The 44,216-nt window shown below is 41.3% G+C and carries 39 protein-coding genes and 1 riboswitch; of the genes, 19 read left to right on the forward strand and 20 right to left on the reverse strand.

What is annotated here, in order from left to right:
* Positions 1-40: 40 nt before the first annotated feature.
* Positions 41-1,672 (reverse strand): endonuclease, encoded by a 1,632-nt coding sequence (locus tag H5163_RS18000; protein WP_182735683.1) that lies wholly within the window; start codon positions 1,670-1,672, stop codon positions 41-43.
* Between the two features lie 408 nt (positions 1,673-2,080).
* Between H5163_RS18000 and H5163_RS18005 the strand changes: the two genes are divergently transcribed.
* The 5 genes from H5163_RS18005 (at position 2,081) to H5163_RS18025 (ending at position 7,876) form a co-directional block, all read left to right on the forward strand.
* Entirely contained in the window at positions 2,081-3,889 is a 1,809-nt protein-coding gene (locus tag H5163_RS18005; RefSeq protein WP_182732335.1) for an assimilatory sulfite reductase (NADPH) flavoprotein subunit, read from the forward strand.
* 68 nt (positions 3,890-3,957) lie between these two features.
* Positions 3,958-5,655 carry an assimilatory sulfite reductase (NADPH) hemoprotein subunit gene (gene cysI, locus H5163_RS18010; RefSeq protein WP_182735684.1) on the forward strand — a complete coding sequence of 566 codons (1,698 nt, stop codon included), beginning with the start codon at positions 3,958-3,960 and terminating at the stop codon, positions 5,653-5,655.
* A gap of 43 nt (positions 5,656-5,698) precedes the next feature.
* Complete coding sequence (locus tag H5163_RS18015; protein ID WP_182735685.1) at positions 5,699-6,439, forward strand: phosphoadenylyl-sulfate reductase; 741 nt, start codon at positions 5,699-5,701, stop codon at positions 6,437-6,439.
* A 137-nt stretch (positions 6,440-6,576) separates the two neighbouring features.
* Entirely contained in the window at positions 6,577-7,311 is a 735-nt protein-coding gene (locus H5163_RS18020; RefSeq protein WP_182732338.1) for an ABC transporter substrate-binding protein, read from the forward strand.
* A gap of 34 nt (positions 7,312-7,345) precedes the next feature.
* The gene (locus tag H5163_RS18025) at positions 7,346-7,876 is read left to right on the forward strand and encodes a DUF4124 domain-containing protein (RefSeq protein ID WP_182732339.1); all 531 of its coding nucleotides are present in this window, start codon (positions 7,346-7,348) and stop codon (positions 7,874-7,876) included.
* Here H5163_RS18025 and H5163_RS18030 read toward each other — a convergent pair.
* The 5 genes from H5163_RS18030 to H5163_RS18050 all read right to left on the reverse strand — a co-directional run bounded on the left by H5163_RS18030 (position 7,873) and on the right by H5163_RS18050 (position 12,922).
* On the reverse strand, positions 7,873-8,718 hold the full coding sequence (locus tag H5163_RS18030) for an ABC transporter substrate-binding protein (protein WP_182735686.1): 846 nt from the start codon (positions 8,716-8,718) through the stop codon (positions 7,873-7,875). The genes H5163_RS18025 and H5163_RS18030 overlap by 4 nt on opposite strands.
* Before the next feature lie 10 nt (positions 8,719-8,728).
* Entirely contained in the window at positions 8,729-8,965 is a 237-nt protein-coding gene (locus H5163_RS18035) for a hypothetical protein (RefSeq protein WP_145237921.1), read from the reverse strand.
* 125 nt (positions 8,966-9,090) lie between these two features.
* Positions 9,091-11,838 (reverse strand): aconitate hydratase AcnA, encoded by a 2,748-nt coding sequence (acnA, locus tag H5163_RS18040; RefSeq protein ID WP_182735687.1) that lies wholly within the window; start codon positions 11,836-11,838, stop codon positions 9,091-9,093.
* 197 nt (positions 11,839-12,035) lie between these two features.
* Positions 12,036-12,455 carry a hypothetical protein gene (locus H5163_RS18045; RefSeq protein WP_182735688.1) on the reverse strand — a complete coding sequence of 140 codons (420 nt, stop codon included), beginning with the start codon at positions 12,453-12,455 and terminating at the stop codon, positions 12,036-12,038.
* An 83-nt stretch (positions 12,456-12,538) separates the two neighbouring features.
* A complete protein-coding gene (locus H5163_RS18050) occupies positions 12,539-12,922 on the reverse strand; it encodes an RNA-binding S4 domain-containing protein (protein WP_149980457.1) in 384 nt (127 codons plus the stop codon).
* Positions 12,923-13,179: 257 nt separating this feature from the next.
* Here H5163_RS18050 and H5163_RS18055 point away from each other — a divergent pair, with 257 nt between their 5' ends.
* Together H5163_RS18055 and H5163_RS18060 are read left to right on the forward strand one after the other, a co-directional pair.
* The gene (locus H5163_RS18055) at positions 13,180-13,467 is read left to right on the forward strand and encodes a hypothetical protein (protein WP_145237930.1); all 288 of its coding nucleotides are present in this window, start codon (positions 13,180-13,182) and stop codon (positions 13,465-13,467) included.
* Positions 13,468-13,523: 56 nt separating this feature from the next.
* Positions 13,524-14,186, forward strand: a complete 663-nt coding sequence (locus H5163_RS18060) for a hypothetical protein (RefSeq protein WP_182732344.1) — start codon at positions 13,524-13,526, stop codon at positions 14,184-14,186.
* On the opposite strand, the gene H5163_RS18065 is transcribed toward H5163_RS18060, so the two are convergent.
* From H5163_RS18065 to glnA, 5 genes are all read right to left on the reverse strand, one after another.
* Entirely contained in the window at positions 14,183-14,641 is a 459-nt protein-coding gene (locus tag H5163_RS18065; protein ID WP_182732345.1) for a cyclic nucleotide-binding domain-containing protein, read from the reverse strand. The two genes, H5163_RS18060 and H5163_RS18065, sit on opposite strands and share 4 nt — an antisense overlap.
* A 28-nt stretch (positions 14,642-14,669) precedes the next feature.
* Complete coding sequence (ntrC, locus tag H5163_RS18070) at positions 14,670-16,055, reverse strand: nitrogen regulation protein NR(I) (RefSeq protein ID WP_145237940.1); 1,386 nt, start codon at positions 16,053-16,055, stop codon at positions 14,670-14,672.
* Between the two features lie 18 nt (positions 16,056-16,073).
* Positions 16,074-17,144 carry a nitrogen regulation protein NR(II) gene (gene glnL / locus H5163_RS18075; RefSeq protein ID WP_145237942.1) on the reverse strand — a complete coding sequence of 357 codons (1,071 nt, stop codon included), beginning with the start codon at positions 17,142-17,144 and terminating at the stop codon, positions 16,074-16,076.
* 90 nt (positions 17,145-17,234) lie between these two features.
* The gene (locus H5163_RS18080; protein WP_246175485.1) at positions 17,235-17,747 is read right to left on the reverse strand and encodes a DUF4124 domain-containing protein; all 513 of its coding nucleotides are present in this window, start codon (positions 17,745-17,747) and stop codon (positions 17,235-17,237) included.
* A 132-nt stretch (positions 17,748-17,879) separates the two neighbouring features.
* Positions 17,880-19,286, reverse strand: a complete 1,407-nt coding sequence (glnA, locus tag H5163_RS18085; protein ID WP_145237945.1) for a glutamate--ammonia ligase — start codon at positions 19,284-19,286, stop codon at positions 17,880-17,882.
* A gap of 520 nt (positions 19,287-19,806) precedes the next feature.
* Here glnA and typA point away from each other — a divergent pair.
* Positions 19,807-21,630 (forward strand): translational GTPase TypA, encoded by a 1,824-nt coding sequence (gene typA / locus H5163_RS18090; RefSeq protein ID WP_145237948.1) that lies wholly within the window; start codon positions 19,807-19,809, stop codon positions 21,628-21,630.
* A gap of 483 nt (positions 21,631-22,113) precedes the next feature.
* Here the strand turns inward: typA and H5163_RS18095 are convergent, their stop codons facing one another.
* Positions 22,114-22,842, reverse strand: coding sequence for a CBM9 family sugar-binding protein (locus H5163_RS18095; RefSeq protein WP_182732346.1), 729 nt, complete (start codon positions 22,840-22,842; stop codon positions 22,114-22,116).
* A gap of 194 nt (positions 22,843-23,036) precedes the next feature.
* Between H5163_RS18095 and H5163_RS18100 the strand changes: the two genes are divergently transcribed.
* Positions 23,037-23,312 (forward strand): hypothetical protein, encoded by a 276-nt coding sequence (locus tag H5163_RS18100; protein ID WP_145237954.1) that lies wholly within the window; start codon positions 23,037-23,039, stop codon positions 23,310-23,312.
* On the opposite strand, the gene H5163_RS18105 is transcribed toward H5163_RS18100, so the two are convergent.
* Entirely contained in the window at positions 23,307-24,398 is a 1,092-nt protein-coding gene (locus tag H5163_RS18105) for an MBL fold metallo-hydrolase (protein WP_182735689.1), read from the reverse strand. The two genes, H5163_RS18100 and H5163_RS18105, sit on opposite strands and share 6 nt — an antisense overlap.
* Positions 24,399-24,576: 178 nt before the next feature.
* Positions 24,577-25,233, reverse strand: a complete 657-nt coding sequence (locus H5163_RS18110; protein ID WP_145237960.1) for a DUF2959 domain-containing protein — start codon at positions 25,231-25,233, stop codon at positions 24,577-24,579.
* Positions 25,234-25,321: 88 nt separating this feature from the next.
* Here H5163_RS18110 and H5163_RS18115 point away from each other — a divergent pair, with 88 nt between their 5' ends.
* Genes H5163_RS18115 through dtd form a run of 3 tightly spaced genes read left to right on the forward strand, consistent with a single transcriptional unit; the run spans position 25,322 to position 27,626 of the window.
* The gene (locus H5163_RS18115; protein WP_182735690.1) at positions 25,322-26,215 is read left to right on the forward strand and encodes a virulence factor BrkB family protein; all 894 of its coding nucleotides are present in this window, start codon (positions 25,322-25,324) and stop codon (positions 26,213-26,215) included.
* Positions 26,216-26,247: 32 nt separating this feature from the next.
* A complete protein-coding gene (locus H5163_RS18120) occupies positions 26,248-27,201 on the forward strand; it encodes an alpha/beta fold hydrolase (protein WP_182735691.1) in 954 nt (317 codons plus the stop codon).
* Positions 27,189-27,626, forward strand: coding sequence for a D-aminoacyl-tRNA deacylase (gene dtd / locus H5163_RS18125; RefSeq protein WP_182732350.1), 438 nt, complete (start codon positions 27,189-27,191; stop codon positions 27,624-27,626). The genes H5163_RS18120 and dtd overlap by 13 nt, the downstream gene beginning before the upstream one ends.
* A gap of 13 nt (positions 27,627-27,639) precedes the next feature.
* On the opposite strand, the gene H5163_RS18130 is transcribed toward dtd, so the two are convergent.
* Complete coding sequence (locus H5163_RS18130) at positions 27,640-28,329, reverse strand: spermidine synthase (protein ID WP_182732351.1); 690 nt, start codon at positions 28,327-28,329, stop codon at positions 27,640-27,642.
* A gap of 217 nt (positions 28,330-28,546) precedes the next feature.
* On the opposite strand from H5163_RS18130, the gene H5163_RS18135 reads away from it, so the two are divergent.
* Positions 28,547-29,440 (forward strand): bifunctional GNAT family N-acetyltransferase/hotdog fold thioesterase, encoded by an 894-nt coding sequence (locus tag H5163_RS18135; RefSeq protein ID WP_182732352.1) that lies wholly within the window; start codon positions 28,547-28,549, stop codon positions 29,438-29,440.
* A gap of 54 nt (positions 29,441-29,494) precedes the next feature.
* Here H5163_RS18135 and H5163_RS18140 read toward each other — a convergent pair whose 3' ends face one another.
* From H5163_RS18140 to dapA, 5 genes are all read right to left on the reverse strand, one after another.
* Positions 29,495-30,535: a phospholipase A gene (locus H5163_RS18140; protein ID WP_182732353.1), complete on the reverse strand. Its 1,041-nt coding sequence runs from the start codon at positions 30,533-30,535 to the stop codon at positions 29,495-29,497.
* 290 nt (positions 30,536-30,825) lie between these two features.
* Positions 30,826-31,947, reverse strand: coding sequence for a succinylglutamate desuccinylase/aspartoacylase family protein (locus H5163_RS18145; RefSeq protein ID WP_182718986.1), 1,122 nt, complete (start codon positions 31,945-31,947; stop codon positions 30,826-30,828).
* A 5-nt stretch (positions 31,948-31,952) separates the two neighbouring features.
* Positions 31,953-33,158, reverse strand: a complete 1,206-nt coding sequence (locus H5163_RS18150; RefSeq protein WP_182735692.1) for a PLP-dependent decarboxylase — start codon at positions 33,156-33,158, stop codon at positions 31,953-31,955.
* Positions 33,158-33,898 (reverse strand): 2,3,4,5-tetrahydropyridine-2,6-dicarboxylate N-succinyltransferase, encoded by a 741-nt coding sequence (locus H5163_RS18155; protein WP_182735693.1) that lies wholly within the window; start codon positions 33,896-33,898, stop codon positions 33,158-33,160. Before H5163_RS18155 ends, H5163_RS18150 begins: the two co-directional genes overlap by 1 nt.
* 15 nt (positions 33,899-33,913) lie before the next feature.
* A complete protein-coding gene (gene dapA, locus H5163_RS18160; RefSeq protein ID WP_145237988.1) occupies positions 33,914-34,798 on the reverse strand; it encodes a 4-hydroxy-tetrahydrodipicolinate synthase in 885 nt (294 codons plus the stop codon).
* 132 nt (positions 34,799-34,930) lie between these two features.
* A riboswitch (Lysine riboswitch) is annotated at positions 34,931-35,124 on the reverse strand.
* Positions 35,125-35,314: 190 nt separating this feature from the next.
* On the opposite strand from dapA, the gene H5163_RS18165 reads away from it, so the two are divergent.
* The 6 genes from H5163_RS18165 (at position 35,315) to H5163_RS18190 (ending at position 44,111) form a co-directional block, all read left to right on the forward strand.
* On the forward strand, positions 35,315-36,016 hold the full coding sequence (locus tag H5163_RS18165; protein ID WP_182732357.1) for a DNA-3-methyladenine glycosylase I: 702 nt from the start codon (positions 35,315-35,317) through the stop codon (positions 36,014-36,016).
* 8 nt (positions 36,017-36,024) lie between these two features.
* The gene (locus tag H5163_RS18170) at positions 36,025-37,440 is read left to right on the forward strand and encodes a YdiU family protein (protein WP_182735694.1); all 1,416 of its coding nucleotides are present in this window, start codon (positions 36,025-36,027) and stop codon (positions 37,438-37,440) included.
* 467 nt (positions 37,441-37,907) lie between these two features.
* The gene (locus tag H5163_RS18175) at positions 37,908-38,972 is read left to right on the forward strand and encodes an OmpA family protein (RefSeq protein WP_145237997.1); all 1,065 of its coding nucleotides are present in this window, start codon (positions 37,908-37,910) and stop codon (positions 38,970-38,972) included.
* Between the two features lie 277 nt (positions 38,973-39,249).
* The gene (gene acnB / locus H5163_RS18180; RefSeq protein ID WP_149980473.1) at positions 39,250-41,847 is read left to right on the forward strand and encodes a bifunctional aconitate hydratase 2/2-methylisocitrate dehydratase; all 2,598 of its coding nucleotides are present in this window, start codon (positions 39,250-39,252) and stop codon (positions 41,845-41,847) included.
* 389 nt (positions 41,848-42,236) lie between these two features.
* On the forward strand, positions 42,237-42,869 hold the full coding sequence (locus H5163_RS18185; protein WP_145238003.1) for a 2OG-Fe dioxygenase family protein: 633 nt from the start codon (positions 42,237-42,239) through the stop codon (positions 42,867-42,869).
* A gap of 9 nt (positions 42,870-42,878) precedes the next feature.
* Entirely contained in the window at positions 42,879-44,111 is a 1,233-nt protein-coding gene (locus H5163_RS18190) for a cysteine desulfurase-like protein (RefSeq protein ID WP_182732361.1), read from the forward strand.
* Positions 44,112-44,216: the final 105 nt, after the last annotated feature.

The following is a 44,216-nucleotide window of genomic DNA, read 5'->3' on the forward strand; positions in this document are numbered from 1 at the left end:
GACCGCTGACCGCTGACCGCTGACCGCTGACCGCTGACCTTTACCAAATCATCTCAACAAATTCTGGATGATCGATATATGGATTGCGATTGCCTTGATGCTCATAAGCGGCTTGGTTTCTATCTAGTTCAAGTTGACTGACTGGATCGTCGTTATGCCAATTAACCAACATAGTCACTACCCAATTCTCAAACACTTGGTTACTAGAGCCGTTAAGCACGGCATTACTAGCCGTGGTATTGTTTTGCCAAGTACCAATGACGTTTTCGTAGCGGGTTGCCATATAGAAGTAGGCGCGAGCAAAGTCACCTTTAAACTCATCGATTGGCTCAAATACCGTGCCTGAGTAATTAATCGAGCTGGCTGCGCTGCCAAGTTTACTGCCATTGCTTGAGGTGAAACTGGCGCTGCCTACTTCGCCAAATGGGTAATTGCTACGTTTTGAATTAACATAACCATCGGTTGCATAAATGTGGTGAACATCTGAGTTCATAGGCTCATTTGTGCCGCCAAACCAACTTTTAGGAAATGAATGTTCGCGGTTATAGCAATCAGCTTCACTATTGTAAGTGCCGCATTGATCACTTACAGCGACATAGTTATAGCTGTCTTGACCGGTGGGATTTTCTGAATAGCGATCGAGTATTGAATTGTCATTTTCAAAGTACTTATCCCGTGAAGCAATATCGTAAAAACTCCAAATAGCTGAATAACCCTGTGAGTTGTGACCTTTAATAATGTTATAGAGCGCGGTTTTAAGTGCATAGCCCGTTAAACCTTGTGCTGTAACATAGTAGCCAGTTGGCTCGCTGGGTGGCGTTTCTGGGTTGGTATTATCACCAAGTATAAAGGGAGTTGCTTCACTGCTTTGAAAACTACTGCCGTTAGCCAATGTTGTTTGGGCGGATGTTAGCGCGTAGCTGCCATTACCAAATGAACAGCAAATACCGTCGCCGTAACTATCAAAAATACTAAATGTGTAATCGCCATCAACTAAGCAGGCTTGCTCTGTATAGCTGTTGTTGCCACTATAACTGCCACCTGACGCAACCGCTGTGCCTTGGGCGTTAGTGATTTGCCAGCTAGTCTCTTCGCCATAGTTATCAGTTGTCAGTGCTAAGTTAACGGTGTTATCAGCACAACCGACTGGTGGCGGTGGGGTGGTATCACTAGAACCAGGTGTAAAACTATCCACATAAACAGTTTCACTGCCATCAAAGCCGCTGACATCGTAAAAACGCAGGCCCACGGTAATCGTAGCATTGCTGGTTGCTGGATATGTATAGCTTATTTGTTGCCACTGATTTAATAACGCTGGATTTGAATAGCCTTGATAGCCGTCGGCAATTAAGCGCGCTTTAATGCCGCCTTCGGTGTGATAAACCCAGCTTGAGAATAAGTAGCTTTTGCCGGCCTCAACAGTAACTTCTTGCAGTAAATCAGTATTGCTTTGACTAGCGGTATTAACCACTACTTTTGCAGCAAGAGCTCCTGAATTCACTATGGTATTTGAAGCTGATAGTGTAATACCAGTATCAATCGTGCTCCAGCCGTTTGGGCTATTACCTGACCAGTTTTCAAAGTCACCATTATTAATGGTGGCCATGCAGGGAAGTGCTGTAGCTAACATAGCACTGCTGAGTATGAGTTTTCTATATGCCCCGTGTGACATAGTGTTTCCTTATTATATTTATAGTCGGCGCACAGAATGTGGCCAAATCCACTATAGCCTACTCAAGATTTGTTGCAAAAAAGTTAATTTGTATTTTGAAAAAAATGAAGTGAATAAATTTTTGTATGATATTTCTGATCGGCTAAGTGTGGTGCTGAAATCGTAAGTAGTTATTTGTTACCTTTTAATCTGTTTTTACTGGTTAATTTATAAATTAATAACTAAATGGAATAACAAAGCAGATTCTATTCTTTTTTTATTGGCGCGTACCCCGTTATTCTTCACACTCAGAGAAATCTTTAGGGCCTGAGTTATTTGCCTTAAAGTTGACACAAATTTTAGGCAAAGTGATTACTGCAATCAGTGAGCATTTTGCAGATAACTTTCAGGGTTACGGGGAATTAATTCATGTTGTTAAGTCAACTCAATGCGCTAGCAAGTCCGCTATCGCAAGAGCAAGTACAGAAGCTACAAGGTTTAGTGGCTGAGCTTAATCCAATCCAGCAAGCTTGGGTAAGTGGTTATCTTGCTGCGAATGCCAATACGGCGGCATTAGGTGGTGTTGTAGGTGCTGCGCCAAGTGTTGGGGATGCAGCGGCATTGACCATTTTATATGGCTCACAAACCGGTAATTCAAAAGGTGTAGCGACTAAGCTCAAAGAGCAAGCGGAGTCTCGTGGTTTAGCTGTTAAGCTGGTTAGCATGGCTGATTACAAACCAACGGCCCTGAAAAAAGAAAAATTCTTAACTGTCGTTGTTTCTACTTACGGTGAAGGTGAGCCGCCGGAAGATGCCGAAACATTACATGAGTTTTTAGCAACCAAAAAAGCGCCTAAGCTTGATGGCGTTAAAATTGCGGTTATAGGTTTAGGTGATTCAAGCTATGAGTTCTTCTGTCAAACAGCAAAAGACTTTGAACAGCGCTTAAATAAGCTCGGTGCAGAAACCATTTATCAGCGTGCTGATTTAGACGTTGATTACGATGATGAAGCCGCCAGCTGGATCAGCGGAGCACTTGATGCATTTGAACCTGATTTAAAAGCACAGCAAGGCGCAACAGGTGGGCAAGTGGTGTCATTTGGTGCACCAGCAACAGCTGCCAGCCAATATACTAAGCAAAACCCATTTCCAGCAGAACTTAGCCTAGTGCAAAAGATCACTGGTCGTGACTCTAGCAAAGATGTGCGCCATGTTGAGATTTCACTGGAAGGATCTGATATTACTTACACACCGGGCGATTCATTAGGCGTGTATTTTTTAAATGATGAGATTCTGGTTGATGAAGTACTGACACTGACGCAAATTGATGGTGCCAGCAAAGTTAAAATCGCTGATGAAGAGCTCAGTGTTCGTGATGCACTGATTGAAAAACTTGAATTGACTCAGTCATACCCTGGCTTTGTTGAAAAGTACGCGATAGCGACAGGTGCGCCTGAGCTATTAAAGCTGGTTGAAGATAAAGCGGCAATGCGTGAATATATTGAGCCTCGCCAAATCTTTGATGTGATCCGCCAAAATCCAGCTGCGCTTGAGGCACAAACGTTTGTTGATTGCCTACGTAAACTGCAAGCACGTTTATATTCAATTGCGTCAAGCCAAGCAGAAGTTGAAGATGAAGTGCACTTAACCATTGGTCTAGTTGAATTTGAAGCATTCGGTAGTGAGCATTTAGGTGGTTGTTCTGGTTATTTAGCACGTCGTGCTGAAGAAGGTTGTAAAGTAAAAGTATATAGCGAACATAACGATAACTTCCGTTTACCTGCTAACGACGAAACGCCAGTGATCATGGTCGGCCCTGGTACTGGTATTGCGCCGTTCCGTGCTTTCTTGCAAGAACGTGATGCCCACGAAGCATCCGGTAAAAACTGGTTATTCTTTGGTAACCCACACTTTACCCAAGATTTCTTATATCAAGTAGAAATTCAAGGTTACTTAAAATCAGGGCTACTAAGTAAAGTTGATGTGGCGTTTAGCCGTGACCAAGCAGAGAAGGTCTACGTGCAAGACAAGCTACGCCAAAACAGCAAAGACGTATTTGCATGGCTAGAAGCGGGCGCGCATTTTTATATTTGTGGTGACGCAAATCGCATGGCGAAAGATGTACACCAGGCATTGGTTGATATCATCAAAGAAAACAGCGGTAAGAACGATGAAGACGCTGAGCAGTATTTAAAAGATTTACGTAGCGCAAATCGCTATCAGAAAGACGTGTACTAAGCGTAGACGTTGCTTACTTTATAAAAGCAAAGCTAACAGCCGTCACTGTAACAAATTTAGGATCAAACATGAGCGAACAAGATAAAAACGTAAAGCTTTCTGATAACGAGCGTTTGAAAAGAGAAAGTAACTTTTTACGTGGCACCATAGAGCAAGATTTAAAAGATGAGATCACCGGTGGCTTCACTGCGGATAACTTTCAGTTAATTCGTTTCCACGGTATGTATCAGCAAGATGACCGTGATATTCGTGGTGAGCGTGCTAAGCAAAAGCTAGAGCCATTACACAACGTCATGTTACGTGCACGTATGCCTGGCGGTATCATCAAGCCAGAGCAATGGTTAGCAATTGATAAATTTGCTGATGAAAAAACTAGCTACGGCAGTATTCGTTTAACAACCCGTCAAACGTTTCAATTTCATGGTGTGTTAAAACCAAATATAAAAGGCATGCACCAAATGCTTAATAGCGTGGGCATCGACTCTATTGCAACGGCAGGTGATGTTAACCGTAATGTACTTTGTACTACAAACCCTGTGGAATCTGAGTTGCATCAAGAAGCATACGAGTGGGCTGCAAAAATCTCAGAACATTTGTTACCAAAAACTAAAGCGTATGCAGAAATTTGGTTAAACGGTGAAAAGGCTGAGACTACAGAAGAGCCAATTTTAGGATCTAACTACTTACCGCGTAAGTTTAAAACCACAGTGACCATTCCACCGAACAACGAAGTGGATGTGCATGCGAATGACTTAAACTTTGTAGCTATTGCAGATAACGGCAAGCTAGTTGGTTTTAACGTATTAGTAGGCGGTGGCCTTGCCATGACCCACGGTGATACCGCAACCTATCCACGTAAAGCCGATGATTTTGGGTTTATCGCCTTAGCGGATACGCTAAAAATTGCTGAGCATGTGGTGTCTGTACAGCGCGACTGGGGTAATCGCTCAAACCGTAAAAACGCAAAAACTAAATACACCTTAGACCGTGTTGGTACTGATGTATTTAAAGCGGAAGTAGAGCAACGCGCAGGTGTTAAATTTGCGCCAAGCCGCCCTTATGAGTTTACTCATCGTGGCGATCGCATTGGTTGGGTTGAAGGTATTGATGGTAAGCATCACTTAACTTTATTTATCCAAAGTGGCCGTATTTTAGATTTACCGGGTAAACCACTGAAAACAGGTTGTCGTAAAATTGCTGAAATTCACCAAGGTGATTTTCGTATGACGGCAAATCAAAATTTGATCATCGCCGGTGTGCCTGCCGATCAAAAAACAGTGATTGAAGAAATAGCCCGTAATCACGGTTTGATTGACGACAAAGACTCTGAGCAACGTAAAAACTCGATGGCCTGTGTGGCATTACCAACTTGTCCACTCGCAATGGCGGAAGCTGAGCGTTACTTACCAAGCTTAATTGAAAAGACCGAGGCATTGCTTGCTAAGCACGGTATTCCTGATGACAGCATCATCATGCGTGTGGTTGGTTGTCCGAATGGCTGTGGCCGCGCAATGTTAGCGGAAGCTGGCCTAGTAGGAAAAGGCCCAGGTAAATATAACGTGTACTTAGGGGGTAACCTTGAGGGGATGCGTATTCCTAAATTGTATTTAGAGAATGTTGGTGAAGACGTGTATTTAGACGCCTTTGACAAATTAATTGGTCAATGGGCAAGTGAGCGTAATGACGGCGAATGCTTTGGTGACTTTGTGATCCGCAAAGGCATAGTTGCTGAAGTTAAAGTGTCAGTCACCGATTTTCACGCTTAATTTAAAAGCAAGCGGTGACGCTTGCTGAGGTTTGGAATTTACTATGAGTGAATTTAAAAACATATTACAGCTAGATAAAGAAAGCCAAGTAACACTGCTGGCTGATGCTAACGGCGTATTGAAAGATATGAGCGCTGAGCAGCGTGTCGCATGGGCACTGGAAAACTTGCCAGGCACGCAGTTTTTATCATCGAGCTTTGGTATTCAAGCGGCTGTGATGTTGCATTTAGTTACAGTACAGCGCCCCGATATTCCTGTGGTATTAACAGATACTGGTTACTTATTTCCTGAAACTTATCAGTTCATTGAGCAAATGACCGAACGCTTATCGCTAAATTTAAAAGTGTATAAGTCGCAGTTAAGCCCAGCTTGGCAAGAAGCCAAGTTTGGTAAGTTATGGGAACTAGGTGAAGCAGGTATTAAACAATACAACCAGCTTAATAAAGTTGAACCAATGACTCGCGCATTAAAAGACATTAATGCAGGTACTTGGTTTAGTGGCTTGCGCCGTGACCAATCATCAACACGTGCCGATAAGCAAATTATTGAAATTAGCCGTGGCACGGTAAAGGTTTACCCAATCATCGAATGGTCAAATCGCGATGTTTATCAGTACCTGACTAAACATGACTTACCATATCACCCATTATGGGAGCAAGGTTATGTGTCAATGGGCGATGTGCATACTACGCGTAAACTAGAGCCAGGTATGACCGAAGAAGAGACCCGTTTTTTTGGTCTAAACCGCGAATGTGGCCTACACATTGATGGTGATGGGATCTAATTCTGAACGTAAAAATATAAGTAAATCATTTAAGCTGAGATAGCTAACTATAGTGATTATTAAAGCGCAGCCTAGCTGCGTTTTAAATTTTTGACTATAATACAATCAGCCGTTATAAATTGATGTGCATGTATTTTATGAAACCATATTACGTAATTTTCTTTTTATTCTTTTCTACTAGTCTTTTTGCCGATAACCTTCGCATTGCCTTACCCGAGCAAGATTACCCTCCTTATCACTTTGTTTGTTCAAAAACAGGCATTTTAAACGATGTTATTACATCGTTTTCGATGGCAACGGGGATCCAAATAGACTATACCTTCGTCCCTGAAATGCGCTCTGCGAAAATGGTGAAACGAGGTGATGTTGATGCACGAATGGAATCAGAAGTTTGGCTTGTAGATAATGGACCCTATTATTGGAGCCAAGAGATAGTAGTAATTGAAGATGTGTTAGTAGTCGCTCGAGGAGCTGAACTAATTGACTTTAAGGAGCTAAGCAGTTTAAAGGGCGGTGTTTTACTCGGGCGATTTGGTTATGTGTATCCAAAATATGAGCTACCAGTAGTGAATAAGACTCTGCACCGTGAGAATTTTTATTCAGACTTAGAAATATTGCAAAGTTTGCACAAAGATACTGATACAAGTAAACGCTTTACTGTTATGTCACGCTCTGTCGTAAACTGGTACATACAAAAGTACCCTGAGCTTGCTGCTTTGACCATAAGTGATGAAAATGTCGCTGAGGCGCCGCTGCAGTTGCAGTTTTCTTATAATTCAAGGGGTAAAAAGTACGCGAAAGAATTTAATGATTTTTTACAAAGCTTGAAAGATAATGGCGGCCTAGCTAAAATCATAGCTCGCTATCAATGATAGCAATCGAGAATTTTAACTCAAAGGATTGAAGATGAAGTATTTTGCGTACCTCGCTATTATGGTATTGCTGATCAGTGTCGCGGCATTATTTTATTTGCAACGACCCGATGGTCAAACGTGGTTAACCAGTGATGGTATTAGTAGTAAATCAAATCAGCTAACAGAGCAAATGGTTGCGTTATCAAGTGACACCCTTGCCATGGCAGCCACATTGGTTAGTGAGACCAGTCAAAAAGTTGTAGAATCAATTACCAATGAAAGCTCAGTAGCAACGACAGTTATTTATAAATGGCAAGATCAGCAAGGTCAATGGCATTACTCAGATCAGCCTAATCCTGAGGGCACAAGTGAAAAAGTAATTCTAGATCCGCGCGATATTACAGTAGTTGCGGCCGAAGATACGTCCATTTTAAAAGGCACCTCAAAAACAACTAATATGTCTTTAATGCCAAACTCAGGCAGTGTTTATGATCCCGTGGTGATGAAAAAGCTGTTTGAAGATGCAGAGCAAGTGAAAGAACAGTTAGAGCAACGTACTAAATCGTTAGATGAGACGCATTAATTTGCTTTAATAGCGTTGTTTTGCTGTGTTTTTTCGGGCTGTGTTACAAAAAATTGTTGCTTAATGATTGGCAGGTTATAGGCTTTTAACCAACGATCAGTAGCTATCATTAGTTCTCCTGAAGCAACTAATCTTGTCAGGCCTTCATCAAAATTATCTCTGACAGACTTATCTTGAAAAACAATGTAAGAGCCTTGATAGTTTAAAATATCGCGATATATAAAACTTGTAGGGTCAAGTTGGGTGTTTGTTGATGTATGCCAGTAGAGCATTAAATAATCACCGATACGGGCATCGATCTTATTGGTAAGTAACTGTTTATTTAGGGCTTGTTGATTTCCTATTTCAGTATAATAGGTGAATACCTGTGTCGCCATGTTTTTATATTCTGGGCCAAAGATATCGCTCGCCCCTATAAAACTACCTACTCTTAAATTCTTCAAATCGTTCAACGTAGCTACTTTTTCGGTCCATGCAGAAGGAAGCATGGTCACACGGTTCATAAATCGTACTCGATAACGAGAAATAAAAGCATGTGCAGCTGGTTGTGCCGTATAGTTGATCGCTATATCAGCGACTTTATTGTTGAAGTAGCGTTGAATAGCATCATTATTTAACGGCACCAATTGCGGGTTTTGATAGCCTTGTATCAGTAACACTTGAACCACAAGTTGATCGAAGTAACCATTACCGGTTACGTTGTCCTGCATGAAATAAGGTGCAAAATTACCGGATGCAATAATCAATTTGTCATTTGCACGTAATTGAGTGGGTAAGCAAAGCACCAAAAATGCCGCTATTAATAAAGTTTTAGAGGTGTTAAATGGTTTGATTAATTGCATGAACTTGCTGCTATACATGTTTGTCACGTACAGCCTCTATGTTCATTAAAACAATAGTGAGGTAAATTTTTGTAGGCAGAGAAAATAGCACTCCAATAGCAATAAAAGCGGCGCTGATAATAATGCCATGTATACTATTTTGTTCACCAAACAGATCCGAGACTAATAAATAATGTCCAGTCGCAATAAGGCATATGCCAAGGACAATAAATACTTTTAGTACTGTGATGATCTTCTGCTCGGTCATAGTATGCAGGCATTAATGATAAGATGAATTAAGTGTAGTTAATAATGAGTAAGCTGACTTGTTTTACATCAAAAAATTAAGGGCTAAGCAAATTAATTTTGCAAAGCCCTAATATTATAGATTAATTAGCTAGTTAACATATTACGCAGTACATACTGTAAAATGCCGCCATGTTTGTAGTAATCCCACTCTTTGGGGGTATCAATACGGACATCGGCACTAAAGCTTAGTTTTTTGCCTTCGCTATTAGTGGCAACGACACTAACTTCCTTGGTTTTATCGTAGAGACCTTCGATATCGAACTGCTCTTGACCTTTTAACCCCAGTGATTCATGGCTCTCACCTGCTTTAAATTGCAGTGGTAGCACGCCCATACCAATTAGGTTCGAGCGATGAATACGCTCATAACTTTGCGCAATGACCGCTTTAATACCTAATAATAGCGAACCTTTCGCTGCCCAGTCTCGTGATGAACCCGTACCATACTCAGCACCGGCAAGCACAACGAGCGGTACGCCTTGCTGTTGATACGCCATTGCAGCATCGTAAATACTGGCAAGCTCATCATCAGGTTGAGTGCGCGTTACACCGCCTTCGGTGCCTGGTGCAAGCAAGTTTTTTAAGCGTACATTGGCAAATGTACCGCGCATCATTACTTCATGATTACCACGGCGAGAACCGTATGAGTTAAATTGCGATTTATCTACGCCATTTTCTTGTAAGTATTCGCCAGCAGGCGCGCTTGCTTTAATTGCACCAGCAGGGGAGATATGATCAGTAGTGACGGAATCGCCAAGTTTTGCTAAACAGCGAGCACCCGTAATAGTAGGGATGCCTGGTGGTTCTGTCGTCATGCCATCAAAAAACGGCGCTTTTTTAATATACGTTGAGGCATCATCCCAGTCATAAAGTTTACCATCAGGAATTTTGATTTGTTGCCAGCGATCATCACCCTTATAAACATTACCGTAACTGGTAGCGAACATTTCTTTAGTGACGGTTTTTTTCACCAGTTCATTCACTTCGCTGACACTAGGCCAAATATTTTTCAGGTAAATATCGTTACCATTAGCATCTTGCGCAAGTGGCTCGTTATAAACATCGATATCAGTACGACCTGCAATCGCATAGGCGACAACTAAAGGTGGTGAGGCTAAAAAGTTCATTTTCACATCTTGGTGAATACGTCCTTCAAAGTTACGGTTACCCGATAAAATAGAGCTTACTACTAATTTATGTTGTTGAATTGCCTCACTGATCTCATCGGCAAGCGGACCTGAGTTACCAATACAGGTAGTGCAGCCATAACCTACTAGGTTAAAGCCAAGTGCATCTAAATCATCCATCAGGCCTGCTTTTTTTAAGTAGTCAGTGACCACTTGTGAGCCAGGTGCCAGTGATGTTTTTACCCAAGGTTTTACGTTAATTCCTAACTGGCGAGCTTTTTGCGCGACTAAACCCGCGGCTAAAATCACACTTGGGTTAGAAGTGTTGGTACAGCTAGTAATGGCAGCAATTACACAAGCGCCATCTTTTAACTCAAATTCTTGCCCTTTAAAGTTAACCTTTGCTGCGCCCATAAATTGCGCTTCGTTGGTTGGCTCATCAGGATTAGTGACAGGGCCTTCACCTTCAATTCGTGATTGCTGTTCATCACTATCGTCGCGCTTAGCAAGACGTTCATCTTGAAAGGTTTTTAAATGATTGGCAATAACTTCGCCAGCTTGATCAAGGGCAATTCTGTCTTGTGGACGTTTCGGACCGGCAAGGCTTGGCACTACATCATTTAGGTTTAATTCGAGATTGTCGGTGTAATTTGCTTCATCGCCATCGTTGCGCCATAAACCTTGATGTTTTGCGTAGTCTTCTATCAGTTTTAGCTGTGTTTCATCACGGTTGGTTAAACGAAGATAATTAATTGTTTCATCATCGATAGGGAAAATACCACAGGTAGCGCCGTATTCCGGTGCCATGTTGGCTATGGTTGCGCGGTCGGCCAGTGGTAAATCAGCAAGGCCATCGCCATAAAATTCTACAAATTTACCGACAACGCCATGCTTACGCAATATTTCAGTAACGGTCAGCACTAAATCGGTCGCTGTGGTGCCCTCCGGTAAACGGCCGTTGAGCTTCATACCCACCACTTGCGGGATCAGTAAGCTAATTGGCTGGCCTAGCATTGCAGCTTCTGCTTCGATGCCGCCTACACCCCAACCAAGTACGCCTAAGCCGTTGATCATAGTGGTATGTGAATCAGTACCGACTAAGGTGTCAGGGTAAGCAAATTTTTGCCCATTGCGCTCTTCATTAAAGACAACGCGAGCAAGGTATTCTAAATTCACTTGGTGAACAATACCCGTTGCTGGTGGCACAACTTTTAAGTTATCAAAGGCTGTTTGGCCCCAGCGTAAAAACTCATAACGTTCTTTATTGCGTTCGTACTCAAGCTTGGCATTTAAATCAAATGAGCCATCTTCACCATAACCGTCTACTTGTACTGAGTGGTCGATAACTAATTCCGCAGGGGATAATGGGTTTATTTTCGCAGGATCGCCGCCAAGTCTTTCCATAGCATCACGCATTGCGGCCAAATCGACGATTGCTGGCACGCCAGTAAAATCTTGCATCACCACGCGGGCCGGTGTAAATGCTACCTCAGCACTGGGCTTGGCTTGTGAATCCCAGTTTAGCAACGCTTCAATATCTTGTTTTTTGATATTTACGCCGTCTTCATTGCGCAGTAAGTTTTCGAGTAGGATCTTGAGCGAGAACGGCAGTCGCTTGGCTTTATCGCCTAAACCTTGCAGTGAATGGATATGAAACTGCTCACCGTTGATAGTGAGTTGTTTTTGGGTGTCAAAACTATTGTTCATTATGTGCCCCTAAGTTAGATGAATATCCTTAAATGGTACTTAAGTGGTAAATGTAACCTCTCTTTAAATAGTTAAAATGCAAAGTACATACCAGTGTGTTTTTGCGCGATTTTTATACAGGTAATAGAATATATATGATGCTGAAAATTTATATTTCAAGCGTCAGCAGTAAAACAATAGTAACTCAATAGCGTGTTTTACAGTAGCCAACCTTGCTGTTTGCCTTTGTGGCTTAGCAGTAGCAGGATAATTGCAATTACGACTACAAATATTGGCATAAACACCGCGCTGGCACCGAGTAATTCAATACTATTAATAACAATGAAATTATAAAATTGCTGGATAAAAATCCCAGCGAGTGAGAGCGCAAAAAGCACTCGAGCAATGGCTTTTTTAAGTAATAATAAAATACAGCCTAAGACTCCACCAAAAACCGCGGTAGCGAATGCAATAGTTGACCAAATTGGTGTATTTGAATATGCAGCTTGTTGTTCTATAGGGAGTTTACTTATCATCTCTGGAGTCATGAGCATTTGCATAATGAATGCAATTACCCCAAGAAAGTTCCAAATAAGGGCTGCCCAAGCGACAGATTTTAACCAGTGCGGAGGAGTCATACATTACCTTTTAAACTATTATTTAAAAAGTTATTAAAGGCGACTACGGCTACTTTTACAAGTTGCACGTAGTCTAAATTGGATTAGCCGAATGAAATAGGGCGACGGCCTGTTTTTTCATCCACTTTTGGTTTTTTGGTACGTTTACGCTTAGCTTTAGCAGGCGCGTTAGTAGCAGGCTCTGCACTTTGTTGTGGTTCAGGTTGCGTTGATGTAACAGGGCGCTCTGCTGGAATAGCACTTTCGCTTAATGTCAGTTGAAATTGCTCACCATCAAATTCAAGAATGTCGCCACTGTATAATTTTTTCCGCTTGATTGTACAAATTTCATGGTTAACGCCAACATAACCTTCAGTGATAAGGTTTTTGGCTTGGCCGCCACCTTCGACTAAATCAAGAACTTTTAAGAGTTTGCATAGCTCAATTGGCTCTTCTTCTAATTCAATTTCAATATATTCGTCGTTCATGTTTGATCTCATTAAGGTAGGGCACAGCCTGTAGTATAAAGGCTGTGCGCGACTTTTGCATCAAGCAGCCTAAAGTCTACAGGGCATTAAATAGAATTAACCTGAAACTATATCGAATTTTCTACCGTCTTTAAAAAAACGGTAGTAATTCAAGCGTAGTATCCGCGTGAAAAGCTGGCCTACAATTTGCTGTTCGAATCGAATTCGATATTTAGTTGGTCATTTTATTACAAATGCCGCAGTACTGGAGATTTAACATGGGCGTAAGACTAGCCATGAAAAAAGAGCTAATGGGTTTAGAGGGTTCTGACTTTATGACCGCAGATGATGTGCGTGCGCGGCTTAATCAGGTTGCAAAGAAAGCATCGCAACAACCAGAGCGAGGCTTTTCGCTTATTTCACGTTTTAACGACAATCACAGCCAATTAAGTTGTGGTGAAAATAGCAAAGAAAAACTACTTGAGTTTCAACGACACCGCTTGTTTAAGGATGTTTTATATACCCGTAAAAGCGTGGATGCTTGGCTCAATAGCCAAGTGAATTAACTTGCTATAAATAGTCACCTCGAATAGACTACAGTTGTAATCTATTCGAGGTGACTATGAAATATGGCATTTTAATTGGCATGTTGTTATTTCTAACAGCCTGTCAGCACCCTACAGTGTATGTCTATACGGAGGGTTTAACTGTTTTGCAAAAACAACAACTGACAGAGCAACTACAACAGCAGACCTTGCCTTTTCAATTTACTGAACTGCCAGTACCCAAAGAGTTTAGTGCTGCGACATTATTAACCTCAGAAGATAAAATACTGACTCCTGAAACAGAGCAACTTGCCAATATTATGCAAGCGATGGGTTATCAGCCGCAGCTTAATTATGTGTCGGTGGCTAATCATCATTATAGCGATGGCAATATTGGCTTTTACTTACGTGGTGAGCAAATAGAGCAAGGTTTTGACGTGCCGCAACAGCTGCGTACTACTGGTTGCGTTGAAGACCGCTACAATAACCTTAAAGTCAGATTTTTTGATAACTTGGTTGAGTTTACTTTACTAAATGGTGCCCGCGCTCAGTTAGTTTGGCAGCGTTATGAAAATTATTTAGTCATCAATTATAGAAATATTTCGCAGTCATACACGCATTCAACCCCTTTGGTTGCAACGCCTTTTGGTGAAAAACCCTCAGATACATTTCGTTATACTGCGCATGTTGAGAGTCCGCAATGGTTAAACTGTTCGCTACAGGTTGTGTATATGGATTAGCCGCGTGACTCGAGGTAATCGCTTAATTTAGTAATACGTCTACTCATCCCTTCGATAATGCGGTCTTTAATTTTTTCGCGGATCACATTTGGTAAACGTATTAGTGCTTCGCTGGTAATCGCCAGTACTATGGTATCGCTTTTAGCACGAGCACTGGTGCTGTGCTCGCGGTTATTTATAAACGCACCTTCACCAATAAATTCGCCGGGTTCAATGGTGCCTAAATCCATCAAATGACTATGTTTAAATACCACAATAGCGCCGCTGAGCACGATATACAGTTGTTTGTCGTTATCAAACTGCTTAAACACAAAGCGATCTTTATTGATCAAGTATAAGTGACTGAATGACTCCAGTAATACTTGGCGCTCATTGAGGCTGAACTCTCTAAAAAAACTCAGCCTATTAAGTATCTCCATCTGCTTTATTAATGGAATATGCTCGATTAACTTCAACTTATTTTCCTTCGTTTGAGCAGGGAAGTTAGTTGATATTGCGCTCTTTTAATTTACGGGTCAATGTATTGCGGCCCCAGCCTATTTTTACTGCGGCTTCTTGTTTATGTCCTGCACAGTTTGCCAATGCGGTTTTAATTAGGCGGGTTTCTAATTGCGCTTGTACATTAGGCCAGATGTTTTCTTTACCTTGCTTAAGCTCTAGATTAAGCCATTGTTGAAAGGCATCAAGCCAATCACCCTCTTGTTGAGTCTCGTCAATTGCTAAGATCTCTGGAGGTAAGTCTTGCTCACTCACAAGCTCGCCGGGAGCCATAACGGTAAGCCAGCGGCAGGTGTTCTCTAGTTGACGAACATTGCCAGGCCAGTTGAACAAGCGTAGTAAGTCGGTGGCTTTTGAGCTGAGAATTTTGCTTTCGACTTGTAAGTCTTTGGCGCTTTTATGTAAAAAATGCTGTGCTAAGCGTTCAATGTCTTCGGTACGTTCACGCAGTGCAGGTAGGCGCAGGCGCACAACATTTAAGCGATGAAATAAATCGTCTCTGAATTTGCCTTGTTTTACTAAGTCTTCAAGGTTTTGGTGAGTCGCGGCAATGATCCGGACATCAACTTTAATACTTTGATGGCCACCAACACGGTAAAACTCACCATCAGCTAAAACACGCAGCAAACGGGTTTGTACATCCAGCGGCATATCACCAATCTCATCTAAGAATAGCGTACCGCCATTGGCTTGCTCAAAGCGACCTTTACGTACGCTATCAGCACCAGTAAAAGCGCCTTTTTCATGGCCAAATAGCTCTGATTCAACCAACTCTTTTGGAATAGCTGCCATGTTTAAGGCAATAAACTGGTTTTCTTTGCGTGGGCTGTGGTTATGTAAAGCACTGGCTACCAATTCTTTACCGGTACCAGATTCACCATTGATAAGTACGCTCATACTTGATGCTGACAGCTTACCTATTGCCCGAAATACTTCCTGCATGGCTGGCGCTTCGCCAATGATATGGGCACTTTTAGGTGGTGCGGGTTTACGTTTTACTTTTTTAGTTGAGTTAGCGCGACACGCGCTTTCTACTAACGCAACTGCTTCATTTAAATCAAATGGTTTGGCTAGGTATTCAAAAGCACCTTTTTGAAACGCATTTACCGCTGAATCTAAATCTGAATGCGCAGTCATGATGATCACTGGCAAGCCTGGGTTTTGTTCAGCGATCAGTTCTAATAATGCCATACCATCCATACCAGGCATACGTACATCAGACACCAGTACCGTAGGTTGGCTAAACTTTAATGCTGACAGCACGTCTTGTGCATTAGAAAAACTTTCAGCATTAAATCCTGCGCGAGTTAGTGCTTTTTCAAGTACAAAGCGAATAGATGCATCATCATCAACCAGCCAAACTGTTTTCATGCAAACTCCAAAAACCGATTAATCCGCAAAAGGCAGATATATATTAAACTCTGTATGACCTGGCCAGCTATCGCATTCTATATAGCCGTTGTGTTGATCGATCAAGGTTTGTGCAATCGAGAGACCTAAGCCAGAACCACCTTCTTTGTTGGTGATCATCGGGTAAAATAATGTCTCTTTGATGCTGGAATCGATACCTGGTCCGTCATCTGAAATTTGGATCAGCAGTGCCTTTTTAGGGGCTTTTCCGGGGCGACGTTGCTGGTGATTAATACGTGTTTTAATTTTTATCACGCCACCACCGACTAACGCTTGTTGTGCATTTCGAACGATGTTAAGTACTACTTGCTGAATTTTACCTTGGTCAATATAGACATCAGGTATACTTGGGTCGTAATCTTTTTCCAAGCTAATATTGGCGCAATTATCTAATGTACTTAGTTTAATTACAGACTCTAAGGTTTGATGAATATTACCGTATGACTTTTGTGGTAATTGATTCGGGCCCAGTAGCCTGTCAACAAGCTCTCGTAAGCGATCGGCTTGTTCAATAATTAATTCTGCACATTCATCCCGTTCTTGCTGATCAACCTCATACTGCAATAATTGCGCCGCTCCGCGGATTCCGCCTAAAGGATTTTTGATTTCATGAGCAAGCCCTCTAATTAGGTTACGTGCTGCTTGATATTGATGCATTTGATTAGAAGCTTGATCGTGGCGAATTTCATCATCAGTTTGGCGACACTCGAATAAAATAAAATACTCATTTTGTAACTTCACGCGACGCGAACTAATTGCCAGTTTGGCATGACGAGAATCAACAAAAACCACGTCAGCTCTGTGCTGGTGGCAATCTACACCATCTACCAAAGAGTATTGTGCAATGCGTTTAAGGTCAATGGAATGGTAATTAAAAAGACTGTCAAACGGTTGATTGAGAATACGTTTAGGGCCTAATCCTAACAGTTCACTGGCGCTATTATTAGCGTAAATAAGGGTGAATTGTTGATCAAGTAAGATCACTGCCGTTGACAGGTTTTGCCAAATGCTAGTTAGTAACTCAGGGTTAAAATTTTTATTATCGGGCATGGTTGCACCATTTTAGTGCGTTGATGATTATTAGCAGCTTAGCACAAATATTTTAAGTAAATTATGGTCTTTGATAGAAATACATGGTTTTTATAAAGACGATGCTCTATGCATATAAAATGTGCTCACTGGACTAACAGAGACAACAGAGCCTTGTGGGTCAAATAGCTTCAGTTGCAATGTGTGTTCGCCACGGTTTACCTCGCGCAGAGCAAAAGTACTGATATTGCTAGGTTCTGCGTACGGTGCGCCATCAACTAGTAGTTGAATTTTAAAACCATTCTCAAAGCGTGGTGTTATACGGCTAGTTACATACACTGAACCGGTATTTTCACGAACAGTGCCTTGATCGGCAGGGGAAGAAATAACCGCTTTATAGCTTTTCACAGCCGCTGGTTGCTGTTCATCTAAAATGCTTGTATCAACAGTCGGCATCGACAAACTTTGATTGGTGAGCTTGATTTCTTGCGCACCTGGTTTAGGAGTATCTGAAAATACTGATACGCCATTTTTATCTTTCCAAGAATAAATTTTTTTATCGCCAGAATAGCCATAAAAGCTGATTAAAATCAGAGTTACTAGTAATAAAAGCGTCTTTTTCACCTTGTCACCTTGCATTTTTTGCACTAATTAAACTTTAGTGGAGAATGGGAAAATTAGCCATAAAAAAAGCCCGCAGAACGGGCCTTGAGAACACACATATATTATCTATAAGATAATTTTTCTACAGCCTAATTAACAGCTGTAGTACATTTCGAACTCAACAGGGTGAGTCGTCATGTTAAGCTTTTCAACTTCTTTAGACTTAAGCGCAATGTAAGCATCGATTAAATCGTTAGTGAATACACCACCTTGATTTAAGAACTCACGGTCAGCATCTAGAGACGCAAGCGCTTCTTGTAGTGAAGTTGCAACTGTTGGGATTTCTGCTGCTTCTTCTGCTGGTAAGTCGTATAAATCTTTATCCATTGCATCGCCAGGGTGGATCTTGTTTTTGATACCATCAAGGCCAGCCATAAGCATTGCAGAGAAAGCAAGGTATGGGTTAGCTGTTGGATCTGGGAAGCGTACTTCGATACGACGACCTTTTTCTGATGGAACCACTGGGATACGGATTGATGCAGAACGGTTACGTGCAGAGTACGCAAGCATTACTGGCGCTTCAAAGCCTGGTACTAAACGTTTGTACGAGTTAGTAGACGCATTTGCAAAAGCATTGATTGCTTTAGCATGCTTGATAATACCACCGATGTAGTAAAGCGCTTCTTCAGAAAGACCGCCGTACTTGTCGCCTGCGAATAAGTTAACACCGTCTTTAGCTAAAGACTGGTGACAGTGCATACCAGAACCATTGTCACCAACGATTGGCTTAGGCATGAAGGTAGCTGTTTTGCCATATAAATGAGCCATGTTATGGATAACATATTTCATTTCTTGGATTTCATCCGCTTTTAATACCATAGTGTTAAAGCGAGTTGCGATTTCGTTTTGACCAGCTGTAGCCACTTCGTGGTGATGCGCTTCTACAACTTGACCTAGCTCTTCAAGAACTAAACACGTCGCTGAACGCCAATCTTGGAAATCATCAACTGGAGCAACAGGGAAATAACCACCTTTCACGCCTGGACGATGGCCAGTGTTGCCGCCTTCGTAGCTTTTATCTGAGTTCCAAGCTGCTTGCTTAGAATCAATTTTGTACATTGAACCTGACATATCAGTTTTGTATTTGATGTCATCAAATACGAAGAACTCTGGCTCAGGACCAAATAGCACGGTATCAGCAATACCAGTCGAACGCATGTACTCTTCAGCGCGCTTAGCAACTGAACGAGGATCACGCTCATAACCTTGTAATGTGCCAGGTTCAACAACATCACAACGTAAAATTAAAGTAGCTTCTTCTGTGAAAGGGTCTAATTTAGCAGACTCAGCAACAGGTAGTAATACCATGTCTGATTCATTAATGCCTTTCCAACCAGCAATTGAAGAACCGTCAAACATTTTGCCGTCTTCAAAAAAATCTTCATCTACTTGGTGATGAGGAATAGAAACATGTTGCTCTTTACCTTTGGTATCAGTAAAGCGTAAATCAACGAACTTAACGTCATTTTCTTTAATAAAATCTAAAACCGATTGTGACATGTGTCCTCCAACTGTTGGGTTTTATTTTGCTGCATAATTGCTTTTGCTTTTATAGTAAGCGGCTTTTATGCCATTTTTATAGTGCATTGTTTTTTAAGGTTAAAAAATAAGTTATACATCCAGCTGTTATATGTTTTGCACCATATTGGATCGGCTTGTGATCATTTTGGTGCGTCAGTGTGGTCACTTCTCTTTGGCGCTAAATTGTATAGATTATAAACACCAACATAAAGCTAACTTACTCACCAAATACTGCCAAATTATGACAATAATAGCTAGGAATGAGCAAAATAGTGACAAATTGAAAAATTAAATTAATTAAAATGTCATATATAAAACAGATACTTATTGCAAGTATAAAGAAAGTTTTGAAATATATATTGGATAAACTTTCATCCATGTCATTAATAAGGGATAATATGCGCCCTTTTAAATCCTATGCTGGGACATCTCGTGAAAACGCAGATGAGTGCGTAGATCTTGCAGGATCAATGAGAATTTAATTTCTCTGAGTAAAAATATGAGCATCGAAAAGTTAAGAAATATAGCGATTATCGCGCACGTTGACCACGGTAAAACAACATTGGTTGACAAACTACTTGAGCAATCAGGTACATTAGAAACACGCGGCGGTAACGAAGAGCGCGTGATGGACTCAAACGACATTGAGAAAGAACGTGGTATTACCATTTTGGCTAAAAACACAGCCATTTCATGGAATGACTACCATATCAATATCGTAGACACCCCTGGACACGCCGACTTTGGCGGTGAAGTTGAACGCGTACTTTCGATGGCTGACTCAGTATTACTACTTGTTGATGCTCAAGAAGGTCCAATGCCACAAACGCGTTTCGTTACGCAAAAAGCATTCGCGCAAGGCTTAAAGCCAATCGTTGTTATCAATAAAATTGATAAACCAGGTGCACGTCCTGATTGGGTTATGGATCAAATCTTTGATTTATTCGACAACCTAGGCGCAACTGACGAACAGTTAGACTTTAAAGTAATCTATGCATCAGCAATTAACGGCTGGGCAACATTAGATTTAGACGAGCCATCAGACAACATGGAACCTATGTTCAAGATGATCGTTGACGAAGTATCACCACCGGATGCAGATCCTGAAGGTGACTTCCAAATGCAGATTTCGCAACTTGATTACAACTCATATGTTGGTGTAGTCGGTATCGGTCGTATCAAACGTGGTTCTGTTGCTCCTAACCAACAAGTTACTATTATCAGTGCCGATGGTACTAAACGTAATGGTAAAATTGGCGCAGTACAAAGCTACCTAGGCCTTGAGCGTATCGAAACTGATAAAGCTTACGCTGGTAACATCGTAACAGTAACAGGTATTGGTGAGCTTAAGATTTCTGATACAGTTTGTTTCCCTGGCAACGTTGAAGCATTACCACCACTAAGTGTTGATGAGCCAACTGTAACAATGACATTCTCTGTAAATAACTCACCTTTCTGTGGTAAAGAAGGTAAGTTTGTAACGTCACGTAATATCCGTGAGCGTTTAGACAAAGAATTAGTACACAACGTAGCACTTCGCGTTGAAGATACTGCTAGCCCAGATAGCTTCCGTGTATCTGGTCGTGGTGAATTACACCTAGGTATCTTAATCGAAAACATGCGTCGTGAAGGTTACGAGCTAGCTGTTTCTCGTCCAGAAGTAATCTTACGTACTGTTGATGGCGTTCTAGAAGAACCGTTTGAAACAGTCACAATTGACTGTCAAGATGAGCACCAAGGTTCTGTAATGGAGCAAATTGGTCTTCGTAAAGGCGAACTAACAAATATGACGCCAGATGGCAAAGGTCGTATGCGTTTAGACTTTATGATCCCAAGTCGTGGTTTAATCGGTTTCCAAACTGATTTCATGACGCTTACATCAGGTTCTGGTCTTATGTACCATACTTTCGACCATTACGGTCCGCACAAAGGTGGCGAGATCGGTGTTCGTAAGAACGGTGTAATGATTGCAAATGCAACAGGTAAAGCACTTACTAACGCATTATTCAACTTACAAGAACGTGGTCGCTTATTCATCGGTCACGGTGTTGAAGTATACGAAGGTATGGTTATCGGTATTCATAACCGTGATAACGACCTTACAGTTAACGCCCTTAAAGGCAAGCAGTTAACTAACGTACGTGCATCTGGTACTGATGAAGCGCAAACGCTTTCTCCGCACTTAAACTACTCACTTGAGCAAGCGCTTGAGTTCATCGATGATGACGAGCTAGTTGAAGTAACACCACTAAACATTCGTATCCGTAAGCGTCATCTTACAGAAAACGAACGTAAACGTGCTGGTCGTGCGCCTAAAGGATAATCACCTTATAAATTAAGCTGATTTTAAAAGCCGCTGTATTGCAAAATACAGCGGCTTTTTTGTGGGTGAAAACAAAAGAGCTGTAAGCGACAAGCTGTCAATAATAGCTGCTAGGTTAGAGGTGCTAGGATCTAGGTTAAAAGCGTTCTCATCACCAAGAGGGTGCACAGAAACAGTAAAGTTTAATCAAATCCAGCAATCGTTGCTGTTGATATTATGTTTATTATGAAATGATTCATTAGGTAGTCGCTAGATTTCAAAAAATCTTGCAACATAATCTATCTCTGGGAATAATCTTTTTCCTCTAAAAGCGCAGCGCCTCTTATCCTCTTTGTGAATAATTCACTTAAAGATTTTTTGCACAAAGAGAAGTGAATGAGGAAAGGCTGAAACAACAGATAATGCAAAGCTCCTGCGTTTATTGGGAGTGTATTTTTGGTTGGGTTTCGCTTCGCTCACTCCAACCTGCGCGGCTAACCTCCATCACTTTTTCGGTAATAACGTAACCTTTCCAAATACGCTGGCGTCGATATAGCCTAGGTTGCGGCTGCCATTTACGGGTTGTACTTCATGCGAACCCATAAAGTGCTCACGAATTTTACTGCCGTCGTTATCGCAGTAGGCGAGCATAAAGCCGATTACTTGCTTTGCCGTTAACTTAAGCGGGGTGTTTGGCACACCTTCTTGGAAATCATTCGGGTAGAGCTTAATGGCTACTTCCCATGTGATGTTATATGGGGCGGTACTGTTTCGTTGCCAGTGGCTGATTAAATGATCTGTGTATAAATGGGGTTTTTTATCAGCTCCGAAATCGGCAGCTTGGTTATCAAGACCAATGTGATAGGCAAACGCAGTATGATTGAACTGATGGTTACCGCCAGATGCGTCGCTATCAATAAACACTTCTAAGGCATCATCGTCCCAGTACTTATCGGTAGGATCTGGATGGGTATCAATTAGTACATCATCCACAATATCGGCTTGTAAATACAGGTAGTTTTCATCCCAAAGTAACTTGTAGCGGCCTTTAAAGTCTTTATCTGAGTCAGGCAAGGTGCCATCCATAAGAAAAGGCATAGGCTGCCATTTTGCTTGGTCCCATGCGCTTTCAGATACACCGTCAATAGTAATTGGTGTTGCTGTATGCTCTACATCGATAGCCATAGCGGCGTTGCTCATTAATAGGCCTAAGGTAAGCGCGGCTGTTTTCATCTAATTCTCAAAGTTTCTTATTTTGTTTGTGGTTCAATAGTGACTGAAACAAAAATTGAAAACAACAGACAGAATGTTCAGGTATAAAATTAGTGATAGTAATGGATCGTAAGTGAATACAGTTTTTTACATTTTCTCGCTCAGTTAACAGGTAAAGTAATGGCACTACTAGAATTAATATAAAAGGAATAATTGTGGCTAACGTATTGTTGTTGATTGTGGCTATGTTGTTATCTGGCTGTACTTCGTCGCAAGTAATGAGCTCGGGTTGTGACTTTGTTGTTGGTAGTGCACAAAGTCAGCAACGGCAAGTGCAGAACCACTCGCTTGATAGCTCAGAGACACACCAAACAGCGAATATAATTAATGGTTTTTTTAGTATGTTACTTGGGCCAATAAATCGCTCCCTCGGTGATGATGAATGCAAGACTGAAGAGCAATCGTATCAGTATCCAAGTGTCGTTTTATAGTGCGACACTTTGCCCTTCATTTAAAATATACAGCGGGATTTGTGACTTCATTTCATCATACATATGCAATAAGCGCAGCAATGCAGAATGGCTGCTGTGATCGCCCATCTTCCAACTTGAGTTGCCATAGCCCCAAGGTATCATAACTTTACAGTTAAGCTCCTGTGCGGCTGTTAAGGCATCCTCAGGAGTAGTATGTACATAACGATACCAGTTACCGTTTTCTTCATGGTAGTACGAGGCGATTGGCATTAAGCACACATCGATAGCGCCATATTTTTTCTGTATATCGTTAAAGTGTTTTGAATAGCCTGTGTCGCCTGCAAAAAATAAAGTGCTGCCATTTTGCTCAAGTAACCAGCCATTCCATAAATCTTTATCGTTATCTTCGTAAATAAAGGGCACTAACACACGACTGCTAAAATGATGCGCAGGTAGCGCATGAATGGTTAAATCATCAATTTTAGTTTTTGCATACCACGCCATTTCGCTAATATTAAAACCACCGGTAGGAAAGTTATCTGCCATACCAAGTGGTGTTAAGTAGCGAGGTTTATTACCTATGCTTTCAATGTCTGCTTTATTGAAGTGATCGTAATGGATATGAGAATAAATTACTGCGTCTAGATTGTTAAGTTCGCTTTCGCTAAGCCAATCGCCAGGTTTACGATAAAACCCAGATGCCAGCCGAAAAGCTAAATCAACAGGGGAGTCAAATTGCTCTTTTACTGGGTCAAATACAACTTGCTGGCCGTTAGGAGTGTTGATCATAAACCCGGCGTGACCGAGCCAGCGTACTGTGTAGCCGGTATTTAGTTGTGGTGCTAGTTGCGCGCCTTGATAGAGGCAGTTTTCACCCGGAGTTTCACATACCAAGTTAGCATTACTTGGGTAACAATCGCTTTCGCAGCTAATCGGATAGTTTTTTTTCCCTGGATAGAGGTTGTGGTAGCGCCCAGCCTGCTCACCCTCTTGATGAAGTGGCACAACAGTATCAGCGCCTGCAATTCTTTGCACATTATTGGCAGTGCTACACGCAGCTAATAAACTTGATGCGATAATTAAACTAGCTGCACGTATTTTCATTGTTTAATGTTTTTATAATTTTAATTAGGTAAAAGTGTAGCAAAAATAGCAGATGAAATAACACTTAAAAAGTAACAAGATATAACAACAAAAAAGCCTACATAAATGTAGGCTTTGATTACTCTGCGACTAGCAAACTAGCGCTCTTGATAAGTGACAGGCAAACTCACAGGCTGATTTAGCCTGCTTTACTCATTTGCTCAATAAATTTATTTGAATCAGCAATCGACTTGTTCATGTCATCCATTAACACTTTTATATCGCGCTTAAGATTAGTGAATTCACCTTGAATGGCTGATACAGCTTGTGCATTAAGGTTATGCTTCAAGTATAAAACATTGTCATGCAGTGATGACAGTACCGGCTCCATCTTGCTTTCAGCATTACGCATAGAGCGTAACAGTTTATCAAAGTCACGTTTGGTTGCGGTGAGCTTTTTATTACTTTCACGTTTAAGTGAAGCGTTAGAATATTGTTCTAATTCATCGCTCCATTCTTCAAACAATGCTTCAGCTACATCTTCAACTTTGTTGATGTTATTTGTAACGTCATTAGCAGCCGCAAGGCTAGATTCGTAGTCATCATTGAGTTGGTCATAGGCTGCTTGTACATCTCCACCATCAAAGTTAATCAATGTTGTTAAACGTTCAAGTGCAGATTGGAATTCCTCTTGAGACTCTTCTTGAGACTCTTTAGTTGCTTCTACGCGGTCCACTAAAATGTCACGCTTATGCACACCAACTGATTCCATAGCCGAGTAATATGCAGATTGGCAGCCAGATAAAGCCAATGATAAGGCCAATATTGGTGCGCTGAGTAAAGTCAGTTTTTTCATCGAGATCCCTTTTTAAATCCGTTAGTGCTGTAAATTATGTGGTGGATTGCTATGATAATCAAAACTATTTTAGCAGAAAGTTAACTTTATGAATGAAAAGGTCGCACATTATAAACAGCAGTTGAGGGTACTTATACGTCAGCAGCCAACGTGGTGGATGCAGTATATTAATCGCTGCATTGACGACCAAATTACTGTAAATGCTGGTTATTTAGCCTATGTAACCTTACTTTCATTGGTTCCTTTAATTGCAGTTGGCGTGGCTATTTTCTCGGCTTTTCCTGGCTTTGAAGATACCCGTATTGCTATTGAAAACTTTTTATTTACTAACTTTGTGCCTACCTCATCAGATGTAATTAAAGAGCATATAACGTCTTTTGCAGGTAATGCGAATCAAATGACTGCTGTAGGTATTGGTTTTCTTGCAGCGATAGCATTGCTACTGATCCGTAATGTTGATGCGACGCTGAATCGAATTTGGCGGATTAAAACCAAGCGACCAATGATGATTTCTTTCGCGGTATATTGGATGGTGTTGAGTTTAGGGCCATTGTTATTAGGCGCAAGTATTGGGGTTACTTCATATATTGTGTCGTTAGTATCATTTGCCGATCAGGGGATTCCGGGCTTTAGTGGCTTTTTATTAAAATTACTGCCTTATTTAATTTCTATGGCTGGCTTTATTATGCTCTATACTTTAGTGCCTAATACTCGCGTATCTTTTAAAGCTGCAGTACCAGGTGCTTTATTTGCAGCCTTGTTGTTTGAATTAACTAAAAAAGGTTTTGCGCTTTATATCAGTCACTTTCCTTCATACGAAGTGATTTATGGTGCGGTGGCAACTATTCCAATTTTATTTGTGTGGGTGTATTTGTCGTGGGTGGTTGTGTTACTCGGTGCAGAGTTTACAGTATGTATTGGCCCTAAAAATATCGAAGGTACATCTGATATTATCCTTGATGAGGGCGATGCTAATAAGTAATTCACTGCATCGCTGATAGGAGAGTCGGCATTATGCAGTTATATCCAAATATTACCCCATACCATGATTTTCATTTGAGTGTGGGAAGTGGGCACCAAATTCATGTACAAGAGTACGGTGATCCAGCTGGCCTGCCGGTGGTAATTTGCCATGGCGGGCCCGGCGTGGGTTTGCATGCTGATAATTGCCGTTTCTTTGATCCTACCCGTTATCGTATTATTTTATATAGCCAACGCGGCTGCGGGCAATCAACTCCTCATCTAACAAGCGCTAATACAACCTCAGAACTGGTCGCTGACCTTGATTATTTACGCACTTACTTAGGACTAGAAAAGTGGGTGTTAAGCGGTGGTTCGTGGGGAGCAACTCTGTGTTTGCTGTATGCCATTGAACACACTCAACATGTACATGGGTTAATTTTACGAGGCACGTTTTTGGCTACTTCAGCCGATTTTCAGTGGCTATATAGTCGTCATGGTGCTGCTGCACATTTTTATCCTGAATTATATGCGCGTTTTTCTCAGGATTTACCTGATGTTGCCAGCATTTTTGCGTTTTATCGGCGGCAATTAAATGATGATAATCAAATTAATGCAAATCACTTTGCTAAATTATGGTGCCAATGGGAAAACGTATTAAGCCATGGTAAACAGCAACATCAATGGGGGTTAAGTTCACCACAGTTGGGGCTTAATATGGCGCGTTTAATGGTCCATTACTTTACTGCTCAGTGTTTTATTACTGATAACTTCATTGGTGAACACTATAAAAAAATTAGTAAAATTCCTACTTGGTTTATTCATGGCAGGCATGATTTAGTGTGTCGTTTTAATGCCGTACAGCATTTAGCTGAGCAACTCAACGCACAGTTACTTATTTTAGATGGTGTTGGGCATGGTGTTGATAGTAATGTATATTTAGCGGCAGTGCGGCGTGCAGCCGATCTTATGTGTATCAAATTATCGAGGAATAGATGCAAGGATTAATTCAGCGCGTAAAACACGCAAAAGTTGAAGTGGATGGTCAGGTAATTGGTCAAATTGAGCAGGGGCTTTTATTGTTGCTTGGGGTTGAAAAGCATGATGATCAACAAAGTACTGATAAGCTGCTACATAAAGTTAGTAATTACCGCGTATTTAGCGATGAAAACGACAAAATGAATTTAAGCCTGCAAGATATTCAAGGTGAGTTATTGGTGGTATCGCAATTTACTCTGGCGGCAGATACTAAAAAAGGCATGCGCCCAAGCTTTTCATCAGCAGCCACACCTGCACAGGCTAATGAGCTATACGAATACTTTGTTAGCCAAGCTCGAGTTATGGGTTTAAGCGTAGCAACAGGACAATTTGCTGCGGATATGCAAGTAAGTTTATGTAATGATGGGCCGGTGACATTTAATTTAACAGTGTAGTTAAGGCTAGCAGTTATTTTCTGATCACCACGATGTTGTTGGCATAACCTGGAATTTTTTCGATGCTAGGTATTTTACCAAAAGTGGTGATCAGTAAATGTTCTAACTGCTTTAATTGTGAATCATGCTGAGATAAAAAATTAATAAACAAATAGCCATTTTTAGTTAAAGCACAGCGCAGTTTTTCGTAAAAGCGGTGTTTGTATAAAAATAACGGCGCATCTAATTGGCTAAATAGGTCAAGAATGATCCAATCGTATTGTGGGCCATGCTCTAATACAGCTTCAGCATCAAAACAGCGTAAATTCGATGCATGCTCACCACCAAAAAAACGCTTATAGCAATGAATGATATTCGGATTTTTCTCTACAGAGAGTAGCTGACTATCAGGGTAGGTGTGTTGTAAGTAATTGCGGATAGCACCGCCACCTAAGCCCAGTTCAAGTACGGCGTTTGGCGCTGAGAGTGGTTGCCATAATTGCGCTAAATATTGTAAATGTGGAAACAGCAAATGGCTTGGGCTGCTTTTCTCGACCACTGACTGTAGTGTTTCGTTGATCAATAACCAACGTAACTGCTTATGTTGGCGTACCTGAATGCAATCGGCGCCATATTTGTGCCAATAGAGTAGTTGCCCGATACGGTGACAATCTTCGATAAAGCTGTGCTTTACTGCCCCGTTGTCTTCAAAAAAATGTTCCATAGTTACATCAGCATAGACGAGTCAATCTAAAGTGCCAATATGTCTATCAAGTTTTACAGGTAAAGCAGTTATTTTGCGTTGCTCACCAAAGTCGTATTCCAAGTTTTTATCAGATGGAGTATGGTAGTTTGCAAATAATAACTGACCGCATTTTTAGTTAGATAAACGCATCTTGAATTAACAAGCGTTTGCGGCCTTGGTAGCAACAGGAGTGATTATGTTTCAGGTGACAACACCACAAAGTAGCGAAGATTGGCAAGCGTATTATCAATTACGTTGGCAAGTATTGCGCGCACCTTGGAATGAACCGCGTGGTTCTGAGCAGGATGATTTAGAGCAAGATGCTGAGCATCGCTTTATTAAAAATAAAGAGGGGGCAGTGTTAGGTGTTGCACGACTGCATTTTAATAATCAACAACAAGCGCAAGTCCGTTATATGGCGGTTGCACAAGGTAACCGTAATCAACACATCGGTAGTCGTTTATTGCATGAGCTTGAGAAAATAGCCTGGACTCAAGACGCCGATGAGTTAGTTTTATTCGCTCGTGAACGGGCATTAGAATTTTATAAGCGCCATGGTTATGAATTAAAAGAAAAGGCTCACTTAGCTTACGATGATGTACAACACTGGAAAATGGTGAAACAAAAACCGTCTGAGCCAGGCTGGTTCCGTCATCCTAATTGGACCCAAATTCTGCAAAATACATGGCGCGAATCTATTCCGATCAGCGATGCTATGGGCATTAAAGTTGAAAGTTACACTGATTGGCAATTTACCACCAGTGCAGATCTAAATGCGAACTTAAACTTGCATAACACTATGTTTGCTGGCTCTATTTATAGTTTAGCGACGTTAACCGGCTGGGGCGCAACTTATTTAGCACTCAAAGAAGCCGGGTTTGAAGGTAATATAGTGTTAGCCGATGCTAATATTAAATATTTAAAACCGCTTAATAACGACCCTCGTGGCAGCGTTGATTTAAGCGGTTGTAAAGGTAAATTAGCCGAGTTAGAGTCAGAAGGCAAAGCGAGCTATGTAGTGCCAGTGGAAATCTACGATGGTGAGTTACTGGTTGCTGAGTTTGAAGGTACATTTAAAATTATTAAGTAGTTAGAATTCAGAGCAAACAAAAAATAAGGCCAAGCAATTGCTTGGCCTTAACTTTTATAGTAAATCAGTTAACAATATACCCACACCAATACGTTCTATATCTGCGTTATAATCTATTAAGCTTTCACCGTAACCGTTAAAGTATTGGGCATAGCCTCGTAGTCGGCCCCATAACGGAAATGACCAATCCAGTTGAATTGCACCGCGGTTATCTGAATTTAAATTATTGCGGGTCATAAAGCTAAATTCATGATCATCTAGTCTATACGCGCCAGAAAATTCAAAGTAACCCATGTATTTATAGATATCTGGGTTATCGTCGCCTTTAGCCTGCATAGGATCTTCTTTTCTATCTTCTGGGATGCGGTACCAAGGTTTAAAACTAAATACAAAGCCATCATTTTCCCAAACGAAATTGGCATAAATACGATTCCAAGAACGAGAGTGAGGCTGGCTACGGCCATTCGATTGATGCACGAAACCAACCGCAATCGCCATTTCATCTCCCCAAAGAACATGCTCGGGGTCTAGATAATTAACCCAAAAGATCTCGGGTTCGTAATTAGTTTCACGAAATGGTGATGAAATATCGTCGTTATAAAACTGCCAAAATGATTGCAGTGTAAAACCAAAGTAAACAGCTTGGTCTTTATCTGCAAAATCATTGTATAACGGTACTTTGATTGATAACTGATATTTTATTTCTAAGTTATCAAGTGTTTCGCCTTCGTTGTTTTCTGATAGGTCATTAAGATTGTCAAAAGGTCTGGCATTTGGGTTGGATACATACGACAGCGGTAATATATAATTACGTTTATGTGGAGTGATCACATTTCGGTTTTTTTCACTGACCTGTTCACGGGCTTTGCGTTTATCTAGTACGGTGATCTGCTTACTTTCATCGAGAGAACTACATTTTTCACGTAATTGCGCTAGTGTCATTTCGGCTTTGCCGCCAATGGCTTCATTTAAAATACATTGCTTTACTAGCTCAAGATCATTGTCTTGTTCATTTGTTTTTTCAGCTTGTTCTGATTGTGCAAATGCGGTGCATGAAAGCAGTGTCGTCAGTAGGAACCCGTAGCGCCAAGTCATTATTCTTCCTTTGATAAAGCCAAATAGAGAGTAGCTGTTGTATGTTATTAGTAAATGATAATGGAGTGATTTTCAGTGCAAGAAAATAGCTGAAAATAGATTTTCATTATATTTTATTCAGTGCAGACTTTAACTGAATATCAGTGAATTGTTACTGAACTTAGTTGATTGTGGCGCTTTTTGCCCATAAATACAAAGAAAAAGCGGCCGAAGCCGCTTGTTCAATGCACTTTTTCCAATTGGATAGTCGTGCTCTCACGCAATGAGAAGGGTTGAGCTTGATATAAAAATTAAAGCTCAAATACGTTAGTAAAGAATTTATATAGTTCGGTGCCTTGGTTTACGCTTGCTGAAGCAAAATGCAAAATCGCGATGGCGTCACAATCAAGTGTTAGGGTTTGTAATGGTTGCTCTGCGAGGTAGCGCTCCATTCGCAATACTCTAGCAATCGGCTCGCCAGCTTTGATATGGCCGCCAAGTGGCGCTATATACTCAACCATGCCGCCCATAGGTGCATAGTAAGCAAGGTAATCATTTAAATCACAGCCGTAGCGCTTCATTACTTTTGGCTGATAGGGGGCATCAACGAATACCTGCTTATGATTTAGGTAACTTAAAATACTATTAGCATCATCAAGGGCCGCAGTTAAATCGATTTTTTCTTGGCTGCCGAGTTCGACCGTAAAAGCTTCAACTTGAACATTAAATTCACGCCCTTGTTGAGCTAATGCCTCGGTTAATTGCCACCATGGGCAAAAACTTGCTTCATCCATTGCTCCTGCAAAATCATTAGGGATGATTAATACATGAGGAATATTAAAGTAGTTGGCACTGGCCTTGGCATAATCTGGGCAATATAAATGCTGACTCGAAATGGGGCCTGTGTGTAAGTCGAGCACGATATCAGCTTGGTGTGCCAACTTTTGCAAGTTAAGTGCAATGCGTTTGCCTGTAGTTAGGCGATAAGCTGGACCGCTTAGTTGTTGGTCTACTTCATCAATCAGTGCGGCTTTAAACTCACTTTTTAAGGTTTGCTCATCGGCATCACTATATTGCTCAGCAAATTGGCTCGCGAGCTTACTATTGCAGTGATACATGCGGTTCCAGTTGGTGCCGGTGATTGGATCAAAACGACCAAGGGTGAATTCGCCCGATTTTTGATTGCAACCAATTGGGTTCGCGTAAGGCACCAGGGTGATATCGCCTTTGAGTTCAAGATGCTTAAGCTGCTCAAGTAATTGGTAAATAACCGCATTGCCTTGTACTTCTGCACCGTGCATATTAGCTTGCACATACACACTTGGCCCAGTGCCATCGCCTTTTAAACGATAGACAGGAATTGTGAGCGGTAGGCCGTTGGCAACTTCACCAACTACTATGTTTTCTTGGCTTATAGCTTTAGTCGTACTCATCTCAATTACCTTAAGTAGTAGCTGGCATCTTCAGCTGTGCGAATACAGTTAAGCTCGCCATTTTGTAATGTGTATTCAGCGGCTAGCTCATGACATAAAAAATACGGCATACTTTCGGTAAAGCCGTACGCGCCACATTGGCTAAACACCAGCCAGTCTTGTTCATTTAAATCACTAGGTAATTGGTGTTCACCTAAGCAATCAAGTGCTGTACATAATGGCCCATATAAGCTCATAGTTTGGTATGCAGCAGTTGAGTCTCGTAATAATCGTGCCGGGAAATCTTGGCTGGTGACTGCAGGGCGCAATAAATGATTAATACCGCCGCTTAAGATCACTTGTTGTTGGGCATAGTTAAGTTTTCGCTCAACTACAGGTGTTGCGTAATGACCGCATTCGCCCACAGCATAACGGCCAAGCTCCATCCAGAGTTCTTGTACGCCTGCGGCATTCTTAATGTCAGCTAATGCATCAATGAGCGCATCCCAACTTAAGGTTGGTGCATCAAGAGTGTAAGGAATACCTAAACCACCGCCTAAGTCGAGTACTTTTAAGTGAATACCTAAGTCGTTGGCAAGCTTTGTTAGCGGTGCAATCATTTGTGACCAAAGTTCAGCTAGCTTGTCGCTGCTGAGCATGTTGCCCCATTGAAAAATATGCAGGCCATCAAAGCTAAGCGCTGGGTAGTCGCTAGTATTTAGCGCTTGCCATTCATCACAACCTAAACCAAATGGAGTAAGGCTATCGCCACCAAGTGGGTTTTTTTCCCCTTCAGGCCAGCGTAATTGCACTCGCAGTAATACCTGTAACTGGCAGTTTTGTAAGCTTGCTTGCTCGTTAAGCCAGCGTACTTGATTAAGGCTTTCGGCAACAAAGGTACGTACGCCGCGCGCAATAAAGTGTTTAATTTGTTTTGGGCTTTTGGCAGGCCCTGTATTGAGCACGCGCTCGCTGTTAATACCTTGTGCCAGAACTTGCTCAAGTTCGCCTTTACTTGCTACATCAAAGTTAAAACCCACGTTATCTAAGCTTTGAATGACTTTAGATAATGGATTAGCTTTTACGGCATACCACAGTTTTACCTCAGTTTGCGCCACTAATCGCGTTAAGTGTGCGTTTAATGTATCAAGGTCGTAAATAAAAAATGGTGTATCAAGCGAAGTTGATAGCTCATCAATGGCGGTTTTAACTGGCGTGCTCAAAAAGCTCATTAACGTAAAACCTCTTCAAGCAGCAATGATGCATCACTTTGTTCATCACGGTATTTTACAATTAATGCACACGACATACTTAATCCTTGCTCGCGGGCCCAAGTATTAGAAGCTGGACGAGAGCCTGGAATAACAATCGCGTATTCAGGAATAGGCTCGCCTTTAGCCAGCTGGCGCTCATTAACACAGTCATAAACTGGAATAGTTGCTGATAAGCGTACACCTGGTGCGAGCACCGCGCCTTTTTTCACTACTACGCCTTCAACAATCACGCAACCTGCACCGATGAATGCATCGTCTTCTACCACCACCGGGCTTGCACCAATAGGTTCAAGTACACCGCCTAGTTGTACTGCAGCGCTTAAATGTACATTTTTACCTACTTGCGCACACGACCCCACTAACGCGTGGCTATCAACCATAGTGCCTTCATCGATAAACGCACCAATGTTTACATATGCTGGTGGCATAATAATCGTGCCCTTAGCAACGTGTGCGCCACGGCGAACGCTTGAGCCACCAGGTACCATACGCACTCCAGCATCGGCTGCAAAACCTTGTGGTGCTAAATTGTGTTTATCAACAAAGCCACCTGGAAATTCGGTATTAGTGCCATTTTTAAACGCTTCTAAAATACCTTGTTTTACTGCAACGTTAGCATGCCATTGGCCGTTGTCGTCTTGTGTTGCTGCGCGCACTGCGCCCGATTCTAAATTATTTAGTAGTTCTAACCAGCTCATTATAAAAACCTGTATTTAATGCCAAGATAAAATGGTGTTGTTTGCGTTGTTAATACAATCAGTTTGCGTTAACTCAAGATGCGTCAAAGGTGGACGTAAGTACGGGCTGTTAATTCGCCCTTGTAAATGCATCAATACTTTGACGGGGATAGGGTTTGCGACAGCAAACAAGCTTTGAATGGCTTGTGACCAGTCGGCAAATAAATTGGGGTGTTGACCGCTGAGACTTCGTTTTACAAACTCATGGGTTTGCACAGGCCATGCATTAGCAGCCACAGAGACTAAACCTTTTGCGCCAGCCTGGGCAAAGTAAGGCATCAGTGCATCGTCACCGCTAAAAATAGCTAAATTAGGTGCGACTTTTCTAAAACCTTCAAATTTAGCAATGTCGCCACTGGCTTCTTTGAGTGCCCACAAGTTTTTATGGTCTTTCAAGTTGCTAATTACGGCCGATGGAATATCAACAGCACTGCGCCCTGGTACGTTATAAAGCATGCAAGGATGTTTACTGGTATTAAGTAAGCTTTCAAACCAATGTGTTTGGCCTACTACGCCGGGCTTAGCGTATAGGGGAGTGCCCAGTAAATAGCTATGAATGGGTAACTGATTACAGTATTCAACCCAGGCAATTTGTTGCTTTAGGTTTATACCGCCTACTGCAACCATCAGTGGTACTGTTGGCGTTAATTGGCACACGTGTTCAACAATCGCTTGTTGCTCTTTGAGTGTTAGTGCGAGGCCTTCGCCAGTGCTACCAAGTAATAAAATACCATTGTTAGCCACTTGCTGCTGTGCAACTAACTGATCAAGAGTGGCATAGTCGACTTCACCAGCGTCAGTAAATGGCGTGACGAGTGCCGTCCACAAAGGGTAGTCATTTAAATTGAAGTTATTGATCATCTCTCACGAACTTATAAGTGATTCGAGGAGTTAATAAGCTTTTATGATTGGAGCCACATTAACGTCGTTCGAACGAATAATTCGAAGAGCGAATGGGCTTAATATAATAGGGCGCTATGGCCTTATTACGCTAAGACCAGAAGCTCTCCACCAAATATTTTAACAGCCAAGCTGTTATTGGTGACAGTCGCTGGGATTCAACCCAGTCGCCCGAAGTAAAACTTCACAAAAAGTGTTACTTCTCGGCGTTAATTCCCCTCACGTATGATCACTGGAGTGTGTGCTCCTCACATACGTTACCTGAATAACGCACCTCTTCTAGCCCATGGTGCAAGTTTTATCGTTTAAAACTCACACCTTTAATAGGGGTAATGCGGAAGATTAAAGCATTTTAGCCGTCTAGGTGTCAAGGCTGGATATTTTTAAGTTTATTTTTAGCTGCAATGTGCTCCTGACATTTTTTTACAACGTAAATAGCGTTACAGTAAGCGTAATAACAAGCAGTGGTAGTGAGTAATGGAAAAATTTCAAGATATATATCAACGAGCGGCACAGCGAAAAGGTAGCGAAGTAATGTTACAGCACTTACTTGTTGCCCCTCAAAATGCAAAGCAATTAACTGCTTTACCTGATGATGCATGGCTTGAAGAGTTTACCCGCAAAATTTTTCAAAGTGGTTTTTATTGGTCAGTGATCAACAATAAATGGCCAGGTTTTCGGGAAGTATTTTGGGATTTTAGTGTGGCTAAATTATTAATGATGCCGCCAGATATGCTTGAGCAAAAAGCCACCGATGAGCGAATCGTTCGTAACTTTAAAAAAGTGCAAACGATCCCAGAAAATGCGTATATGATCCATGAAGTGGCAAGTGAACATGGCAGTTTTAGTCAGTTTATTGCAGATTGGCCGAGCGACGATATTATTGGTTTGTGGGGGTATTTAAAAAAGCATGGGGCGCGTTTAGGTGGTAACACCGGCCCTTATGCATTGCGAACCTTAGGGAAAGACACTTTTTTATTCTCGCGTGATGTAGAAAGTTATCTCCGTGCTCATAAGATAATTGATGGCGGTTTACAAACTAAAAAGTCACTTACCAGCGCTCAACATTTTTTTAATGAATTGCAGCAACAAAGCGGATTAAGCCTTCAAGAGCTCAGTTTGTTAGTTGCATACAGCGTGGGCGATAATCGCGTTGGCATACAAACAACCCAAGCCTAAGGAATACTATGAAATTAGTTGCTCGTTACACCCAGATTGCTGATGATTTTGCTGTGGCTGATCAGCCAAGTGCTGTTATTGCTCCAAACTTACTGCTGTGGAACGATACGTTAGCTAGGCAGCTTAATATTGAGGTTGCCACATCAGAACGTGCGGTAATTTTTTCTGGTAATCTTAATAACAGCGATGTTGCTGCTGTGGCATTAGGTTACTCAGGGCATCAATTTGGACATTTTTCACCGCGTTTAGGTGATGGGCGAGCACATTTATTAGGGGCTGTCACTGATCAGCAGCAACAGCTTTGGGACATTCAACTCAAAGGTTCTGGTGCTACGCCATTTTCACGTGGAGGTGATGGCCGTTGCGCAATCGGTCCTGCGGTACGTGAATATATAATGAGTGAGGCAATGCACGGGCTTGGCATACCGACGACACGTTGTTTGGCAGTTGTTGCCAGTGGTGAAACAGTTTACCGTCAACCACCACAACAAGGAGCCATTGTTACCCGCGTTGCTAGTAGTCATATACGTGTCGGTTCGTTTCAGTATTTAGCTGCGCAAGGTGATGTTGCTGGTTTAAAAAATTTAGCTGATTTAGCTATTGAGCGTCATTATCCTGAGATAAAGTCTACGGGCTCTGCGCGTTATTTGGCATTTTTAAGTGCGGTGATTGAAAAGCAAGTTAGCCTGATTGTTAGCTGGATGCGCGTTGGTTTTATTCATGGAGTAATGAATACTGATAATACGCTCGTCAGTGGTGAGACCATCGATTATGGCCCTTGTGCAATGATGAATCAGTTTGATTTTGATACTGTATTTAGTTCTATTGATCGCCAAGGCCGCTATGCTTTTGGCAATCAACCTAATATTGCTAATTGGAATTGTGCACGTTTAGCTGAAAGTTTAATTCCTTTAATTAGCGATGACGAAGAGCAGGCTGTTGAGCTACTAAGCCCATTAATAAATGGTTTTGCTGAGCAGTTTCATCAAGCTTTTACACAGATGTGGGCGAAAAAGTTGGGCTTTGATGGTCATCAAGATGGTGATGCTGAATTAGTATCCGAGTTATTAACTTTACTGAAAACTCATCAGCTTGATTACACCAATACTTTTGACTCCTTAACAGAATCACTGCAAGGTCAGACTGCTATTCCGAGTGACTTGGCTGGTTGGTCTATTAAGTGGTTAGCCAGAACAAATACGCAAAGCTATCAGCTGATGCGCCAAGCCAACCCACGCTTGATCCCGCGTAATCATATCGTTGAAAGCATAATACAGCAGTATGAAAGTACTGGTGAAAGCAGCATGTTAGATGAATATTTAACGGCCTTGAGGTCGCCTTACCAATTGTTGGCAAGCCCTGCATTTTGGTACTCACCGCCTGTCGATATGGACACTAATTACCAAACATTTTGTGGTACATAATAACAGCATCAATTATTGTTATTTGTCGCTGTTCGTAAATTGAACGGATACGAACGAATTGATGCTACTTATTCATCCAGATCTTTAGTTAAAAGCTGTTATTTATTAATAATTATAAGAAATAAATATGCTTAGCTACTTGTTGATTTAAAATTAACCAATATAATGCACCCATTAACTTCAGCATTTAAATTTTTAAAGCCAAATATATTGGAAACGTTGTTTCTGAAATAGTAGTGATAGCAATTACAATGCTGACAATCGATGTATGTGTAAGTTAGGTAAAGTCTTTTATCTGAACTATAATGTAGAGCGCTTTATTCTAATAAATATTTAAATTGCAAAATATATGCATTTAAACGTTTTTGTTAAGTAATGATTAACTAAAGATACGGTACTCTGTAATCAAACTTATTGAGCTAGGGTTTCTTAGCTACAATTTTAATTGTGAAAATGGGAAGGAAACAATGAAATTAAAATCACTTACTATTGCTTTAGCACTAGCTGCAACTAGCGCTTCAAGCTTCGCGGCTGAAAAAGAAGGTTTCTTTATCGGTGCTTTTGGCGATTATTACGATGCTTCATGGGAAAATGTCCGTGGTAGCGCAGGTACTAACGTTGATGATTCAACTGGTTGGGGTGCGGAAATTGGTTATCGTTTTAACGATTACTGGAGCGCGCGCTTAGAATATGCTGATATGGATTTTGACATTTCAAATGTAAATCCTGCTATGAACGCAACAAGCATGGACGGCGATCGTTTAGGTATTGATGGTCTTTATCACATCAACGGCGGCCCTTTCTATGGTATTTTCGGTCTTAAACAAATCGATATTACAGAAAACCTAACTTTTGCTAATGTGGGTGCTGGTTACCAACATTATTTCACTGATAATTTCGCATTTAATGCTGAAACATCTATTTACCAAGGCCTTGACCGTGGTTACACAGATGTAGGTGCTAAACTTGGCCTTAGCTATTTATTTGGTAAGCAAAGTTCAGCAGCTGAGCCAGTTAAAGCTGCTCCAGCTCCAGCTACAGTAGTACCTGTAGCGGTTGCTCCTGTTGATAGCGATGGTGATAACATCCCTGATGCAGATGACCAATGTGCAAACACACCAATGACAGATGCTGTTGATGGAACAGGTTGTACTCTATATGAAGACCGTGAAGTAACTAAGAGCTTGTTAGTAACATTCCCTAACAATGCGTCGGTTGTTGCTGGCAAATATGACAGCGGTATTGAAAAAGTTGCAGGCTTCTTAAAAGAGCACACAGATACAACAGTATTACTTGAAGGTCATTCTTCTGCTGTTGGTAAAGCAGATTACAACAAGTGGTTATCTAAAAAGCGTGCTGATGCAGTTGCTGCTAAGCTAATTGCTGATGGCATTGCTGCAGATCGTATTACTACTGTTGGTCTAGGCGAAGAGCGTCTTAAAAATACAGACAACACACCTGCTGCACACGCGGAAAACCGTCGTGTAGAAGCACACATTAAGTCAATTGAACGCGTGAAAGTTGAGCGTTAATAGCATTTGATTTATTAAAAACCCAGCAATATGCTGGGTTTTTTTATGCCTAATAAAATAGTAATGATTCGCAGTTAATTAACATTCATGTGAATGGTGTTTTCCTTTTTGACTATTCATAGTATTTATAGTGAGTATAAAATTTTGCTTGATTGCATGGACTTTCATCTATATTTAAAAGCTTTATAATTAATCGTCAGAATACTATAAGTATTGAGTAATTTTTCGCGAGAACGCGTATTACTGAATACTTTCACGTCACCAAGAGGGCAATATTGTGCTAGAAGATTATCGTAAACACGTAGAAGAACGTGCCGCGTTAGGTATCGTACCAGCGCCATTGGATGCTCAGCAAACGGCTGATCTTATCGAGCTAGTTAAAACACCACCTGCAGGTGAAGAAGAGTTTATTTTAGACTTATTAGTAAATCGCGTGCCGCCAGGTGTGGATGACGCAGCTTACATCAAAGCTGGTTTTTTAGCCGCAGTTGCTAAAGGTGAGGCAACTTCACCACTAATTTCAAAAGAAAAAGCAGCTGAACTATTAGGCACAATGCTTGGCGGTTACAACATCGCCCCCATGATTGAGCTACTTGACGAAGAAGCGCTTGCGCCAATCGTTGTTAAAGGTCTTGCAAATACGTTATTAATGTTTGATGCATTTTATGACGTTGAAGAAAAAGCAAAAGCGGGTAATGAATACGCTAAGCAAATTATTGAATCTTGGGCTGCTGCAGAATGGTTTACCAATAAACCTGCGGTTGCTGAAAAAATCTCAGTTACGGTATTCAAAGTAACTGGCGAAACAAATACTGATGATTTATCACCAGCACCAGACGCATGGTCACGTCCTGATATTCCATTGCATGCTTTAGCAATGCTAAAAATTGAGCGTGACGGTATTACACCTGATAAAGCTGGTGAAGTTGGCCCAATTACACAACTTGAAGAATTAAAAACGAAAGGCTTACCACTTGCCTACGTAGGTGATGTTGTTGGTACTGGCTCTTCTCGTAAGTCAGCAACTAACTCTGTACTTTGGTTTATGGGCGATGATATCCCGTTTGTACCAAACAAGCGTGTTGGCGGTGTATGTTTAGGTAATAAAATTGCGCCAATCTTCTTCAACACAATGGAAGATTCAGGCGCATTACCAATCGAATTAAATGTTGATGAACTTAACATGGGTGAGCAAATCGATATCTTCCCTTACGAAGGTGTTGTTAAGCGTCACGGTACTGATGAAATTATTTCTACTTTTGAACTTAAATCTGAGGTAATTTTAGATGAAGTTCGTGCTGGTGGTCGTATCCCACTAATCATTGGTCGTGGTTTAACTGACAAAGCGCGTACATCTCTTGGCTTGGGTGCAACTGATGTATTTAAAGTACCAACAGCAACAGAAGTTTCTGATAAAGGCTTCACACTAGCGCAAAAAATGGTTGGTAAAGCATGTAACGTTGCAGGTATTCGCCCAGGCCAATACTGTGAGCCTAAAATGACTACTGTTGGTTCGCAAGATACAACCGGTCCTATGACGCGTGATGAACTTAAAGATTTAGCGTGTTTAGGTTTCTCTGCAGATTTAACAATGCAGTCTTTCTGTCATACATCAGCTTACCCTAAACCTATTGATGTAAATACTCACCATACGCTTCCTGATTTCATCATGAACCGTGGCGGTGTTTCACTTCGCCCAGGTGACGGTATTATCCACTCATGGTTAAACCGTATGTTATTACCAGATACCGTCGGTACTGGTGGTGATTCACATACACGTTTCCCATTAGGTATTTCATTCCCAGCGGGGTCGGGTGCAGTAGCATTCGCAGCAGCAACTGGTGTAATGCCACTTGATATGCCTGAATCAATTTTAGTCCGTTTTAAAGGCGAAATGCAGCCTGGTATCACATTACGTGACCTAGTACATGCAATCCCTTACTACGGTATTAAGCAAGGCTTATTAACCGTTGAGAAAAAAGGAAAAATTAACGAATTCTCTGGTCGTGTACTAGAAATTGAAGGCGTTGAGCACCTAACTGTTGAGCAAGCATTTGAATTATCTGATGCATCTGCAGAGCGTTCGGCGGCAGGTTGTACTGTTAAGTTATCTAAAGAATCTATTTCTGAATACCTAGAATCAAACATTGTTATGCTGAAGTGGATGATCTCTGAAGGTTACGGTGATGTACGTACGATTGAACGTCGTGTTACAGCAATGCAAGAGTGGTTAGCTAACCCAGAACTTATGGAAGCTGATAAAGACGCTGAGTACGCTCATATAGTTGATATCGATTTAGCCGAAATTAAAGAGCCAGTTCTTTGTGCACCAAATGATCCAGATGATGCGCGTCTTCTTTCTGATGTTGCAGGCGAGAAAATTGATGAAGTATTCATCGGCTCTTGTATGACTAATATTGGTCACTTCCGTGCTGCTGGTAAGTTGCTTGATGGCTTTAAAGGTCAATTACCGACTCAGCTTTGGGTTGCTCCACCAACTAAGATGGATAAAGACCAACTTACAGAAGAAGGTTATTACGGTATTTTTGGTCGTGTTGGCGCACGTATCGAAACTCCAGGTTGTTCACTATGTATGGGTAACCAAGCACGTGTTGCAGATCAAGCAACAGTTGTGTCTACCTCTACACGTAACTTCCCGAACCGTTTAGGTAATGGTGCAAACGTATTTTTAGCTTCATCTGAACTTGCTGCAATCGCTGCAATTTTAGGTAGATTACCAACATCTGCTGAGTATCAAGAATATGCTGCGAAGATCAATGCAACAGCATCAGATACATACCGTTACTTGAACTTCCATCGCATGCCTGCTTACACTAAAAAAGCAGACAACGTGATTATTCAACAAGCTGTTTAATTTTAACTCGTTTGTATATGACAGCCTGCTTAGCAGGCTTTTTTATTAGGGATGCTGAAATATTATTCGTATTTAGTTGAGCATTAAGAATGTGGCGCTACAACCTACCTTACCAGCCTGCGACTAAGTTGAACTTGTAGTTGAAGATTGAAAAATAAATATGAGGTTAGTTGGACTCTTTAAGTGTTTTTGTTATTGATGTTTATAAATAGAAATTCCATTGGTCATTTTGTTGTTAGATTAAAATTTCATTATGATGATATTTTAGATCTTAAAATTCTACTTTAACCTTACTTTAATCAAGTAAAGACGCAAAAAATCCCCTCTATTTGCATTAAAATCCCTTCATTATTTATGAGTTAATCCTCTTATTTTTAGGCGAGATTTTTATGACAGCATTAAACAACCAGAACCTATTACAACTTCGCTTTGTAAACCAAGCTCATATTGAGGCTGTTAAGCCATCGTTTGCTAATCTTCCGGCTAACCCGTATGCCGACGGTGCGTTTCGTAAACGCCGCTATTCAGTAATTAAAGTGCAAAATGATGAACTTGTTTTACAAGCCACAAAAGCATTTGTACAAGATGATTCAATCAATACTTTCCAAGGTAATGTTGAGCGCACTTACGAAAATTTAGAGCCGAGTTTATTGGCAAGCGAAGGGATGAAAAGTATCGTCAATGAGTTTCGTGCCATTACCGGTATTAGCGAAGAGCGTGATATTGAAATTCATCAATTTCGTATGCTTGCTATTGAAAGTGATACGCCACCTGCGCCAGAAGGTATTCACCAAGATGGCTTTGATCACGTTTGTATTTGTGGTGTATCGCACGAAAACTTAGAAGGTGGTGAGTTGTTGGTGTATGAAAATAAGCAAGCTGAGCCTTGTTTTAAAATGGAAATTAAAGACGGTATGTTTGCATTAATTAATGACCGTGAAGTTTGGCATAACGCCACGCCGATGAATAAGATTGATGACACAAAAGCGGGTTATCTTGACTGCTTCGTACTGACAGCTTAAGGAATAGCAATGAACTTAACACAATTACGCCGCCAATTTCCGGCCCTAATGCAGCAAGTAGCTGGTAAGTCACCAATATTTTTAGATGGCCCGGGTGGCTCACAAGTACCACAGCCTGTTTTGAGTGCAATGTCGGCTTATTTAGGTTATTACAACTCGAATTTAGGCGGTGCATTTTTTTCGAGTGAAAAAACCGTTGAGTTAATGGCTGATGCGCGCCAAGCGGCTGCTGATTTACTTAATTCCCCATCGCGCGATCAAATTGTATTCGGTGCGAATATGACTAGCCTTACTTTTAGCTTTAGCCGTGCGATTTCTCGTGATTGGCAAGCGGGTGATGAGATTATCGTGACCAATGCAGATCACTTCTCAAATGTATCCTCTTGGCAGCAGGCTGCAGAAGATAAAGGCGCAAAGGTTAATACTGTATTGATTAACGAAGCTGATTGCAGCTTAGATTTAGCGCATTTTACAAGCTTACTGAGTACTAAAACCAAATTAGTAGCCGTTACTTATGCATCAAACACTACCGGCTCTATAAACGACATTAAACGTATTGTTGAAATGGCTCATAGCGTAGGTGCTTTGGTGTATGTGGATGCTGTGCATTATGCGCCACATGAGCTGATTGATGTTCAAGCACTTGATTGTGATTTTTTGGCCTGCTCTGCGTATAAGTTTTTCGGCCCACATTTAGGTATGGTGTACGCTAAGCGTGAGCACCTTGAAGAGTTTAGACCATACAAAGTCGAGCCTGCCAAAGATGTTATTCCTGGGCGCTGGGAAACCGGCACGCAAAGCTTTGAAGCACTCGCAGGTTTAATTGCTGCTGTTGACTACATTGCAGATATTAGTGAGCTTGATGGTAGCTATTCACGCCGCGATAAATTAGCTTCTGCTTTTGCAAAAACTAAACAGCATGAAATGGCGTTAAGTGAGTACTTCCTTACTCGACTAGTTAACTATCCTAAGATCAAACTATTTGGTATTGATGATTTAGATCGTTTAGCTGAACGTACCCCAACTTTTGCTTTAACCTTTGCAGGGCTTGAGCCACGTCAGGTGTCTGAGTTTTTAGGTAAGCAACATATATGTGTGTGGGATGGTAACTTCTACGCTCAGGGCTTATGCAAGCAATTGGGTGTATTGGATACTGGCGGCGTTGTACGCATTGGTTGCATGCACTACAACACCATCGAAGAGCTAGATAAGTTATTTGATTTGTTTGATCAATTACTTTAGAGCTATAAGGCATAAGCTGTAAGTTTTAAGCGACCAGAGCGCTTGGTAAGCCTTGACATAAAATCTGAATTGAGTAGATTTTTGGCTTACCGCTTACCGCTTACC

It is taken from the genome of Pseudoalteromonas sp. SG44-8, from assembly GCF_014164125.1.
GTDB classification, from domain to species: Bacteria; Pseudomonadota; Gammaproteobacteria; order Enterobacterales; family Alteromonadaceae; genus Pseudoalteromonas; species Pseudoalteromonas rhizosphaerae.

What these genes read in the sequence shown, in the direction of transcription:
- H5163_RS18005 (WP_182732335.1), top strand. Translation starts at nt 2,081, where the DNA reads ATGTTGTTAAGTCAACTCAATGCGCTAGCAAGTCCGCTATCGCAAGAG.
- H5163_RS18095 (WP_182732346.1), bottom strand. Translation starts at nt 22,842, where the DNA reads ATGAAAACAGCCGCGCTTACCTTAGGCCTATTAATGAGCAACGCCGCT.
- H5163_RS18150 (WP_182735692.1), bottom strand. Translation starts at nt 33,158, where the DNA reads ATGAGCTTTTTGAGCACGCCAGTTAAAACCGCCATTGATGAGCTATCA.
- acnA (WP_182735687.1), bottom strand. Translation starts at nt 11,838, where the DNA reads ATGAACAATAGTTTTGACACCCAAAAACAACTCACTATCAACGGTGAG.
- H5163_RS18115 (WP_182735690.1), top strand. Translation starts at nt 25,322, where the DNA reads ATGAATGAAAAGGTCGCACATTATAAACAGCAGTTGAGGGTACTTATA.
- H5163_RS18035 (WP_145237921.1), bottom strand. Translation starts at nt 8,965, where the DNA reads ATGACCGAGCAGAAGATCATCACAGTACTAAAAGTATTTATTGTCCTT.
- typA (WP_145237948.1), top strand. Translation starts at nt 19,807, where the DNA reads ATGAGCATCGAAAAGTTAAGAAATATAGCGATTATCGCGCACGTTGAC.
- H5163_RS18175 (WP_145237997.1), top strand. Translation starts at nt 37,908, where the DNA reads ATGAAATTAAAATCACTTACTATTGCTTTAGCACTAGCTGCAACTAGC.
- H5163_RS18130 (WP_182732351.1), bottom strand. Translation starts at nt 28,329, where the DNA reads ATGGAACATTTTTTTGAAGACAACGGGGCAGTAAAGCACAGCTTTATC.
- H5163_RS18030 (WP_182735686.1), bottom strand. Translation starts at nt 8,718, where the DNA reads ATGCAATTAATCAAACCATTTAACACCTCTAAAACTTTATTAATAGCG.
- H5163_RS18000 (WP_182735683.1), bottom strand. Translation starts at nt 1,672, where the DNA reads ATGTCACACGGGGCATATAGAAAACTCATACTCAGCAGTGCTATGTTA.
- H5163_RS18155 (WP_182735693.1), bottom strand. Translation starts at nt 33,898, where the DNA reads ATGAGCTGGTTAGAACTACTAAATAATTTAGAATCGGGCGCAGTGCGC.
- H5163_RS18140 (WP_182732353.1), bottom strand. Translation starts at nt 30,535, where the DNA reads ATGACTTGGCGCTACGGGTTCCTACTGACGACACTGCTTTCATGCACC.
- ntrC (WP_145237940.1), bottom strand. Translation starts at nt 16,055, where the DNA reads ATGAAAACAGTTTGGCTGGTTGATGATGATGCATCTATTCGCTTTGTA.
- H5163_RS18050 (WP_149980457.1), bottom strand. Translation starts at nt 12,922, where the DNA reads ATGAACGACGAATATATTGAAATTGAATTAGAAGAAGAGCCAATTGAG.
- H5163_RS18045 (WP_182735688.1), bottom strand. Translation starts at nt 12,455, where the DNA reads ATGACTCCTCCGCACTGGTTAAAATCTGTCGCTTGGGCAGCCCTTATT.
- H5163_RS18185 (WP_145238003.1), top strand. Translation starts at nt 42,237, where the DNA reads ATGACAGCATTAAACAACCAGAACCTATTACAACTTCGCTTTGTAAAC.
- H5163_RS18145 (WP_182718986.1), bottom strand. Translation starts at nt 31,947, where the DNA reads ATGAGTACGACTAAAGCTATAAGCCAAGAAAACATAGTAGTTGGTGAA.
- dtd (WP_182732350.1), top strand. Translation starts at nt 27,189, where the DNA reads ATGCAAGGATTAATTCAGCGCGTAAAACACGCAAAAGTTGAAGTGGAT.
- H5163_RS18060 (WP_182732344.1), top strand. Translation starts at nt 13,524, where the DNA reads ATGAAATATGGCATTTTAATTGGCATGTTGTTATTTCTAACAGCCTGT.
- H5163_RS18170 (WP_182735694.1), top strand. Translation starts at nt 36,025, where the DNA reads ATGAAATTAGTTGCTCGTTACACCCAGATTGCTGATGATTTTGCTGTG.
- dapA (WP_145237988.1), bottom strand. Translation starts at nt 34,798, where the DNA reads ATGATCAATAACTTCAATTTAAATGACTACCCTTTGTGGACGGCACTC.
- H5163_RS18165 (WP_182732357.1), top strand. Translation starts at nt 35,315, where the DNA reads ATGGAAAAATTTCAAGATATATATCAACGAGCGGCACAGCGAAAAGGT.
- H5163_RS18135 (WP_182732352.1), top strand. Translation starts at nt 28,547, where the DNA reads ATGTTTCAGGTGACAACACCACAAAGTAGCGAAGATTGGCAAGCGTAT.
- H5163_RS18015 (WP_182735685.1), top strand. Translation starts at nt 5,699, where the DNA reads ATGAGTGAATTTAAAAACATATTACAGCTAGATAAAGAAAGCCAAGTA.
- H5163_RS18110 (WP_145237960.1), bottom strand. Translation starts at nt 25,233, where the DNA reads ATGAAAAAACTGACTTTACTCAGCGCACCAATATTGGCCTTATCATTG.
- H5163_RS18120 (WP_182735691.1), top strand. Translation starts at nt 26,248, where the DNA reads ATGCAGTTATATCCAAATATTACCCCATACCATGATTTTCATTTGAGT.
- glnL (WP_145237942.1), bottom strand. Translation starts at nt 17,144, where the DNA reads ATGCCCGATAATAAAAATTTTAACCCTGAGTTACTAACTAGCATTTGG.
- H5163_RS18190 (WP_182732361.1), top strand. Translation starts at nt 42,879, where the DNA reads ATGAACTTAACACAATTACGCCGCCAATTTCCGGCCCTAATGCAGCAA.
- H5163_RS18055 (WP_145237930.1), top strand. Translation starts at nt 13,180, where the DNA reads ATGGGCGTAAGACTAGCCATGAAAAAAGAGCTAATGGGTTTAGAGGGT.
- cysI (WP_182735684.1), top strand. Translation starts at nt 3,958, where the DNA reads ATGAGCGAACAAGATAAAAACGTAAAGCTTTCTGATAACGAGCGTTTG.
- H5163_RS18105 (WP_182735689.1), bottom strand. Translation starts at nt 24,398, where the DNA reads ATGAAAATACGTGCAGCTAGTTTAATTATCGCATCAAGTTTATTAGCT.
- H5163_RS18020 (WP_182732338.1), top strand. Translation starts at nt 6,577, where the DNA reads ATGAAACCATATTACGTAATTTTCTTTTTATTCTTTTCTACTAGTCTT.
- H5163_RS18025 (WP_182732339.1), top strand. Translation starts at nt 7,346, where the DNA reads ATGAAGTATTTTGCGTACCTCGCTATTATGGTATTGCTGATCAGTGTC.
- glnA (WP_145237945.1), bottom strand. Translation starts at nt 19,286, where the DNA reads ATGTCACAATCGGTTTTAGATTTTATTAAAGAAAATGACGTTAAGTTC.